Here is a 54,719-nt window from a genome sequence, read left to right on the forward strand (position 1 = left end):
CCCGCGCCGTCCGCTTGGCGCCGCGGCCCGCGCTCGTCCTCGCCGCCGCCACCGTTCTCGGCTTGGCCATGTTCTGCTGGCCGCTGTTCGCGCGCCCGCAGCCGAGCGTGTCCGCGCACAGCACCGACGCGCCCTTTGTCTTCATGGCGACGCTGCCGATCCTGATCCTGGTCGTCCTGGCCGAGCTGTCCCGCGGCGGCATCGACGCCAAAGCACTCGCCCTGCTCGGGGTGCTCTCGGCGGTCAACGCCGGGCTGCGGCCGCTCGGGGCCGGGACCGGCGGTATCGAGCTGGTGTTCTTCCTGCTCGTGCTCGCCGGGCGGGTGTTCGGGCCCGGCTTCGGGTTCGTGCTCGGTTCGACTTCGCTCTTCACCAGCGCGCTGCTCACCGCCGGGGTGGGGCCGTGGCTGCCGTTCCAGATGCTTGCGTCGTCGCTCATCGGGCTCGGTGCCGGGCTGCTGCCGCGGAAGCCGCGCGGCAAAGCCGAGGTCGCCATGCTCGTGGCCTACGGCGTCTTCGCGGCCTACTTCTTCGGGCTGCTGATGAGCCTGTGGTCGTGGCCGTTCCTCGCCGGCACGACCACCGACCTCAGCTTCGTGCCCGGCGCGCCCCTTACCGAAAATCTCCACCGGTTCGCGGTGTACACCGTGCTGACGTCGACCCTCGGCTGGGACACCGGGCGGGCGATCACCAACGCCGTCGCCATCGTCGTGCTCGGGCCGGCCGTCCTGGCTGTCCTGCGGCGCGCCGCGAGGCGGGCGGCCTTCGACGCGCCCGTCAGGTTCGAGCAGGCTCAGCTGTAGGAGTAGAAGCCCCGGCCGGTCTTCTTGCCGAGCAGGCCCGCGTCCACCATGCGCAGCAGCAGCGGCGGCGACGAGTACAGCGGCTCCTTGAACTCCGCGTACATCGAGTCCGCGATGGCCTTGATGGTGTCCAGCCCGATCAGGTCGGACAGGCGCAGCGGGCCCATCGGGTGGGCGGTGCCCAGCTCCATGCCGCGGTCGATGTCCTCGGCCGAGGCGAAGCCCGACTCGATCATCCGGATCGCCGAAAGCAGGTACGGCACCAGCAGCGAGTTCACGATGAACCCGGCGCGGTCCTGCGAGCGGATCACGGTCTTGCCCAGCGCGTTCGTCGCGTGCTCTTCCGCGCGGCGGGCGGTCTCCTCGCTGGTCAGCAGCGAGGGCACCAGCTCCACCAGAGGCAGCACGGGCACCGGGTTGAAGAAGTGGATGCCGACCACCTGCTGCGGCCGGCTCGTCGCCATGCCGAGCTTCATGATCGGGATCGACGACGTGTTGGACGCGAACAGCGCGTCCTCCGCCTCGACGATCTTGTCCAGCTGGCGGAAGACGTCGACCTTCGCCTGCTCCTGCTCGAGGATCGCCTCGACGACCAGTTCGCGGTCGGCGAACTCGGCGATGTCGGTGGTGAAGCGGAGGCGGTTCAGGGCCGCGTCGGCGTCCTCCGAGGAGAGCTTGCCGCTCTTCACGCCGCGTTGCAGCGACTTCTCGATGCGCGCCTTGCCCGCGTCGAGCGCCGGCTGGTTCACCTCGGTGACCAGGACGTCGACACCTGCCCGCGCGTGCACCTCGGCGATGCCGGACCCCATCAGGCCCGCTCCGACGACTCCAACCCGACTTACCACCGGCTCACTCCTTCATCGCTTCGCAGGCCCGTTCTTGGGCAGCACGCAGCGCGCGAGGGCGGTCGCCAGGTTGTGCCCGGCTCGCCCTCGCGCGGTTACGCGTGCTCAACGACGGTACTCGTCGTACCCGTCGTCGTACGGGTCTTGATCTTCGCTGTCGGACTCCTCGTAATGACTGCTGGAGGAGTTACTCGACAGCTCGCGCTGCAAAGCATCGAAGTCGGTCTCGTGCGAGCTGTACTTGAGCTCACGCGCCACCTTCGTCTGCTTGGCCTTAGCCCGGCCGCGCCCCATGGCTCGACCCCCTCGCACAGGGGCGGGGCGGCCGGGGGAATCGGCGGCCCCGCATCGTCTCGACAATTCTTTCCTGCTCACACCGTACCGTGTCCGGGGGGTTGGATGCGACGTGGCACGGTGTGCCGGTGGTGACAGTGTCGGCCGGACACCGGTTACCGGCCGGTCGGTGGCGATCGGCGCAGGTAGGCGTGCCACGATCTACTGGTGCTCCGTCCCTTCGTGGCCTACCTGCGGGTGTACGAACCCCTGCTCGCCCTGGGCGACCCGCCGGACGAACGGCTGCGTGCGGCCGTCGCGGCGGCCAAGCTGCGGCGGACGGACGCGGGCGCGCGCGAGCAGGCCATGTGGCTCAAGTCACAGGTCGCCGCGCCGAGGCGGTTGCTGCCCGCCGAGCTCGCCGACGGCCGGGCCGCGCCGAGCCTGCTGACCGACGTCCTGGTCCTCGACCCCGAAGACGTGCCGGACGGCAAGGCCGGGCACGGGCCGTTCGTCTGCCCGCTGGAACTCCGGGCCCGTTCGGCCGCCGCGCTGGTCACCTTCATCGGGGACGCGCACCCGGCGCTGAAGAACGTCGTCCTCGACGAGGGCGGCTTCACGCAGGAGACGATCCGCGCCCGGACGAAGTCGGCGATGGCGGACCTGAGCACTTCGGCGGCGCACACGCTTTCGACGGCCTGGACCGTCCCGCTGCCGTGGTTCGTGCTGGTCGAGCCGGACGAGCGGCGGCTGGTGCTGGGCAGCGGCCGCGACGACCCGAAGCGCGAGCTCTCCTGGCGGACGACCCTCGCCGACGCGCAGCACCGCGCGCGCGAGGCGGGCGAACTGCTGGAGCAGACGTTCGGCGACTCCGGCCCGGGCCGCGTGCTGTACGAGACGCGGCGCTGGCTGGACAACTTCCACGCGGACTCGGTGGTCGAACTCGACTACGGCGGTCTGGTGCAGTTGTTCGCGGACCCGATCCTGGAGTCCGACAACACGGCCGACGAGGTCCACGACATCCTGGACGCGTTGCGCTCGGGCAACGTCGAGGAGCTGGCCGAGCTGTTCAGCGACCTGCGCGAGTTCTGGGGAGACCTCGCCGCCCGCGAACGCTCGAACTGACGGTCGCGGCCCCGAAACCGTCGGTGCCCACCAGTAGCGTGGACATCGGGGGCTGCTCAGCCGCGCAGCTGAGCAGCCCGCACCTCTCCGACGGCCCGGCCGCCGCCCAGCACCGAACCGTGCGCCAGCGAGTCCAGGCCCGACACGTCCGCGCCGAGGTACCGCAGCGCCTCGACGGCCAGCGGTGCGCACGCCCGCTTGTTGCCGTCGTCGATCTTCATCGCCACGGCGAAACCGTCCGGCAGGGCGAACGCGTGGACGCCCTCCGCGCCGCCCTTGGCGACCAGACCGTCCACGGTGGACATCAGCTCCGTGTCCTCGCGGCCCGTCCCCGCGACCAGCCACGGGTGGGCGCGCATCGCCGAGGCGACCGCCGATGCCGGGCCGGTCGGCGCCAGGGCCACCCGGCCGAACGCGCGGGCCAGCGCCGTCAGGGAGAACGCGAACAGCGGTGCGCCGCAGCCGTCGACACCCGTGTGGGCGATCGGCTCGCCCGTCAGCTCCTCGACCGCGGCCGCGATCGCCTGCTGCAACGGGTGGTCCGGGGCCTCGTAACCGGCCGTCGGCCAGCCGGCTCGGACGCACGTCGTGAGCATGGCCGTGTGCTTGCCCGAGCAGTTCATCATCACGCGCCGGGGCTCGGCGGCGTCGCGCATGCTCGGCACGTGCAGCGGGAAGTCCGGCGGGCACGCTAGGTCGTCTTCGCCCAGTCCGGCCGCGGCCAGCAGCTCGAGGACCCGCTTGACGTGCCCGGGCTCGCCGGAGTGCGACGCGCACGCCAGCGCCAGGTCCTCGCCCGTGAAGTCCAGGCCCGCGCGCAGCATCCCGATGGCCTGCAGCGGCTTGTTCGACGAGCGCGGGAAGACCGGCGATGTCACGTCGCCGAGGGCCAGCCGGGCTTCTCCTTCGGGGCCGGTGACCACGAGCGCGCCGCGGTGGACGCTTTCCACGAACCCGGAGCGGACGACTTCGGCGAGGACGGGGTTGGTCACTCGCCGGTCCTGCCCTCGTTCTCCAGCAGCTCGTCCACAGTGGCCGAACCCTGCTGGTAGCGCTTCGCGATCTCCGCGTTGAGCGTGTCCATCACGCCCTGGACCTCGCGCCGGAAGGACGACACCGACAGCTCCTCGCTGGCGTAGGTGTCCAAAGCGGAGGCGAGCTTCTCGTCCGTCAGGGTCTCGACGTCGGTGAGGTCGGTGTCGCCGATCAGGGCTTCCGCGTGCCGGCGGTGCTCGCCGGCGCGGGACGGCTCCAGCTGCTGGTGCCGTCCCGAGCCCGCGGCCGGGCCCAGCGCGTTGTCGGCGAGGATGGTGGCCAGCTGGTCGACGATGCTCGACTCGCCGCCGGAGCTGCGGCGCGCCTGTTCGGCGCGGACGATGTCGATCCGGGCGTGGAGCAGCCGCCGCAGGTAGGAGAGGTCGGTCTCCTCCTGCGCGGCTTCGTCGCGCCGCTCGCGCAGCACCTTCAGCGGCAGTTCACCCAGGCCGCTGAGGTACCCCGGGCCGAGCACGCGGTCGATTCGCCGCCTGCCGCCGGGCCGCACTTCGATCACAGCGCAGTTTATCCCGGTTGAGCGTGATCCCGCTGTCAGGGGCTTTCGTTCAGCCACGAAGTTGCGCCGCTGCCGCACGGCCGGGTGCGGGCTGCTCCGAAGGGACGGAATCGGGGTCGATCGCCGCCTGCACGAGGTTGTCCTCCGAACCGGCCAGCAGCTCCGCGCCCACCGGCGTCGAACGCTTGACCAGCGCCAACGCGATCGGCCCGAGCTCGTGGTGCTGGATCACCGTGCCGATCCGGCCCACGGTGCGGCCGTCGAGCAGCAGCGGGTCGCCGGTTTCCGGCGTGACCTCGGGTGAGCCGTCCAGGTGGAGCAGCAGCAGGTTGCGCGGCGGACGGCCGACGTTGTGCACCTTCGACACCGTCTCCTGGCCTCGGTAACAGCCCTTCGCGACGTGCGCGGCCGAGCCGACCCAGCCGACCTCGTGCGGGATCGTGCGCTCGTCGGTGTCGACGCCCAGCCGCGGCCGGAGGGACTCGACGCGCAGGGCGTCGAAGACCCAGCTGCCGGCCGCCCGGGCGCCCGCGTCGGTGAGCCGCTTCCACCACTCGACCAGCGCCGGTCGCGGCACCGCCAGGTCGACGCTGGTCCGGCCGGGCCACGGCATCCGGCGCGCGAAACCGCCACCGGGCAGCGCCGCGACCGCGTACGGTTCCGGGCCGACCTCGGCGCCGACCGCGCTCAGCACGCGCTCGGCGTCCGGGCCGAGCACGGTGAGCAGCGCGAACTCGCCGGTCGCGTCGCGGATGTCCACCTTGGACCAGAACTTCATGGCTTCGAGGTACTCGAGCAGCGTCTGGGGGCCGCCCTTGGGCAGCGCGCTGGTGACGCTCGTGCCCGGGTCGGTGTCCAGGTGGACGGTGCCGTCGAGGTGGGCGACCACCATGTGCGTCTCGACGCGGCCCTGGCTGTCGAGCACCAGCGCCTCGGTGCCGGTGCCCTCGGCGAGCTGGGTGACGTGCTGGGAGATCACCAGGTGCAGCCACGAAAGCCGCTCTTCGCCGGTGACGGTGAGGAACTCGCGGTGCGACCGGTCGATCACGACGACGCCGCGCGACGCCGTGCGCTGCTCCGCGAAGGGGTCTCCCCAGTGCCAGGGGACGCCGGCTTCGGGGTGGTCGTCAGGGGCGGGGATCGATCCGGGCACGTCCAGCAGCGGCGAGCGGTACGGCATACCGCCCAGCCTAGGTGAGTACGGTGGCGGCATGCGCGTGCTCGTCCTCCTCGACGGAACCCCGGCCGACCCCGATGCCGCCCAGATCAAGGTCGACGACCTCGGTCTGCTGCGCGGCGACGGCGTCTTCGAGACGATCCTGGTCGTCGACGGCAGGCCCCGCGAACTGCGGCCGCACCTCGAACGGCTGGCCCGCTCGGCGGCCATGCTCGACCTGCCCGAGCCCGACCTCGCGGCGTGGGAACGCGTCGTCGAGCAGGTGCTCGAACGGTGGACCGGCGGGCGTGAAATGACGCTGAAACTGGTGTACACCAGGGGTTCCGACGGCGACCCGGCCGCGGTGCCGACCGGGTTCGCGCTCGGGTCCGAGGTGCCGCGGTCGATCTTGACGGCCCGCGAAGAGGGCGTCGCCGCGATCACCCTCGAGCGTGGGTTCCCGCCGGACCTCGCCGAGCGCGCGCCCTGGCTGCTGCTCGGGGCGAAGCCGTTGTCGTACGCGATGAACATGGCCGCGGTGCGCGAGGCGGGCCGCCGCGGGGCCGACGATGTGATTTTCACCGCCGCCGACGGTTCGGTGTTCGAAGGGCCGACGTCGACCGTGGTGCTGGCGAAGGGGCGGACGCTCTACACGCCGCCGTCGAACGTCGGCATCCTGCCCGGCACCACCCAGGCCGCGCTCTTCCGCGGCGCCGAGAAGGCGGGCTGGGCGGTCAAGGTCGAGCCGCTGACCGTGCCGGACCTCACCGGGGGTGACGGCGTCTTCATGGCCTCGAGCGTGCGCAAGCTGACCCGGGTGCACACGCTGGACGGCGAGCGGCTGCCGGACTCGTCCGCCGTCTACGCCGAGCTGGTGGCCGCTTACGAGGCCGAGTACGCCTGACCGAGGCTGATCCGGACGACGGCGGGCGCGACTTCTTCGGCCTGGTAGGCCGCGATCTTGTGGTGGCCGTCGATGATCAGCTCGCGGTCGCCGTCGGCCAGCAGGACCGCGACCGGGCGGTGGCCGGTGCGGATCGCGGTCCGGTAGTAGCCGACGCGGGCTTCGTCGGACGGCGGCCAGGTGCCGGTCGGGGTGAGCACCTGCTCGTCGGGCAGCCGTTCCGGGCCGCTGACGCGGTAGTCGCCGTCGACGAGCAGGTCGAGCACCGGGCCGAGCGTGGTGGCCAGCGGGCGGCGCAGCTGACCGGTGGCGAGCGCGATCCGCAGCGACTGCGGCAGCTCCGCCCGCACTCGCGAGTTCACGTCGAGGAAACCCGTGCCACCGCTGATCGTCACCTGTTCCACGCCTATCAGGACGGGCGACGGCGCGACATGGTTCCAGCCCCTACCCGGAAGGGTGCACCGCGTGACCGCGGTCTCACTCTCGTGGCGGTACAGCGGGTTCAGGACAGCCGGAACCTCACCCGGATGCCCGGCCGGGCTTGGGCGAGCGCGCTCAGGGCGCCCGCGCGCACGACGGCCGCGACGGGGTAGCCGCCGGTCGTCGGGTGGTCGGCGAGGAACACCACCGGCAGCCCGCTGGGCGGCACCTGGATCGCGCCCGTGACGACGCCTTCGCTGGGCAGCTCGCCTTCGATGGCCCGGCGCAGCGGCGTCCCGTCGAGGCGCAGGCCGACGCGGTTCGACTCCGCTGTCACCGTCCACCACGCCGACAGCCCGGCGGCCACGTCGTCGAGCCAGTCGTCGCGGGGGCCGAGCGTCACCGGCACCACGAGCTCGCCCGGTGCCGGGGCGGGGACGACGACGTCCGCGCCCGCCGGGATGCCGGGCTCGCCGAGCGGGAGCACGTCTCCGGCTTCCAGGGGCGCCGGGCCGATGCCGGACAGGACGTCGCGCGAACGGCTGCCCAGCACCGGTTCGACGGCGATCCCGCCGGACACCGCGAGGTAGCAGCGCAGCCCGGCCGCCGGGGTGCCGATGGTCAGGACCTGCCCGGCGCGGACGGGCACCGGCGCGTGGGAGCCGGCCGGCCGGTCGTCGACGCGGACGTCGACCGACGGGCCGGTCACCGCCACCGTCGCCGACGCCGTGAGCCGCACGGAAAGGCCGCCGAGCAGGGCTTCCACACCCGCCGCACCCGGGTCGTTCCCGACCAGGCGGTTCGCCAGCCGCAGCGACGAGGTGTCCAGCGCGCCCGAAGGGGCGACGCCGAGGTGCGCGTAACCCGGCCTGCCAAGGTCCTCGACCAGCGCGTACCGGCCGGGGTCCAGCACTTCGAGCGACCTCATCGGACGCTCCGGAACCGGACGCGGTCGCCGGGGGCGAACAGCGCGGGCGGGTCGGCGTGCGGGTCGAACAGCGTCGCCGACGTGTGCCCGAGCAGCCGCCAGCCACCCGGCGACTCACGCGGGTAGACGCCGGTGAACTCGCCCGCCAAGCCCACCGAACCGGCCGGGACGCGGGTCCGCGGCGACTCGAGCCGCGGCTGCCGCAACGGCTCGGGAAGCCCGGTCAGGTAGCCGAAGCCGGGCGCGAACCCGGTGAACGCGACCGTGTAGACGGCCCCGGTGTGCAGGTCGGCGACGGCGTCCGGGGAAATCCCGGCGTCGGAAGCGATGAGCGAGAGGTCTTCGCCGTCGTAGCGGACGTCGAGGGTGACTTCGCGGGGTTCACCGGCGGGCGGGTGCGTCAGGTCGGCGTCGTCGAGCAACGCCCGCACGGCCGCGACATCCCCGACGACCAGCAGGCTCCGGGCACCGGGCACGAGGTCGACGACCCCGGGCGGACGCGCGGCGGCCACGGTCGCGTGGGCCGCCCGCATCTGCTCGAGGGAGTCGCAGTCCAGGACGGCGGCGTCTTCGCCACAGCGCCGCCAGCGCACGGCGTCAGCCGACGACGCGGCGCAGCAGGGCCGAAGAGTGCGGCTGCATCTCCTGGCCCACCATCGCGCGCTCCTCGACGTAGCCGAGGGAGCCTTCGACCAGGCCGTACAGCCGCTGGGCCGCGGTGACGTCCTTCGCGGTGGAGGTCCGGATCAGCGCGTCGGTGCCGAGCTCCCAGGACGTCTGGTTGCGCGGCTTGCCGTAGTACAGCTCGACGATGCCGGTGTTGTGCGTGAGCAGCAGCTCGATCGTGTCGTCCTCCTGCGGCCGCCAGAATCCGGACTCGCGGGCGGCGGGGCGGATGACGTTGCCGTCCTCGTCCAGCAGCCACGAGCGGGACTCGTGGATGAGGAACGGGCGGCCGTCGTGGGCGATCGTGAGCTGCTGCGCGAACTTGTACGGGCCGTCGATGGTCGGGTAGTCGACCTCGCCCTCACCGCGCCAGACGCCGACGAGCGGCAGCAGCGCGAGGCAGGCGTCGTTGAGGTTCGGCCCCTCGCGCAGGTTCGCGGTGTCGTTGGGGATGGGCAGGTCGTCCCACAGCGGGAGGTTGCGCGTCCGCGTGCTTCCGGCGCGCATGTCCGCTGCCGCGATGGCGTCGTCGCCGCTGGCCGTCATGCGTCAGCGCTGGTCGGCGTACAGCCGGTAGACGACGTACACGGCGAACCAGGTGATCGCGACGCCCGCCAGCACCAGGAGGGTCGTAAACAAGGCTTCCACGGCTGGCAGCTTAGTCCGCCGCCCCGCACCCGGCCCGGCGCAGGGTCGCCGCGGTGAGCACGGTCACCGCGAGCAGCACCACCCCGGCCACGCCCATGGCCAGGTGCAGCCCGCCCGGCAGCGTCGAGCCGCCCGCCACCAGCGCGCCGAGGGCGGCGACGCCGAGCGCGGTCCCGGTCTGGCGCGCGGCGTTGACCGTCGCCGACGCGATCCCGCTGCGGTGGCCCGGCAGCCCGGCCAGCCCGACGATGTTGGACGGCGTCACCGACAGCCCGACCCCGGCGCCGGCCAGCGCGAACGCGATCGCCACCAGCCAGTACGGGCTGTCCGCGCCGAGCGCGAGGAACGCGAAGGAGCCGACGGCCGCGACGAAGTAGCTGACCGGCAGCAGCCGTTCCGCGCCGTAGCGCGCCGAGAGCCGGCCGGCGGTGAACGCCGCGACGACGTTCGCCAGCACGTACGGCAGCATCTGGACGCCCGCCTCGGTCGCTGTCGCGCCGCGGGCCTGCTGCAGGTAGACGCCGATCAGGAACACGGCCGGGTAGGCCGCGAACCCGAGGCTCCACGCGGCGAAGATGGCGACCGAGAACCGCGTCCGGGCGAACAGGCGCACCGGCAGCATCGGGTGCTCGACGCGCAGTTCGACCACGATGAACGCGGCCAGCGCGGCGAGCCCGAGTACGCCGGTGACCAGCACGGACGGGCTCGGGCCGAGGCGGCCGGCTTCGATCACGGCGAACGTCAGCAGGCCGATCCACAGGGCGCCGAGCACCTGGCCGGTCAGGTCGAGCGCACCGTGCGCCGGGTCGCGGGACTCCGCGATCCCGCGGCGGCCCGTGACCACCGCGACGAGCCCGATCGGCACGTTGACCAAGAAGATCGCGGGCCAGCCGAAGGCGTCGGTCAGCGGGCCGCCGATCAGCGGTCCGAGCACCAGCGCGCAGCCCGCGACCGTGCCCCAGAGCCCCATCACGCGCGCCCGCGCGGCCGGCTCGGGGAAAGCGTGCGCGAGCAGCGCCACCGAGCCGGGGATCACGGCGGAGGCCGCGAAGCCCTGCACCACGCGGGCCGCGACCAGCCATTCGAGCGTCGGGGCCAGCGCGCAGCCGACCGACGCGACCGTGAACACCGTGAGGCCGGACAGGTAGACGAGCTTGCGGCCGTACCTGTCGCCGAGCGTGCCGCCGGAGAGGATCACGGCGGTGAGCGCGACGGTGTAGCCGTCGACGATCCACTGCAGGCCGCTGAAGCTCGTGCCGAGCGTGCGCTGCATGGTCGGCAGCGCCACGCTCACGACGCTGACGTCGAGCAGGGCCATGAAGCTGCCCAGGAACACGGCCGCCAGCAGTCCGGTCCGCCGGGTCACCGGAGAAATTAGGGTCACCTAATCATGGTGCGGCCCCGAGGCGGGTCGAGGTCAACTCCCCGGGTGCCGAAAAGCAGTGAAAGCCACATCGAGGGACTCCGAGTCCCTCGATGTGGCCTTCACGGACCACGTCGCTCAGCCGACCGAGATCGCCAGCTGGTGCAGGCCCGGGCCCTCCGCCGTGACGGAGGCTTCGCCGTTGCCCGTGCGGTGCAGCGCGCGCACCGTCCAGTCGCCCGGTGCCGCGTAGAAGCGGAAGTCGCCGTCGGCCGAGGAGACCACCTCGCCGGTGAAGTCGCCGCCGCCGTCCAGGAGCCGGACGAACGCGCCGCCGACCGGCCCGTTCGCGCCGGTCACCTTGCCGGCCAGCACGACCTGGCCCTTGGTGTCGTAGTCCGCCGGCGTGGCCTCCTGGACCGGTGCGCCGCAGCTGTCGTCAACCGCCATCACTTGGCTCCCAACTCGACCGGCACGCCGACCAGCGAGCCGTATTCCGTCCACGAACCGTCGTAGTTCTTCACGTCCTCGTGGCCCAGCAGCTCGTGCAGCGCGAACCACGCGATCGAGGAGCGCTCACCGATGCGGCAGTAGGCGATGGTGCCCTTGGCCGGGTCGATGCCCTGCTCCTTGTAGAGCTCGTCGATCTCGGCCTCGGTCTTGAAGGTGCCGTCCTCGTTGGCGACCTTCGCCCACGGCACGTTCAGCGCGCCGGGGATGTGGCCGGGCACCTGGGACTGCTCCTGCGGCAGGTGCGCCGGGGCGAGCAGCTTGCCGGAGAACTCGTCGGGGGAACGCACGTCGACGAAGTTCTTCGCGCCGATGGACTGGACGACCTCGTCGCGGAACGCGCGCAGCGACAGGTCCTGGTCCTTGGCCTTGTAGTCGGTGCGGTCGCGCTTGACCTCGTCGGAGTTCAGCTCGCGGCCGTCGAGCTCCCACTTCTTGCGCCCGCCGTCGAGCAGCTGGACGTTCTCGTGGCCGTACAGCTTGAAGTACCAGTACGCGTAGGCGGCGAACCAGTTGTTGTTGCCGCCGTAGAGGATCACGCGGTCGTCGTTCGAGATGCCCTTCTCCGACAGGAGCTTCTCGAAGCCCTCCTTGGAGACGAAGTCGCGGCGCACCCCGTCCTGCAGGTCCTTGCGCCAGTCGAACTTCACCGCGCCCCGGATGTGGCCTCCGTCGTAGGCGGTGGTGTCCTCGTCGACCTCGGCGAACACGACGCCGGGGGTGTCCAGGTTCTCCTCGGCCCACTGGGTGGTGACCAGGACGTCTTCACGGCTCATGGGACAGAACTCTCTTTCTGGTTGAACTTCAGGACGCGCGGGCGGGGGTGAAGCGTTTGATGAGCAAGAACATTTCGCAGCCCAAGCAGAAGTTGAAGGCCGCGTTGAGGAAGGCCGCGAACAGCGCGAACGCCGTCGCGACGATGCCGAGCGGGGTGATCCCCGCGGCGAACCCGATCGTGCCGACGAGCGCGAACACGAACCCGACGGCCTGGGCGAACCGCAGCGGGGCCGCGTCCTCACGCTCGGACGTCGGGCCGAGGCGCGGGGCCACGAGCGCGCGGTAGACGATCGAGTACGGCGCCGGCTTGAGCCCGACGAAGGCGCCGATGGCGAACACGACGGTCTGGGCGGCCAGCAGCGGCCACCACTGGGTGACCAGCACGACCGCGAGCACGATCGTGGTCAGGATGGCGGCGAACCGCGGGCCTCGCGGGTCGACGGCCGGTCCGGCGGGCATGGTTCCTCCAGCTGGAGCAGAGGGGGTGCGTGCGAACGGCACGCGTCAGCGGCAACAGGGCTGGCTGGGGACCGGACGTGCTTCAGCGCCGGTCGGGCTGAACGCGACACAGGCTGCTGCGGACGCGGCAGAGGTCGACTGCGCGTCGCTGCGTCAAGAAGGTGGTCAGCCCGGTCACGGGTGCGAGGGTACCCAGAGCTCCCTCAGAGTGGGAACCACGTTCATACCTTGGGACGATTCCCGCTATCCGGGACAAAGCCTGGTCAGCGCGTCCGAGTCGTGAGATGCGGCCGCAGGGCGTCCAGCAGCTCGGGGCCCTTGGGGACGCCGCCGACGCGCAGGAGCTCCCGGCCGTCCGGGGTCAGCGCGATCGTGGTCGGCGTGCGCAGCACGGCCAGCGACTGCGCGACCTCCGGCTGGTTCGTCACGTCGAGCTCGACGTGGTGCAGGCCGTCGGTGCGCTCGGCCAGCGGCGCGAGCACGGCCTTCGCGTGCCGGCACGGCGCGCAGAAGGTGGTGGAGATCTGGACCAGCGTCACGGCGGACGCCGGGTCGAGGACGTCGGTGACGGGGCCGGGCAGCTCACGCACGGGCTTGGCGTCCCGCACGCGACCGTTGCGCGCCCGCAGCACCAGGCCCACGGCCGAAGCCACGACCAGCACCGCCACGAGCACCCACAGCCCCGTCACCGGCCGCCTCCCTACTTGCTCAGCTCCGCGAAGGACACGTTGGTCGCTTCACCCTTGATCGTCACCGATCCGCTCTGCACCCGCACGCCGGTCGGGGTGACCGACAGCGGCAGGTCCTTCGTGTTGATCGACGCGTTGAAGTTCGGCATCAGCGCCTTCTGCACTGCTTGGGGAACGACCGTGGTCTCCTGGTCATTCCCGAACTGCAGCCGCTTCGGGATGAAGTTGATCGCCCCGTTCTTCGCGTCCGCCTCGATCATCGCGAAGCAGAAGATTTCCAGATCCTTGCCCGCGAACTTGAGGTGTCCCGAAATGCGGACACCCGTGCTCGACTCGTCCTGGTCGGCCTGGCCCTCGGTGGTCGTCGTGGTCGGCGTCGGCTCGCTCTGCCCGCTGTCGCCGTTCTGGACGTAGTCCGTGCTCGCCGGGTCGATCCGCAGGTCCTTGATCTTGTCCAGCGGCGAGACGCGCGCCAGGTCGGCGGCCTTGATGGTGACCGAGCCGGTCAGCTTGCCGATGGTGATCGCCTTGGTGTTGCCGTTCGTGAGGTCCGACAGCGGGGCGTTGACGTCCTCGAGCTCGGCGTTGAGCGCGACGTCCTGGAGCTTGTCGCCGACCGGCACGCCGGAGGCCGACACGCTGATGTGACTGTAGTCACCGCCCAGCGCCTGCGTGAGGAACGGGAAGCCGTGGATGGTGACCGACGGGTCGTCGGTCAGCTGGAGCTGCGTGCGGGCCTTCTGGGAGATCGTGTGCTCGGCGTACGCGGCGGCTCCGAAATCGGCGCCGACCAGCAGCAGCACCAGCACGACGAGGGCGATCACCCAGCGCCGTGCCCGGCGTCCGCGGCGCCGCGCGTCCGGCCTCGGTGCGGGTCGGTCGTCCCGGGTCACGGGCCTGCTCACCATCGCGTCCGTACTCCTGTTCGTCGGGGACACCGGGGCTTTCTCCAGGTGTGATCGATCCAGCAAGGGTTAGGTGCCCGGCCGTTCAGCCGCTATTCTCACTTAGCACCGACTAACGCCACCGTGAGGCGACGACTTTGAGAAGGCGGTGCGGCTGATGAGCCTGGACCTTCTGGTACTGACCGCAGAGGCCGATGCCACGTCGGTGCTGCCCGCGCTGGACCTGCTGCCGCACACCGTACGCGTCCGGCCTCCCGAGGTGACGGCCCTGCTCGACGCGGGCCACCGGGACGTGATCCTCCTCGACGCGCGCAGCGACCTGGCCTCGGCGAAGAGCCTCTGCCGCCTGCTCAAGGGCGCCGGCGAGGACGAGGCGGCCACCCCGATCATCGCCGTCGTCGGCGAGGGCGGGCTGGTGGCGGTCAGCGCCGAGTGGCGCACCGACGACATCCTGCTGCCCACCGCGGGCCCGGCCGAGGTCGACGCCCGGCTGCGGCTGGTCACCACCCGCGACGGCGGGTCCGCGCAGGTCGACGCCGAGCTGCGGGTCGGCGAGCTGGTCATCGACGAGGCGACCTACACCGCGCGGCTGCGCAAGCGCACCCTCGAGCTCACCTACAAGGAGTTCGAGCTGCTCAAGTACCTCGCCCAGCACGCCGGCCGGGTGTTCACCCGCGCCCAGCTGCTGCAGGAGGTCTGGGGCTACGACTTCTTCGGGGGCACGCGCACGGTCGACGTCCACGTCCGGCGGCTGCGCGCCAAGCTCGGCCCGGAGCACGAGCAGATGATCGGCACCGTGCGCAACGTCGGCTACAAGTTCGAGCGGCCCGCGAAGGGCGGCGCGCCCCGCCAGGCCCCGGCCCCGGCAGCGGTCGAAGCCCCGGCCGAGACGCCCGAACTCGCGCGCTGACGCCGTCACACTCCCAGGACGCCCCGACACCGCTCGAGTTGCCTCGCGCGCGGGTACGGTCGCAGGGTGAGCGGAGACGGGGAGTGGCGCCAGGAACTGGACGACAAGCAGCTCGAGGACGTGCGCGGGCTGCTGCTGGCCGTGCGCGAAGCCGACGGGCGGCCCGAGGTCGAACCCGAGGGCCCTCTGCCCGGCGAGTTCGACGGCGGTGAGCACCTCGTCGCCTGCGTCGAGGGCGAGGTCGTCGGCTACGCGCACCTCGACACCACCGGCGACTCGTTCGGCCACCAGGTCGCCGAGCTGTTCGTCCACCCCGCCCACCGCAACCGCGGCTACGGCGCGAAGCTGCTCCAGGCCGTCGACGAGCGGGCCGCGGTCGGGTTCCGGATCTGGGCGCACGGCGACCACCCCGCGGCGCGGCAGCTGGCCCTGCGCGCGGGGCTCGAGCGCAAGCGCGAGCTGCTGATCCTGCACACCGACGTCAAGGGCGCGGACTGGCCGGAGCCGCGGCTGCGCGAAGGCGTCTCGCTGCGGACGTTCGTGCCGGGGCAGGACGAGGACGCCGTCGTCCGGGTCAACGCCCGGGCCTTCGACTGGCACCCCGAACAGGGCGCGCTGACCGCCGACGACATCCGCGCCGACGAGGCCCGGCCGTGGTTCGACCCGGCCGGCTTCTTCCTCGCCGAAGAGAACGGCACGGTCATCGGCTTCCACTGGACGAAGGTCCACGAGCCGGCGCCGGGCCGCTTCGACGGCGAGCGGGTCGGCGAGGTCTACGTCGTCGGCGTCGACCCCGCGGCGCAGGGCGGCGGGCTCGGCCGGGCGCTGACGCTGGCCGGGCTGCGGTACCTCGCGAGCGAGGGGCTCGGGCAGATCATCCTGTACGTCGAGGGCGACAACGCCCCGGCGCTGGCGGTCTACACCAAGCTCGGGTTCACGCGTCACGAAACCGACGTCCAATACGGTCGGTGACAACGATCAACGCCGTGCGAACGGTTCGTCACCGTGCGCGAATGCGCAGGTCACGGCCGGGACACGGCCCACTTTCGGCTTAGTAGCACTGCTCACATCCGGGGCCTTGTTCACTTCTCGTTCATCTGGAGAGGGGCACCCGTCCACCGGCGCTGCCTAATGTCCGGATCCGGCGCGGCAGCACGCCGCGGCGACCCGGTCAAGCTCCTGATGGAGGAAACAGCAGTGAAGATCATGCGGCCCCTGAGCGCGGTGGGCATCGTCGCGAGCGCCGCCCTCGTGCTCGCCGCCTGTGGTTCCGACCCCGCGGCGTCCAACAGCAGCAGCTCGAACTCGGCTTCGGCGCCTGCTGCGACCGGTACCGCGGACGTCCAGTGCGGTGGCAAGAGCCCGCTGTCCGCCGAAGGTTCCTCGGCCCAGAAGAACGCCATCGACATCTTCACGCAGCAGTACGGCAAGAAGTGCTCGGGCCAGCAGGTCAACTACAACCCGAGTGGCTCGGGTGCGGGCGTCAAGCAGTTCAACGCCAACCAGATCGACTTCGGCGGGTCCGACTCGCCGATCACCGGCGCGGACCTCGAAGCGGCCAACAAGCGCTGCGCGAGCGACGCCTGGAACATCCCGATGGTCGTCGGCCCGGTGGCCGTCGCCTACAAGCTCTCCGGGGTCGACAAGCTGACGCTGACCCCGTCGGTCATCGCCAAGATCTTCAGCGGTGGCATCACCAAGTGGAACGACCCGGCCATCAAGGCGGTCAAGGGCAACGAGAGCCTGAACCTGCCGGACAAGGCCATCCAGGTCGTCTCCCGCTCCGACGAGTCGGGCACCACCGACAACTTCCAGAAGTACCTGGGCGCGGCGGCGAAGGCCGACTGGACCAAGGGTGCCGGCAAGAAGTTCAACGGTGGCGTCGGCAACGGTGCGCAGGGCTCCAACGGTGTCGCGACCGCGGTGAAGGCCTCCGACGGCGGCATCACCTACGTCGAGGGCGCGTTCGCCAAGGACGGCCTGACCCCGGCGCTGATCGACAGCGGCTCCGGCGGCGTCGAGCTCAACGCGGCGAACGTGGCGAAGTCGCTCGACTCGGCCAAGTTCCTGAAGGAGGGCTCGAAGGACCTCGCGCTCGACCTCAACGGCATCTACGCCAGCAACACCCCGGGTGCCTACCCGCTGCTGCTGACGACCTACGAGATCGTCTGCTCGAAGTACGCGAACCCGGACGTCTCGAAGGCCGTCAAGGCGTTCCTGACGGTGGCCGCCACCGACGGTCAGCAGCCGCTGTCCGCCAAGGGTTATGTGCCGATCCCGCAGTCGCTGCAGACCAAGGTCCTGGACTCCGTCAAGGCGATCTCCTGACCCGGTCTTGCGACACTTCATCGAGTTGAGACAGGCTGGACAGAACTGTCGATGAGCGAGTCATCCTCGACGCGAACGCCCACCGGCGACCCCGGTGGGCGTTCGTCGTCGGCCACCACGCCCCCGGAGGTCCCGATTTCGGAGCAGCCAGCGCCGCCGGCGGCGAAAGAGCCGCCCGCGAGCGAGAAACCGAAGAAGGTGCGGCCCGGTGACCGCATCTTCCAGAACCTGACCACCGGGGCCGGGATCTTCGTCGTCGCCCTGATCGGCCTGATCGGGCTCTTCCTGCTCATCCAGGCGATCCCGGCGCTGAAGGCCGACAAGGTCAACTTCCTCACCAACCACGGCTGGTCGACCAACGACCCGGCGAACATGGCGTTCGGCATCCTCGACCTGCTCGAGGTCACGGTGGCGACGTCGCTCGTGGCGCTGGTCATCGCGATGCCGATCTCGCTGGGCATCGCGCTCTTCCTGACCCAGTACGCGCCGTCGCGGCTCGCCCGGCCGTTCGCCTACGTCATCGACCTGCTCGCCGCGGTGCCGTCGATCATCTTCGGCCTCTGGGGCATCCTCGTGTTCGCCCCGGCGATCGAGCCGTTCTCGCAGTGGGTGAACGACACGTTCTCGTGGTTCCCGCTGCTGGCGCCCGGCAACGTCGCGCCCAGCGTGCGCGGCACGATCTTCACCGCCGGCATCGTGCTGGCCGTGATGATCCTGCCGATCATCACGTCGCTGTCGCGCGAGGTGTTCGAGCGCACGCCGACGCCGCACATCGAAGGCGCGCTGGCGCTCGGCGCCACGCGGTGGGAGGTCATCCGCACCACCGTGCTGCCGTTCGGCAAGGCGGGCTACGTCGGCGCGTCGATGCTGGGCCTCGGCCGCGCGCTCGGCGAGACGATCGCGCTGGCCGTCATCCTGCTGATCCCGCAGGGGCGCAACTTCGACTGGAGTCTCTTCGACGGCGGTTCGACGTTCGCCTCGAAGATCGCCGCGAACTACAGCGAGTTCAACAACGAGACCTCGGCGGGCGCGTACATCGCGGCCGGTCTGGTCCTGTTCGTGCTGACCTTCGTCGTGAACTTCGCGGCGCGGTCCATCATCGGCCAGAAGGGCGACTGAGCATGACCTCTTCGACGCTCGAAGCCCCCGCCGCGACGCCGGCGTTCCAGCAGGTCAGCATGGCCCGCAAGGTCAAGAACGGGCTGGCGACCACGTTGGTCTGGCTGTCGTTCCTGATCGCCGTCGTCCCGCTGGTGTGGGTGCTCTACACGGTGATCGCGTACGGCATCAAGCGCATCCCGTACAGCAACTGGTGGTCCCAGGACTTCGGTGACGTCCTCTCGGACGAGGTCGGCGGCGGCGTGCTGCACGCGATCATCGGGACCCTGCTGCAGGGCCTGGTGTGCGCGATCATCGCGGTGCCGATCGGCATGCTGGTGGCGATCTACCTGGTGGAGTACGGCCGGGGCGGCAAGCTCGCCAAGGCGACCACGTTCATGGTCGACATCCTCTCCGGCGTGCCGTCCATCGTGGCCGCGCTGTTCATCTACGCGCTGTGGATCACCACGCTCGGCCTGCCGCGCAGCGGTTTCGCCGTGTCGCTGGCCCTGGTGCTGCTGATGATCCCCGTGGTCGTCCGGTCGTCGGAGGAGATGCTGCGGATCGTCCCGGACGACCTGCGCGAGGCGTCGTACGCGCTCGGCGTGCCGAAGTGGAAGACGATCATGAAGATCGTGCTGCCGACGGCGCTGTCCGGCATCGTCGGCGGCATCATGATGGCGCTCGCCCGCGTCATGGGCGAGACGGCTCCGCTGCTGGTCCTGGTCGGCTACTCGGCTTACACGAACTGGGACATCTTCCACGGCGAGCAGGCGGCGCTGCCGCTGCTGATGAACAACGAACGCGTCAGCAACCCGATGGACCCGGGCTCGGTCGGCTTCGACCGGATCTGGGGCGCGGCCCTGACCCTGGTGCTCATCATCGCCGTCATCAACCTCCTCGCCACCGTGTTCGCGCGCCTTGTCGCCCCGAAGAAGAAGTGAGCTGTCAGTCATGGCCAAGCGAATCGACGTCAAGGACGTGGACATCTACTACGGCAAGTTCCACGCCGTGGACGGCGTCACCCTCTCGGTGCCGCCTCGCAACGTCACCGCGTTCATCGGCCCGTCGGGCTGCGGCAAGTCGACGGTGCTGCGGACGCTGAACCGGATGCACGAGGTCATCCCCGGCGCCCGGGTGGACGGTCAGGTGCTGCTCGACGGCGAGGACATCTACGCGTCGTCGGTCGACCCGGTGCAGGTGCGCCGCACGATCGGCATGGTGTTCCAGCGCCCCAACCCGTTCCCGACGATGTCCATCAAGGACAACGTCGTCGCGGGCCTGAAGCTGGGCGGCACCAAGGGGAAGAAGACGCTCGACGACATCGCCGAGCGGGCCCTGCGCGGCGCGAACCTGTGGAACGAGGTCAAGGACCGGCTCAACAAGCCGGGCGGCGGTCTCTCGGGCGGGCAGCAGCAGCGTCTGTGCATCGCCCGCGCGATCGCGGTGCAGCCGGACGTGCTCCTGATGGACGAGCCGTGCTCGGCCCTCGACCCGATCTCGACGCTCGCGATCGAGGACCTGATCGGTGAGCTGAAGAAGGACTACACGATCGTCATCGTCACGCACAACATGCAGCAGGCGGCGCGCGTCTCCGACCAGACGGCCTTCTTCAACCTGGCCGGGGTGGGCCAGCCGGGCCGGCTGGTTGAGCTCAACGACACGGAGAAGATCTTCTCCAACCCGGACGAGAAGGCCACGGAGGACTACATTTCCGGCCGCTTCGGCTGAGTTGTCGTTGTCGGAGAAGGCCTTTCTCGCCGGTGCTCGGGGCCGGCGAGAAAGGCCTTCTTTTTGGGTATAATTCCACTGTGACTCGAAGAATCACCGCCCCGGTCGTGACCTTCGCAGTCGATCCCGAACTCGGTTCCGCGTTCGCCGGGTTGTCCGAAGAGGACGGTGAGTTCGTCCTCGTTTTCCTTTCCGGCATAGGCGAACCCGACCAGCAGGAAATCGCCACGGGCATGGACACCTACTGCGTGGTGACCGCGGAAGAGGGGACCTGCTACGGCGGGGTCACCGCGGTCTCGCTCGACGGCGGGGTGCTGCGCGTGACGTTCGCCGAGACCGCGGTCCGGCCGCTCGGCCTCGCGGACACCGACCTCGAGATCGTGCTCGACGCGGATTCCGTGGCGATCGAACGGTTCCGCGCGGGACTGGCGCGGATCCTGGCCTACGGGCGGCCGGAAGCGCACCCGGTGCTCAGCGGCCTGTGAAGCGCCCGCTCACGCCGGAAGGTAGCGCAGGGTCAGGATCCCGGACGCCCACGCCCGGCTTTCCACGAGCCGCAGGTCCGCCCGCCGGTCGGTGAAAAGCGGTTGCCCCGCACCGATCGCCGTCGGGTAGAGCTTGACCCAGTACTCGTCCACCAGCCCGGCCCGGACGAACTCCTGGACGATCGAAACCCCGCCGAAGAGCACCATGTCCTTGCCCGGCAACGCCTTCAGCTCCGCGACCGCCGCCGCGAGGTCCGGCCCGGCGACCCGGTGCGGGGCGGCGACCGAACCGAGCGAGCGGGAGAAGACCACCTGCGGCGTCGAGATCATCCACGTCGCGAAGTCGACGAGTTCGGCCGGGCTCGCCGGGTACGCCGCCTGGGCGCGGAAGTTCTGCTCGATGCCGTGGTGGAAGGTCCGGCCGGTCAGGATGGTGTCGCACCGCGCGCGCATCCGGTCGGACAGGGCGATGTTCAGCTCCGGGTCGGCGGACATCCAGTCCAGCTCGCCCGCCGGGCCGGCGAGGTGGCCGTCGAGGGTGACGTTGACGTAGAGGATGACGTTGCGCATGTCCGGCTCCTTCGTGGGTGGGCTGTCACCCGTTGAGAGACGCCGGCGCCGCGAAACTCATCGGTCCTCGCGAAAAAAGCCCCTGACCAGGCGGTCAGGGGCTCCTTCGAAGGGGCTCAGATGTCGTCGTCGGTGCCGTAGCCCGGCATCCGGCCGGTGACGACGAAGATCATCCGCTTGGCGACTGACACCGCGTGGTCGGCGTAGCGCTCGTAGAAGCGGCCGAGCAGGGTGACGTCGACCGCCGCGGCCACGCCGTGCGGCCACTCGCGGTCCATGATCACGGTGAACAGGTGGCGGTGGATGTCGTCGACCTGGTCGTCGTCGGACTCCAGCGTCTTCGCCGCCTCGATGTCCTTCGTCTTGATGACCTGCTCGGTCTGGCGGGCCAGCTTGACCGCGACCTCGCCCATCTCGGCGAAGTACGGCTTCACGGCCTCCGGCAGCACCGGCTCGGGGTGGCGGCGCCGGGCGGCCTTCGCCACGTGCAGCGCCAGATCGCCCATCCGCTCCAGGCTTTCGGCCGCGTGGATCGCCGCGAGCACGGTGCGCAGGTCGGTGGCCACCGGCGCTTGCAGGGCCAGCAGGGCGTACGCCTGCTCCTCGCACTGGGCGCGGGCGTCGTCGACCTTCGAGTCGTCGCTGATCACCTGTTCGGCGAGACTGAGGTCGACCTCCAGCAGTGCCCGCGTGGCGCGCTCCATGGCGTCGGCGACCTGGACCGACATGGCGGCCAGGTTGTCGGCGAGCTGTTCGAGTTCGACATGGTAAGCCTCACGCATGGCCCAACCCTACGGGCAACCATGACCAAACACCGCATCGCCGGGTGAACCGCACGTGAACCCGGACTAACGATCCTCGCGGGTCAGCCCGTGGTGCTCGTCTTCTTGCTGGTGGTGCTGGTCTTGGTGCTGCTCTTGCCCGACGACTTCGACGTGCTGGTCGGCGGCGTCTGCTCGCCCGCCGGGACCGGGGCGTTCGGGTCCGGCAGCGGCGTGTTGTTGCGAAGCGCGTCGAACAGGGCCTTCGTCTTGCTGCGGACGAGGACCTCGTTGCCGCGGCTGTTGGCCATGCCGGTCGTCGGCACGGTGAGGAACGTGATCTTCGACTGGTCGAGGCCCTTCATCGACTGCGCCAGCGTCATCATCTGCTTGACGCCGAGGTTGTCGCCGAAGGTGGCCTTCGCGAAGGCGGTGATGAAGTCGCTGAGCTTGCCGGGGTCGAGCACGACGTCCGAGGACATGACCTTCTTCAGCAGCGCGCCGATGAACTCCTGCTGCCGCTTGATCCGGCCGTAGTCCGACGTCGGGTCGCCCTTGACGTGCCGGGCGCGCACGAAGTTCAGCGCCTGGTCACCGGAGATCGTGACGTCGCCGGTCTGCAGCAGCACCTTGCCGAGGATGCTGTCGTCGATCGGGATCTCGTTGTGCACGGTGACGCCGTGCACGGCGTCGACCATCTCCTTGAAGCCGTTGAAGTCGATGCCGACGAAGTGGTTGATCCGCAGCCCGGTGAGCTGCTGGATCACCTTGGTGACGCAGGACGGCCCGCCGACCGCGTACGCGGTGTTGAGCTTCGCGATCTTCTGCTCGGGGACCTTCTCGTCGGTGTTCTTGTTCTGCACGGGGTCCCAGCGCTGGCACTCGGGCCGGTCGATCTCGAGGTCGCGCGGGAACGACGTGACGACGACCCGCTGCCGGTCCGCCGGGATGTGGGCGACCATCACGGTGTCCGAGCGCGCGCCGGGCGTGCTGTCCGCGGTGCCGACGCCTTCCTCGGCGGACGCGCCGTCGCGGCTGTCGGAGCCGACCATCAGGAAGTTCTCGTCGTTGGCCTGCGCGTCGGCGTCCTGGATGTCGGACGAGTTCTCGTCGAGGGCGGAGACCTGCGTGAACTTGGCGTCGAAGTAGGTCTGGGCGCCCCACGCGCCGCCGATGCCGAGGAACACGAGCCCGGCGACGACGGCCGCGGCGATCCGGCCGAACCGGACCGAACGCTCGATCTTGCGCGCCTTCTTCTCCTGGAGCCGGGTCTGCACCGCCTGCTCGGCGGCATCGGCCTGCTCCTCAGGCGACGGCGTAGGCGTGACGACGCGCTGAAGCGCCGTACGCGTGCTCTCGATCAGAGAAGCCGGCGAGAGACGCTCACGGCGTTCGCGCCGCTTCGCCTCTTCGGCCTCCATCTCGTCGTGGGCGGCCGAGAACCTGGCGAGGGTGTGGTCGATCTTGCGGCGGTACTGCGTCGCCTCGTCGATCGCTTCCATCTCGTCGGTCATGGTCAGCGGATCGAGCTCGGCCCGCGCCGGCACCGCCCCCGGCCGCCGGTTCGGCGCGTCGACGGGCGAGCGCTTCTGCGTCGGGGCATCCGGGGTGGCGCGGTTCTGGGCGGCGACGTCGGGCCGGGCCGCGGTGGCCGCCCGCTGCGGCATGGGCGAGTCCGGCGTGGGGCGGCCCCGCCCGGGAGCCTCCGAGGCGCGCTGCGGAGCCACGCCGTCCGAGGTGGGACGAGCGGCGCTGTCGGGACGCTGCCGTCCGGCGGGCTCGGCCGCGTCGGGACGTTGCCGCCCGGCTTCGGCCGCGGCGGCTCGTGGCCGCGCGGGCACCTCGGCCGCGGCGGTGTCGGGTCGCTGCCGAGCTGGTGCTTCGGCGGCGCGAGCGGCGGTGTCGGGACGTTGCCGTCCGGCGGGCTCGGCCGCGTCGGGACGTTGCCGTCCTGGTGCCTCGGCGCCGCGAGGGGCGCCGTCGGCGGTGGGGCGTTGGCGTGCGGCGGTCACGTTGTCCGTGGTGGGGCCCGGCGCCGCGGGGCGCTGGGGGTCGTCCGGGGCGGCCGCGGCGCGGCGGGGCCTGCGGGGTGGCTGCGGTGCGGCCGACGTCTGCTGCGGGCCCGGGTTGGCGGCCGGGGGGCGGCGCTGCAGCGGGGCCTCCGGCTGCGGGGCGGCGGCGGTCGAGCGGCGCGGCTGACGCGGACGCGGCGGGCGCGGTTGACGGGTCGCGTCCGCGGGTACTGGGTTGTCGGCGGGTCCCTGCGGTGCCCGTGAGCGGGGTGGCCGCGCCGGGGTCTGCGGGGCGGGCGGTTCGTCCGTTCTGGCCCGGTGTCCCGGCTGGTCGCCGCGGCCGGGCTGGTCGCGCGGCGGGAGCGGGCGGACGCCGGTGGACTTGGCGACGACGTCCGAGACGCTGATCCCGCCCTGGTCCTCCATCGACCGGCGTCTGCCGGTGCGGGGCCGCGCGGGACCGTCCGAACGGCGACCGGTTCCCGGGCTGTCGTGCTCGTCCGGCACTCGGTCTCCTTTCGCGCGATCGAAGGCGGGTTCGTGACTTGGCCGTCTTCCCCCGCGAGAGGTGATCGTTCCCCCGGAGGTTTTCGTTATCGTACGGATACCCCCCGTTCGTGACGACACCCTCCCGGAATTTTCTTCACCTTGAGTCGACGAACGGCCGCTGGCCGTCGACAAACGGGTGAAGGCTACCCGCAGCTTTCCGGGGTAATGCGCGGTTTACGTTACTCAGAGTGGGTTATTAACTGCGTGCTTTGCGCGTCGTGATAGGCGACTTTGTTCCGGCCCGCCCGTTTCGCGGCGTAAAGCAGGTCGTCCGCGCTGCGCAGCTGGCGCTCGGGCGGCGTGGGGGCGTCCGGCCCCTCGTGGGCCAGGCCGGCGCTGATGGTGACGCGCAGCCCCGGCTGGAGTTCTGACCAGGGGTGACGGGCGACGCGCAGGCGGGCGGCGTCGACGATCCGGATCGCGTGCCCGGCGTCGACCCCGGGCAGCCACAGGACGAACTCTTCGCCGCCGTAGCGCGCGCAGAAGCCGTCCGGTGGCAGCTCCTCCTGGAGGAGGTCGGCGACCCGGCGCAGGACGCGGTCGCCGACGAGGTGACCGTACGTGTCGTTGACGCGCTTGAAGCGGTCGAGATCGACGAGCGCGATGCCCAGCGGCGGCCGCGGCTGAGCGGGCTGCCGACCGGTGAACGGTCCGTACAAGCGCTCGTCGAGGTAGCGGCGGTTGTAGCTCGACGTCAGCACGTCGCGCAGGCTGCCGTCACGGGCGATGTCCAGCGCGGAGCGGAGGTGCTGGTAGGCGCGGCGCCAGTCGCCCTGGGTGGCGAACAGGCTCGCGATGGCTTCGTGGAGGTGGAGCAGGTCCGGGGGCTGCGGGCTCGGGCGCAGCACGCCTTCGTCCTCGGCGACCATGCCCACCTCCACCACGCATTGGTTGTCGTCGTAGAGGAGGCCGTGCTTGAGACGCGGGTACGGACGAAGGTGAATTTCGCTCAAACGGGACTACGACGGTGACTCAGCGGAGTTGAGGGCTCAGAGTGCGGAGAACGGTTTCCTGTCTTTGAGCTGGGAAAACTGATCCTTGGCCCAGTAACTCACATTAGCCGTCTCGTCGTTCAGTAGCTCTTGGTAGTCGGCCCACGAGACCCAGCGCCAGTCGCCGACCTCTTCCGGGTTCGGTTCGGGTTCGGCGTCGGCCCAGGCGGCGAACACCGGGCAGAACTCGTTCTCGACGATCCCCTGGAACGGCGGCGTCCGGTAGCGGTACGCCGGCAGCACGCAGTGCAGCTCGGCCAGCGACGGCAGCCCGAGCTCGTAGCCCGCCCGCCGGCGGACGGCGTCCTCGAGGGACTCGCCGGGCGCGGGGTGGCCGCAGACGCTGTTGGTCCAGACCCCCGGCCAGACCTTCTTGTGCAGCGCGCGTTGCGTGATCAGCAACGCGTTGTCGGCGCGACGCAGGACGTAGCAGGAGAAGGCCAGGTGCAACCGGGTGTGCTCGTGGTGGCTGGCCAGCTTCGGGCCGGTTTCGCCGGTGGGCACGCCGTCCTCGGTGACGAAGACGATCTGCTCGGTCTCGGGTTCGGTCGCGGTATCCACAGGCCCAGTGAACACGACGGCCCGCGGTGGCCCGTACCGCGAGCCGGGTGGGTTACCGGCCCTCCGCCTGCCCGGGTGACGGGCCGCTACCGCGCGTCGAGGTGCTCGACGATGAGCGAAGTCACGGCTTCCGGTGCCTCTTCCGGCACCCAGTGCGTGACGTCTTCGATCATTTCGAACCGGTAGGGCCCGCTGACCCAGTTCGCGGTGTCGAGCGCGGCGGTCGAGCCGAACGAAACGTCCTCGGTGCTCCAGATGTACAGCGTCGGCACGGCGATCTTGCCGATCTTCCCGCCCGGCCGCCCCGCGCGGTACCAGTTGAGGGCGGCGGTGAGCGCGCCCGGTTCGGACAGCCGCTGGACGTAGTCGTCCACCTTGCCGGGTGACACGCGCCGCTCGAACATGTCACGCAGCGCACGGGCGTCGTTCTCGAGCATCCGCCGCTCGGTGACGCGCGTCTGCCGCCACTCGGTCATGTAGCGCGTGCGCAGGTACTGGTCTTCGTCGCTCTTCATGGCGGCGGAGAGCGCGGCGGGGTGCGGCGTCGAGACGACGGTGAGGCTGCGAAGGCGCTCGGGGTGCGCGTCGGCGGTCCACCAGGCGACCGCGCCACCCCAGTCGTGCCCGACGAGGTCGAACTGCTTCCACCCCAGCTGTTCCGTGATCGCGACGACGTCCTCGACGAGGTGGTCGACGGAGTAGTCGGCGGCTTGTTCGGGGCGCACATCGGGCGAGTACCCCCGCTGGTCGGGCGCGACGGCCCGGTACCCGAGCACTCCGAGCGTGGCGACCTGGTGCTCCCACTCGGTGGCGGCTTCCGGGAAGCCGTGCAGGAGCAGCACGGGCCGCCCGTCTTCGGGCCCGGCGGCGATGGCGTCGAAGGAACCGGCCTCGGTGGGGATGCTGATGTGGTCGATCACGCGCCCGAATCTACTTCGCCGGGTTGAACACCGGGTGGCCGGTCAACGGTCCGCGAGGACCTCGCTGACTTGCGCGACCTTCACCAACGGGCCGTAGAGCCGCATGATGTCCAGCGCCTTCGCGTGGCTCTCGTCGTCCACGCCCGCGCAGGCGTCGGACACCACCGTCACCGCTACGCCCGCGTCCGCCGCTGCCAAGGCGGTCGACAGGACGCAGCAGTCCGTCGACACGCCGGCCAGCACCAGGTGGGCGCCGCCCACGCGGGTCGCCATGCGCGGGGTCCACTTGCCGAACGTGGTCGCGTCCACTGTGGACTCCGGGTGGAACGCGTCGATCACCTGGTACAGCGGCGAGTCCGGCGGTTGCAGCGCGAACGGCCACCGTTCGTAGTACTGCTTCCACGCGCCTTCCGGGCGGGACGGCGCGAGGAACCGCGTGAACACGACGTCGTCGCCGAACGCCTTGACCAGCTGGGCGATCGGCGGCACGACGTCGGCGAACCGCGGCGTGAACCACTCGCTCGCCGGATCCGCGAAGACGTTCTGCAGGTCGATGACCGCCAGGACCGATCTCATGCCGCCTCCTGCGCGCGGATCCGCGGCCGGGCGGCCAGGGTGACGACGAAACCGAGCGCCAGCGCGAGCAGGACGCCGAGGTTTGCGTACGCCCACGAGCCGTCACGGCCGCCCAGGCCGAACGGTTCGAGGAGATACCCCTGCCACTTCAACCATTCCGCGGACGTGTTCGTCACCAGGCCCCAGCCGAGCGCGGTCGCCACTAGCACCAGCGCGATCGGCCCGACGCGGACGTCGCCGTAGCGGCCGGCCGGGTCGAACAGTTCGCGTTCGGCGTAGTCGCGCCGCCGCAGCAGGACGTCCGCGAGCATCACGCCGCACCAGGCCGCGACCGGCACGCCCAGCGTCACCAGGAAACCCTGGAACTGGCCCAGGAACTCGCCGCCGAAGAAGACGATGTAGATCGTGCCGAGGATCATGAGCACGCCGTCGACCAACGCCGCCACCGGCCGCGGGACGCGCAGCCCGGCCGAAAGCAGCGCCAGCCCCGACGAATAGATGTCCAGCACCGCGCCGCCGACCAGGCCGAGCACCGCGACGATCGCGAACGGCACCAGGAACCACAGCGGCAGCAACGTCGTCAGCGCGCCGATCGGGTCGGCCGCGATCGCCTTGTTCAGGTCCGGGGACGACCCCGCGAGCAACAGGCCGAACACCAGCAGCACCAGCGGCGCCACCGACGCGCCGAACGTCGTCCAGCCGACCACGCCGCGGCTCGACGACGAGCGCGGCAGGTAGCGCGAGTAGTCCGCGGCCGCGTTGACCCAGCCGAGGCCGAAGCCGGTCATCAGGAACACCAGGGCGCCGACCCACTGCTGCGCCGAGCCGGACGGCAGCGCGCTCACGGCGTCCCAGTGCACGTCACCGGCCACGAGCACGACGTAGACGATCGTGAGCACGCCGGTGATCCAGGTGATCCACGTCTGCAGCTTCATGATCGCGTCGAAGCCGAGCACCCCGGCCGCGACGGTCAGCGCGGCCACCACGACCAGCGCGATCACCTTCGTCGCCGTCCCGCCGCCCCAGCCGAGCCGCTCGAAGACCGTCGACGTCGCGAGCGTCGCCAGCGCCGTCAGCACGGTTTCCCAGCCGACGGTGAGCAGCCACGAGATCGCCGACGGCAGCCGGTTGCCGCGGACGCCGAACGCGGCGCGCGAAAGCAGCATCGTCGGCGCCGACCCGCGTTTGCCGGCGATCGCGATGAAGCCGCAGAGCAGGAACGAGAACAGGATCCCGACGACGCCCGCGACGAGCGCCTGCCAGAACGAGATGCCGAAGCCGAGGGTGAACGAGCCGTAGCTCAGCCCCAGCACCGACACGTTCGCCCCGAACCACGGCCAGAACAGCTGCCGGGGCCGGCCGCGGCGCTCGGCGTCGTCGATCACGTCGAGGCCGTTCGTCTCCACCTCGAGCCTGCGGGTACCGCTCATGTCGTGGCCTCCAGCAGCTTGTCGATCTCCGCCCGGCGCGGTGCCGTCGCCGGGCCGCGGCGGGTCACGGAAAGCGCGGCCGCCGCGTTGGCGCGCACGGCGGCGTCGAGGAGGGTACTGCCGCGCAGCAGCTCCGCGGCCAGCACGCCGCAGTGCGTGTCGCCGGCGCCGTTGGTGTCCACCGCGTCCACCGGGAAGCCCGGCACGTCGGTGACGCGACCGTGGTCGTGGACCCGGCAGCCCTTCGCGCCGTCGCGGACGACAGCCACCGCCGGCAGTTCGCCGAGCACGTCGGCTTCGCGCGCGGTGCAGCTGAGTATGTCTACAAAGGACAGTAAGTCGTGAAGTTCTCCGGGGGTGAGGTCACCGGCCAACGGGCCGGGATCGAAAAGGGTCCTCGAGCCGGACGTGTGGGGAAGCCACTCGGCGAGAGCCCTGCGATTGCTCTTATGCAACCAACTGTAGCCGGACAAATACACGACGTCGTCACTCGTTGGGAGGACGTTGGTGAGCGCCGCGTGCGTCAGCCGCCCTTCGGCGCCGGTGCCGGTCGCGAAGGTGCGCTCACCGCTCGCGTCGACCAGCGCGACGACGACGCCGGTGTCCAGCTCCGGCGACGGTTCGTGGGCCAGTTCGATGCCTTCGGCCGCCAGGGCGGCCCGCGCGAGGTCGCCGAACGCGCCGGTGCCGTGGCTGCCCGCGTACAGCACCCGGGCCCCGGACCGCGCGGCCGCGGCCATCACGTTGAACCCGCCGCCGGGCAAGAGGTTCGTCGACGACGCCAGGACGTCGCCGCCCGGCGGGGGCAGGGCCGGCACCGCCATGACCAGGTCGAGGACGACCTGCCCGGTGTGCACCAGCCGCCCGGTCATCGCCGGCGCAGCTCGAGGAGCTGGTCGACCAGCGGTTCGAGGTCCAGCCCGTTCACGGTCAGCACGGTCTCGACGACGTCGGGCCGGAACGCGCCGACGCCGTGCGCGGCACCGAGCATCGCCCCGCAGATGGCGGCGACGGTGTCGGTGTCCCCGCCGAGCCCCGCGGCGACGCGCAACGCGGCCGGCGGGTCATCACCCAGGGCCTCGGCCAGCGCGAAGGCGGCCACGACGGACTCCTGCGACGCGACCGACGTGCCGATCACCCGGGCGACCGCGTCGGCGACGGCGGCCGGGGCCATGCCGCGCACCCACCCGCGCGCCCAGTCGATCCGGGCCGCGATTTCCCCGCCGGCCGCCCAGTGCCCGCGTTCCCCGCCGACGACGGCCGCGCGCCCGCCGGCGTCGAGCGCTTCGGGCAGGCTCGCGCCGTCGACCCCGGCGGAGACGGCCGCCGCCACCGCGGCGGCGGACGCGATGCCCAGACTGGTGTTGTGCGTGACGTGCGCGGTCGCGACGACCGCGTCGACCAGGGCGTGCAGGTCCCCGGCGGGGGTTGCGATGCCGACCGGCGTGACGCGCATGGCGGCGCCGTTGGTCGTGCCGGTGCGGCCGGCTTCGTCGGCCGGAACGCCGTCCTGCAGCCGGGAAAGCGCGCGTTTCGTCGACGGGCCGAGCAGGTCGGCGGAGCCGCGGCGGATCATGTCCGCCTCCCAGGCGAGCAGGGCGTCGGCGAAGACGTGCGGGTCGACCGTGCCGCGGCCTTCGATGAGCAGCCGGGCCAGCAGGAGGGCCTGCTCGGTGTCGTCGGTGATCGAACCGGCGGGCATCGACGGGGCGACGGGCTGCTCGGCGACGGCGGTCAGCAGGCCGGTGACCGGACCGTACGCGGCGGCGATCGCGGCGCGGGACATCGACTGCGTCGGCATGCCGAGCGCGTCCCCGACGGCCAGCCCGGTGAACGCGCCGAGCGCCCGGTCCCGCGCGTTCACCGGTGTCCGAAGGTGAGGTGGAACTGGAAGCGATCGGGGTCGAGCAGGCTGATGACGCGCTCGACGAGCCGGCCGTCGACGTCGACCGAGGTGCGCTCGGCGCGGAGGAAGAGCTCGCCGATGCTGCGGCCCAGGAGCTCGGCACTGCAGGCGTCGAGGCGTTCGGTGCTGATCCACTGGTCACCGCCGACCGAAACGCGGCCGGCGGCTTCGAGGGTCTTGGTGAGGGAGTCGTCGCGCAGACCGGTCTCGGGGAGGCCGGCGAGCTGCCCGACGGCGGGCACGGTGGCGGTTTCGAGCGAGACGCCGCGCTCGCGCTCCCGCCGCAGCCGCCGCACGGCGACGTACGCCGGCTCGCCGAACTCCTCTTCGAGGCCGCGGTCTTCGACGGTCTCGATGCTGATCAGCTCGGTGGTGACGGGCGCGCCGGCGTCGGCGAGGGCGCGGGCCCAGCCGAGCCGCTGGTCGAGCTGGACGCCGTCGAAGGTGACGAACGAGCCGACGCCGGCCTGGGTGGAGATGAGCTCCAGCTGCTGGAGCTCGGAGAGCGCACTGCGGACGGTGCCGCGGCTGACCTGGTACTGCAGGGCGAGCTGGTTCTCACCGGGAAGGCGCTCACCGTGGGCCAGCCGGCCCGACCGGATCAGGTCGGAGAGGTCGCCGACGAGCTGCTGCCGCTTGCTGTACATGTACACACCTGTACACCCTCGGGTTTCTGCAGGTCAAGCGGCGACGAGCTCGTTGACGTCGGCCTCGATCATCTTGCCGGCCTGCTCGGCGGTCTTCCCGCCGACGACCATCATCGCCGCGAACGCGCCCACGAAGATGACGGTGCTCAGCCAGACCATGGTTTCGATGGGCAGCGTGAAGGCCCCGACGATGCGAGCGGCGGACTCGAGCACGAAGCCGACGCCCCAGATGACGCTGGTCCGGCGCATGATCACCTGGAACCTCGGCGTGCCGGCGAGGCGATCCCACGCGGCTTCGTTTTCGGCCTTGCCACGGGTCAGGAACGGCTGGATCGTCTTGGTCATGATCGGCGCCGCGGTGAACGCGGAGGCGAGGATGACGAGCCCGGTGATGCCACTGCCGAGCGAGTCCTTGGCGATCATCATGCGGGCGTCGCCGGAGACGAAGGTCAGCAGCATGCCGACGACGTTCGTGACCAGGACGACCAGCGCGAGGCCGTTGAGGGTCCGGTGCTTGGCGAACTGCTGGAGCGTCCGCGCGAGCGGGACGACGCCGCTGAGGGCGAGCGAGAGGAAGACGCTCGCACCGAGCGCGTGGAGCCCGTAGTAGACCCCGATCGGGACGGCGATGTCGATGGCGAGGGACTTGAGCGGAGATCCGTGGTTCGTCATGGGAAAAGCTTGTCGCGGCAGGACTTCCGGGACGGATGCCGTTCGCCACGACTTGGACCTGACAGATGTCACGGCCGGGCTCAGCCGCCGGAGTGCATGTCTTCCGCTTCGGGGACGCAGTCGTCGTCCGGGTCGTCCAGCCAGCCGTGCGGCAGCGTGACCTTGCCCGGCGAGCCCTGCCGGCCGCGGGGGCCGGTCGCCGCCTCGGGGAAGGGGGCGTCGTGGTCGAGGCGGGCGATCAGGTCGTCCAGCTGGTCCATGCTCGAGAGCATCGCGAAACCGCGGCGCAGCTCGGAACCCACCGGGAAGCCCATCAGGTACCAGGCCATGTGCTTGCGGATGTCGCGCATGGCCTTGTCGTGGCCGTCGTGCTCAATCAGCAGCTCGGTGTGGCGGCGGAGGACCTTCGCGACTTCGCCGAGATTCGGCGGGGTCGGCTGGGGCCGGCCTGCGAAGGCGGCTTCCAGCTCGCCGAACAGCCACGGGCGGCCGAGGCAGCCGCGGCCGACGACGACGCCGTCGCAGCCCGTCTCCGCCACCATGCGCAGCGCGTCGTCCGCCGTGAAGATGTCGCCGTTGCCCAGCACCGGAATGCTGGTCACGGCCTCTTTCAGCGCGGCGATCTTGGTCCAGTCGGCCTGGCCCGAGTAGCGCTGCGCGGCCGTGCGCGCGTGCAGGCTGACCGCCGCCGCGCCCTCGGCCTCGGCGATGCGGCCGGCGTCGAGGAACGTGCGGTGGTCGTCGTCGATACCGATGCGGAACTTCACCGTGAACGGCACGTCCCCGGCCGCCTTCGCGGACTCCCGCACGATGGCCTGGAACAGCTTCCGCTTGAACGGCAGCGCCGCCCCGCCGCCCTTGCGCGTCACCTTCGCGACCGGGCAGCCGAAGTTGGAGTCGACGTGGTCGGCGAGGCCCTCGCCGACGATGATGCGGACGGCTTCGGCCATGGTCTTGGGGTCGACGCCGTAGAGCTGCATGGAGCGGGGCTTTTCGTGGGCCCCGAAGGTCATCATGTGCAGGGTTCCGGGGTGCCGTTCGACGACGGCGCGGGCGGTGATCATTTCGCACACGTAGATGCCGGCGCCGTACTCCTGGCACAGCTGCCGGAAAGCGACGTTGGTGATGCCGGCCATCGGAGCGAGCACCACGGGCGGATCGACCTGGTAGGGGCCGATCTTCAGGGCGGGCTTGCTCAGGGTGGCGGTCACGTCCTCCATTGTCGCTTGTGGTGTCGATCACGTCGAGGAGGGGCGGTCCGGCCGCGCTTTCGCCGTCGGCGTGAGCCTAGGTTGGAGGTATGACCGACAAGCCTCTGCGCTGGGGAATCATGGGCACCGGCGGGATCGCCGGCGCCTTCGCCGACGACCTGGAGCTCACCGGCTCCGGCGTCGTCGCCGCCGTCGGGTCCCGCAAGGCCGAGAGCGCCGACGTGTTCGCCGGAAAGCACGGGATCGCCACCCGGCACGGCAGTTACGAGGCCCTCGCCGCCGATCCGGACGTCGACGTCGTCTACGTCGCCACCCCGCACCCCCTGCACCACGCCAACGCGAGGCTCGCGCTCGAGGCAGGCAAGCCCGTGCTGGTCGAGAAGCCCTTCACGATGAACGCCGAGGAGGCTCGGGACCTCGTCGCCCTCGCACGGGAGCGGGACCTCTTCCTCATGGAAGCCATGTGGACGCGCTTCCTGCCCCACATCCGGCACGTCCGCGAGCTGCTGCCGAGCCTCGGCGACGTCGTCACCGTCAGCGCCGATCACGGGCAGTGGTTCGCCGAGGACCCCGGCTTCCGGCTGTTCGCCCCGGAACTGGGCGGTGGCGCCCTCCTCGACCTGGGGATCTACCCCGTGTCGTTCGCGTCGATGGTGCTGGGGACGCCCGAGCGCGTCGCCGCCATGGCGACGCCCGCGTTCACCGGGGTCGACGCGCAGATGTCGATGCTCTTCGGCTACGCGAGCGGGGCGCAGGCCGTGCTGACCTGCACGTTGAGCGCCGCTTCGCCGACCACGGCGTCGATCGTCGGCACCGAAGCGCGGATCGAGATCGAAGGGCCGTTCTACGCGCCCGCGTCGTTCACGCTCATCCGGCGTGCCGGGGAGCGGACGCGTTACGAGTACGTCGACGAGGGCCGCGGCCTGCGGCACCCAAGCCGACGAAGTCGCGCGACGGCTGGCCGCCGGCGAGACCGAGAGCCCGCTCATGCCGCTCGACGAGACCGTCTCGATCATGACGACCGTGGACCGGGTACTCAGCGCGGTTGAGTAGTGCTACGGATCCGCTGGCGGCCCCTTGTGGGTGATTCTGTCCGGTATGACCACCGAAGCAGATGTGCTCCTCCGGCTCGCCGGCGAGATCGACGACCTGGGGCGTCGTCTCGCCGTGGTGGGTACCGAACTGCGGACCGTCCAGGCCGGACAGCCGCAGCAGGCACCACAACAGCCGCAGCCACAACCGATGCCGCCGCCGCAGCAGCCGTGGCCGCAGTACCAGTGGCAGCCGCCGCCCCAGCCGCAGTACTTCCCGCCGCAACCGCCCTACCGGCCCGTGCCGCGCCCGACGCTCGGCGAGAAGCTCGGCAAGGAAGGCGCGGGCAGCCGCGTCCTGGCGTGGGTCGGCGGGGCCGTGACGCTGCTCGGCGTCGTCCTGCTGCTCGTGCTGGCCGTCCAGCGCGGGTGGCTCGGGCCGCTGCCGCGGGTGCTCGTCGGCGCCGCGTTCGGGCTGGCGCTGACCGGCATCGGCGTCTGGCTGCACCGCAAGCCCGCGGGCCGCACCGGGGCCTTCGCGCTGGCCGCGACCGGCATCGCGACGCTCTACCTGGACGCCGTCGCCGCGACCACGTTGTACGACTTCCTCCCGGTGCTCGCCGGGCTCGCGGTGGGCCTGGCGGTCGCCGTCGGCGGGCTGCTCGTGGCCGTGCGGTGGGAGTCGCCGCTGCTGGCCTCGGCCGTCGTCGTCGGCTGCGTCGTCTGCGCGCCGGTGCTCACCCGCGGGTTCACGCCCGAGCTCGTCACGTTCCTGCTCATGGTCCAGCTCGCGACGGCACCGGTGCAGCTGCGCCGCGACTGGTCGTCCCTCACCCTCGCCGCCGGCATCCCGCCGCTCGTCGCTTCCGTGCTCAGCACCGCGGTCGACGGCGGTGGCTGGGCCAACACCGGCGCGGCGCTGGGCACCGGGCTCCTGGGGGTCGCCCTCGCGCTGATCGTGGTGCTCCGCCGCGAAACCGACGCCGCCGCGTTGACGCTGCTCGCGGCTTCGGTCGTCCCGGTGCTCGTCGCGGTGCTGCCGCTGCCCAAGACCCAGGCGGTGCCGGTCGCGGCCGGCGCCGGCGTCGTCCTGCTGGGCGTGTGGGCGACGCGTGCCTGGTGGCCGGGCCCCGCGGGGTCGCTGGCCGGGCTCGCCGGCCTGCTGGCGATCCTGCAGGCGACGGTCACCCAGTTCGACGGCCCGGCGCGCGCCGCGGTGCTGCTGACCGAGGCGCTGCTGCTCGTCGCGGCCGCGCTGGGCGCGCGCAACCGGCCCGCGTTGGGCGCCGCGCTCGGGTTCGCCGCGATCGGCGGCCTGGTCGGCGTGGCCTTCGACGTCACGCCCGCCCTTTTGGCGGTGTACCGGAACCGGCCGGCGGGTGACGTCGTCGGCGCGCTCGCGGTCGCCACGCTGATCCTCGCGATTTCGATCGCCCTGCCGTGGGCGGCGGCGCGGCTGGAGGTCTTCCGCGGCCCGGCCCACGACCTGCCGGTGTGGCTGCTGGCCGGCTTTGCGGCGTTGTACGGAGCCGCCGGGGTCGTGCTGTGCGGATCGCTGCTGGCGGTCCCGGACCGCACGGGATTCCTCCTCGGCCACGCGCTGATCACCGTGTCCTGGACGATCGCGGCGCTCGTGCTGCTGCTGCGCGGCATCGAGGTCGTCGGGCTCCGCGTGACCGGGCTGGTGCTGGTCGGCGCGGCCGTGCTCAAGCTGGTGCTGTTCGACCTCTCGGCTCTGGACGGCCTGGCGCGTGTGGGCGCGTTCCTCGGCGCGGGGCTGGTGCTGCTCGTCGCCGGGACGCGGTACGCGCGAGCCGTCGCCTCGCGCTGACGCGGGAAGAATTGTCGGACCCCTGTGGTTACCTGGATCACAACCCGACGACCAGGGGGTGGGACCGATGGCGACACCGAAACTCACCGACCGCGCCGCGGAGCACATCGGCTGGCTGACCACAGTCACGCCGAAGGGCAGGCCCGCGCCGCGGCCGGTGTGGTTCGTGCTCGAGGGCGACGACATCGTGGTGTTCAGCCAGCCCGGCACCGCGAAGCTCAAGCACCTCGAGGCGAACCCCGCGGTGAGCTTTCACTTGAACAGCAACGAAGGCGGCGGCGCGATCCTCGTCGTCAACGGCACTGCGCACGTCGAAGAGGGCAAGGCGTCCGAAGCGCCCGGGTACCTCGACAAGTACGGCTCTTCCTACAGCGCCATCGGTTTCGCGACACCGGAGGCGTTCGACGCCTCGTACTCCGTCCGCATCCGCGTGGTGCCCGAGCGCTCCTGGGGGTTCTGAGGTCAGTCCACAGCAGACAGTTCGACACGCATGACCACGCGCCGCGGGGTCGGGTGGCCGACCTCGGCGAACCCGGCGTCGGCGAACACCTGACGGGCCCCCACGTGGAGCTCGCCCCAGGTGATCTCCTTGCCCGGCTCGGTGATCATCGGGTACGCCTCGAGCGCGCGCGCACCGCGTTCGCGGGCGAAGGCGATGGTCGCGCGGGCGAGCGGGTAGGTGAGGCCACGGCCGCGGTAGCCCTTGCGGACGGTGAAGCACGTGACCGCCCAGACGCCGTCGTCGTCCTTGTCCTCGGTGCGGCCGGTCCACGGGACGCGCGTGCCGCGCAGCTTGGGGTACGCGGTCCGAGGCTCGACGGCGACCCAGCCGGCGGGCTCGCCGCCGACGTACGCGACGAGCCCGCTCGTGGCGGCGCCTGGGGTGCCGCAGGCGGTCTGGGCGCGCAGGGACGCGGTGCGTTCCTGCTGCGTGGAGTCGCGCCAGATCCAGCCGGGGACCTTGAACCGCTGGCATTGGCAGCGGGCCGGGTAGTCGGCGGTGCCGAAGATCGCGGCGATGTCGTCCCAGGACGCCTCGTTGGCGGGGACGACGGTGACGTTCTCGGCCGCCGTCAGGCGAGCACGCCCTCGCCGGTCGGGCCTGGGCGGCGCCGCGTCTGCGTCGGTCATGGCGGGGGAGCCTAGGCTGCATTCCGGACGATCCACTTCCGGAACCGGGGATTCCCATGGCCGACGACACCAGCCCGACGGCGCGGGCCCTGCGCACCCTCGAACTCCTGCAGGCCGGCCCGGGCAGCACCGCCGGTCAGCTCGCCGCCGAGCTCGGCGTCTCCGAGCGGGCCGCGCGGCGCTACGTCGGCATCCTGCGTGAGGCCGGCATCCCGGTCGTGTCCGCGCGCGGTCCCTACGGCGGCTACCGCGTCGGGCGCGGCCTGCGGCTCCCGCCGCTGACGTTCACCCCGGCCGAGGCGCTCGGTCTGGTCATGGCGGTGCTCGACGGCCACCACGAGGCCGGTGACCCCGGCACGCTGGTCGGCCGCGCGCTCGGCAAGCTCGTCCAGGCGCTGCCGGAGCCCGTCGCCGCGCAGGCCGAGGCCGTGCGCCGGACCGCCGCGCCCGCGCCGGACGCCGCCGCGGTGCGGCCCGATCCCGACACGACCGCGGCCCTCGTGCACGCCTGCGCCCACCACCGCCGCACCGGCCTCGGTTACCGCTCCGAAGCTGGCTCGGAGTGGGGCCGGGACGTCGACCCGTGGGCGGTCGTCGTGCGCCACGGCCGCTGGTACCTGCTCTGCCGCACCCACCCGGAGGGCACGCGGCGGGCGTACCGGATCGACCGGGTCCGCGGCGTCGAGCTCCGGGCCGAAACCTTCGACCCGCCCGCCGATCTCGACCCGGTCGCCGCGGTCGAGGAACACCTCGCCGCCGGGTGGGAGTACGAAACCGAGGTCGTCATCGACGCGCCCCTCGACGTGGTGAGCCGCTGCCTGCCACGCGCCGTCGGGACGCTCGAGCCCGTCGGCGCCGGGACGACCCTCCTGCGCGGCAGCACCAGCAATCCCGCGTGGTACGCCGAGCAGCTCGCGAAGCTCCCGGCGGCGTACCGGATCGCCGGGTGCCCCGAACTCCGGCAGGCCGCGCGGGTCCTCGGGCAGCGGCTGCTGGCGGCCGCCGGCCGGTGAACCCGGAGGAGTCCACGTATCGTTTTTCCGTGGCGGAACACACCGGCGAAACCCGCAACGCGCAGCTGCAGCGCAACATCGGCGAGCTGCTGCAGGAGCTGCGCGTCGCGCAGGCCGGCGTGCAGATCCTCTTCGGCTTCCTGCTGTCGGTCGTGTTCACCGACCGCTTCCACGACGCCAGCGGGTTCGAGAAGGCCCTCCACCTGTCCGCCGTGGTGCTCGCCGTGGCCGCGACGGCGCTGCTGACCGCGCCCGCCGCGTGGCACCGGCTGCTGTTCCGCACGGGCAGCCGGGAGCGGATCCTGACCGTCGGCAACCGGCTGGTGCTGGTCGGGCTGGTCTGCCTCGCCCTGGCCATCACGTCGACGGTCGCGCTGATCGCGAAGGTGGTCTACGGCGGGATCGCGATGACGATCATGACCGTGGTGTGCGTCCTGCTCTTCGGGGTCCTCTGGTTCGCGATGGCGTCCCGGCTGAACCCGGAGGAGGGTCAGCCGACCGGTCCGCCCAGGTAGAGCGTGTCCTCCTGGACGAAGCAGAGCGGGTTGCCGAACGGGTCGTCCGCGTAGAAGGACCGTTCGCCCCAGAACTGGGTTTCGATCGCCTCGTCGACCCAGCGCGGCCCGGCCGCGCCCACTCGGCGGAACGTCTCCTCGACGTCCTCGACCGCGAGGTAGACGATCCGCGGGTCCCGCCGCGGCCGCGGCTCGCGGTGCTCCAGCGGCGCCTCGACGCACGCGAGCACGACGTCGCCGCAGGTGAAGTAGTGCCGGTTGACCGCGATCCGTTCGCCGGGAGTCCCGAGGACGGCGGCGTAGAAGGTGGCCGCGACCTCGATGTCGTCGACGGGCTGGATCAGCCGGAAGACCCGCATGCGCGCACAGTACCGCTGTTCAACCCGCGTTCGGCAGCCGTTGCACCGCTCGCCGGACCTTCCTCCTCGGTGCGGGCGCCGCCGGACCTTCCTCCTGCCGGTGCCCCGGCCGCCCAAGCCCAAGCGCAGGGCTTCCCCCGCCCAGGCCTCGAAGATCCGGCGCCGACGACAACGTTGTCTTCCTCGCTCACCTCGGCGATCTCACGCAGAACGGCCGCGCGGACGAGTTCGCCCGCATCGACCGCCGGCCGAAGGCCGCCAGTCGAGGGCGAGCAGCAGCTATTCGCGGCCGCCGCCGCGGAACACTGGTGTGGGCCGATGAGAACGCCGAGGCGCAGTGGAAGCACATGGTGCCGGGAACGGTCGCGTACTGGCGCTTCGAGGGCGGTCAGGACGGCAAGCCGGTGCCGGACGACGTCGTCGTGCGCGACCAGACCGGCCGCGGCAACGACCTCAGGCGCGTCACGGCTCCCGGCAGCGGACCGGAAGCGCTGAAGTACAAGAGCGAGCGCACCGTCGACGCGGCGCCGAGCAACGGGCTGAAGTTCGAGCGCGGCTACACCGTCGAGGCGTTCTTCCGGCTGCCGGCGGACTTCAAGGACGGCCACCACGGCTGGCGCGGGCTGTTCGCCCGGCAGGGCAGCGGCGCGGCCGCGGGCAAGACCGGCGACGACCCGCGGGAATCGGCCGCCACACTGTCCCTTTCTTCGTACGCGGGAAAGGTGGACCGGAGTTTCGCTGGGCTGCTGGGTGACGTGCGGGTGGCCGACCGGCCGCTGAACCCGCGCGAATTCATGCTGGGCTGACGGTCTTGACAGCGGGTGGACAATAAAAAATCGACGTGCTCTCCACAAGAAACAGGAGAATCCGTCGAATGTGCCATTAGTCTAACCGCTGTGAGGGGAACTTGTCAAACCAGGGGTACGACGAGGAATTGCGGGAAGAACGGGCCTACGTCGCCGGACTGTACGAGCGGCTCGACCGCGAGCGCGCGGTGGCGCGGGCCCGGTTCCGCGGCGCGCTCGGGGATTCCGGGGTCGCGCTCGGGGAACGGGACGACGACGTGCGGTTCCGGTCGCGGGAGGCGGCCCGGCTGGACGTCGCCGACAACGGGCTCTGCTTCGGCAGGCTCGACGCCGTTTCCGGGGAAACCAGCTACATCGGCCGGATCGGGCTCTTCGACGCCGAAAACGACTACGAACCGTTCCTGCTGGATTGGCGGGCGCCGGCGGCACGGCCGTTCTACGTCGCCACCGCGGCGACCCCGGAAAACATGCGCCGCCGCCGTCAGTTCCGGACGTCGGGGCGGCGGATCGTCGATTTCACGGATGAGGTGCTCGGCCGTCCGGGCGACCACGAGCGCGGCGACGCGGCGCTGCTCGCCGCGATCAGCGCCCCGCGCGGCCGGGGCATGCGGGACATCGTCGCGACGATCCAGGCCGAGCAGGACGAGATCATCCGCCTCGGGCATTCGGGCGTCCTGGTCGTCGAAGGCGGGCCCGGCACCGGGAAGACCGCCGTCGCGCTGCACCGGGTGGCCTACCTGCTCTACACCCGGCGCGAACGGATGTCGCGCAGCGGCGTGCTCGTGGTCGGGCCGAGCCCGCTGTTCCTCGACCACATCGGCCGGGTGCTGCCTTCGCTCGGTGAATCGGACGTCGTGTTCCTGACCACCGGCGACCTCGTGCCCGGTCTGCGCGTCACCGCCGAAGACGCGCCGAAGGTCGCGAAGCTCAAGGGGTCGCTGAAGATCCTCGACGTGCTGGCGGCCGCGGTCGCCGACCGGCAGGCCGTGCCGGCCGAGCCGGTGCCGGTCGAACTGGCCGACGTCACCGTGCCCCTCGACGCCGGCGTCGCGGACGAGGCCCGGCTCGAAGCACGCCGGTCGGGCCTGCCGCACAACGAGGCCCGCGCGGTCTTCCGCGAGCACGTCACTGCGGCCGTCGCCGACCGGGCCGTGACGAAGATCGGTGAAGGCTGGCTGACCTGGGAGGACCGCGGCGCGTGGGCCGACCTGCGCGCCGACGTCCTCGACGAACTGGCGGAGCACGAAGGGTTCGACGCCGCGCTCGGCGAGCTGTGGCCCGAGCTGACGCCGGAAACCTTGCTGGCCTCGCTGTACACGTCGCCGCACCGGCTCGAAGCGGCCGGCGCCGATCCGGCGTTGTTCCGCGCGGACGGCGCGGCCTGGACGGTGTCCGACGTGCCGTTGCTCGACGAGCTGGCCGGCCTGCTCGGCCGGGACGACTCCGCCGAACGCGCCGCCGCGCGCCGCCGGACGGCGGAGGACGAGGAGTACGCCGCCGGGGTCATGGACCTCATCAAGCTGGACCGCGAGGAACTGGACGAAGACGTCATGCTCGGCGCGGAGAACCTGCTCGACGCCGGCGAACTGGCCGGGCGGTTCGACGAGCGCGACACCCGTGACCTCGCCGAACGCGCGGCCGTCGACCGCGACTGGACGTACGGGCACGTCGTCGTCGACGAGGCGCAGGAACTGTCCGAAATGGACTGGCGGGTGCTGATGCGGCGGTGCCCGAGCCGCTCGTTCACGATCGTCGGCGACCTCGCGCAGCGGCGCGGCGCGGCCGGCGCGACGGCGTGGGCGCCGGTGCTCGAGCGGTACGTCGGCGACCGGTGGGTGTACCGCGAGCTGACCGTGAACTACCGGACCCCGGCGGAGATCATGACCGTCGCCGGGGCGCTGCTGGCGGAGTTCGCGCCGGGCGTCCGGCCGCCGGAATCGGTGCGCGCGTGCGGAGTACGGCCGTGGGCCAGGCGAGTTGCGGACGGCGATGTGCAGGAGGCCATCGGCGACTTCGTCCGCGACGAGGCCGGGCGCGAAGGCACCAGCGTCGTCATCGGCCCGCCCGGCGTGCCGGGCGCGGTCACGCCGTCGGCGGTCAAGGGCCTGGAGTTCGACGCCGTCCTGGTCGTCGAGCCGGAGCGGATCCTGGCGGGAGGCGCGCGCGGCGCGGCCGAGCTCTACGTCGCGCTCACCCGCGCCACGCAACGCCTCGGGGTGCTGCACCGGGATCCGCTGCCGGCCGCGCTGTCCGGGATCGCCGAAGCGGGCGCGCCGGCGCGGGCCGGGTACCGGCGGTTCCTGTAGCCGGTCGGGGATGGCGGGTGGGGAGCCGTCATCCCCGGCGGTCACGCCGTGAGCCGGCCCCAGGCGTAGTTCTGCTTGGCCAGCTTCAGGTAGACGAACAGCTCGGTCCCGGAGACGCCCTCGATCTTGCGGATCTCCTCGCCGAGGACTTCGAGCATGTGGTCGTCGTCCCGGCAGACGAGCTCGGCCAGCAAGTCGTACCGCCCGGCGCACAACACGACGTAGTGCACGTTGGGCAGGTCCGACAATCTGTCGGCGACCTCGCGGGGATCAGCGCCGTCGACGCTGATCCCGACCATCGCCTGCCTCGTCAGATCGACGTTGGCCGGGTCGGTCACCGCCACGATCTGCATGAGGTCGTCGCGCAGCAACCGTTGCACGCGCTGGCGGACGGCTCCCTCCGAGAGCCCGACCGCCTTCGCGAGCGCGGTGAACGACGCGCGGCCGTCCTGCTGCAGCAGGGCGATCAGCGATCTGTCCGTGTTGTCCAGTCCGCGCGCTCGTGAATCGTCACCCATGCCGGCCCTCCCTGTGTTTCGGCATGTGATTTGTCAAGTGCGCAGCGTATCGAGACCTGCCGAGAAAGCGAGACCCCAGCGCCAGCTTCACGCGATCCGGCGCCGATTGTGCCGTCAGCCGAGGATTCGGTGGCGCGGAGGGAAAATCACAAGGCATTCCGAGGCGGTTCACGGGCGGATCTGCGGCCCCGCGCACAGCGGGCGCGCTCACCCGGCCCGGACGACCGCGCCGTGGGGCCCGGTGTTCGGCCGACCCGCGGGTCGGACTACGCCATCGACAGCAGTCCGCGGCCGGGGTGCCCGGTTGCCGTGGCACCATCCACATCGGACTCGCCGTGGTCAGCCCAGGTCGCGGCGGCTGAGGTCCTCCTCCGTCTCCCGGCGCACCAGCAGCGTCGCGACGCCCTCCTTCACGCCGACCAGCGGTGGCCGGCCGACCTGGTTGTAGTTCGACGCCAGCGAGTGGTGGTACGCGCCGGTGCAGGGCACGGCCAGCAGGTCGCCGGCGTGCAGGTCACCGGGCAGGAGGAGGCCGTCGGCGAGGACGTCGCCCGACTCGCAGTGCCGGCCCACGACGGTCATCGGGACGCGCTTCTCCCGGGAGCGGCGTCCGACGAGGCGCGTCGTGTAGCGGGCACCGTAGAGCGACGGCCGCGCGTTGTCGCTCATGCCGCCGTCGACCGCGACGAACGTGCGGGTGCCGCGCTTGACCGCGCACACGCGGTACACGGTGATCCCGGCCGGCCCGACGATGGCGCGGCCCGGCTCGATCGTCAGCCGCGGCACCGGAAAGCCGTGCGCCGCGCATTCGTAGCCGAGGGCCACGCGCAGCCGTCGCGAGTAGCCGCCGAGGTCGAACGCGGGCTCGCCGCCGACGTACGGCACCGCGTGCCCGCCGCCGAGGTCGAGCTCCCGCAGCGTGACGCCGTGGGTGTCGCGGATCCGGACCAGCACCTCGGCCATCCGTCGTGCGGCGGCTTCGTACCGGTCGACGCGCGAGACCTGCGAGCCGATGTGGCAGTGCAGCCCGGCCAGCCGCAGGCCAGGCTGGCCCCGGACCGCGCGCACCGCCGCGTCGACGTTGTCCGGAACGCCATCGAGCAGGGAAAACCCGAACTTCTGGCCCTCGGTGCCGGTACTGATGGCCGCGTGCGCCCCCGCCGCGACCCCCGGCGTCACCCGGATCATCACCTGCTGTGCGCCGGGGGTGAGGGCGCCGAGCTGCGCGATCTCGTCGAGCGAGTCGACGACGATCCGCCGGACGCCGTACTCGAGAGCGGCCTTCAGGTCTTCGGGCGTCTTCGCGTTGCCGTGCAGCAGCATCCGCTCCGCGGGGAAGCGGACTGAGCGCGCGACGGCGATCTCGCCCGCGGAGCACGTGTCGAGCGACAACCCCTCTTCGGCGACCCAGCGCAGTACAGAGCGCGTACACAGCGCCTTGCTCGCGTACGCGACTTCGACGTCCGGCAGCGCTTCGCGGTACTCGCGGGCGACGTCGCGTACCTGCTGTTCGTCGACGAAGTACGCTGGCGTCCCGAAGCGCGCGGCGAGGTGGCTGACCTTCGCGCCGGCGAAGAGGAGTTCGCCGTCTTCGCCGAGTCGGGTGCTTCGCGGCCAGACTCCTGGCTCGAGGTGATCGGCGGCTTCGCAGCCGAGGCTGGGAAGAAGCTCGCTGAGCGTCACGGGGTGCCTCCGGGCATCACGGCGGATCGGACTCCGTCAGGACACCGCCGCCGCCTTCGCCGCGCGTCCCCCGTGAATGCCCTCCTGACGCCTTTCCGTCGTCCGCTTACTCCGTATTGACGCGCGAGTAACTTCGGCCACACCCCGGTTAACCTGCGCGAAGCTAAATTTCCGGGGTCGCCGTCGTCACGCGGGGCATGGTTTGCAGGAGACGTTCCGCCGGACGCGTGCCACGGCGATGGCGACGTACCTCCGCCACGACGGCCGGTTCCCCGCGTTCGGAGTCAACGCGCTGGAGGTCGTCGACGGCTGGTGGCCGAGGTGACGACGTTCGTCCCGGCCGTGTTCGCCGCGTTCGGGCGGGCGGACTAGGCCTTCGCCGTCCGGAGCGGCTCACCCACCTCGTGGAGGTGCTGCAGCACGTAGCCGTACGAGCGGGCCCAGCCACACTGGGAGTAGGCGATGCCGTGCCGGGCGCAGAAGTCCCGGACGATCACCTGCGCGTGCCGGAGGTTCGGCCGGGCCATGCTCGGGAACAGGTGGTGCTCGATCTGGTAGTTCAGCCCGCCGAGCGCGAAGTCGACGACCCGGCCGCCGCGGATGTTGCGCGACGTCAGCACCTGCTTGCGCAGGAAGTCGAGTTCGTGGCCGGTCGAGAGCATCTCCATGCCCTTGTGGTTGGGCGCGAACGAGCAGCCCATGTACAGGCCCCACAGGAACTGGTGCACGAGGATGAAGATGACGCCGGTCAGCGGCGAAAGCACGATGAACACGGCCGCGAGGTAGGCCGCGAGGTGGGCGATCAGGAGCGCGGACTCCAGTTTGCGGCGGCGAAGATCCTTGCGCAGAACCGCCTTCACGCTCGAGACGTGCAGGTTCAGGCCTTCGAGCAGCAGCAGCGGGAAGAACAGGAACGCCTGGTACTTCGCCACCCAGCGCAGGAACCCCCGCTTGCGCGAGCTCTGCGCACGGCTGAACGCGAGCGCGGCGATGTCGACGTCCGGGTCCTCGTCCTCGTGGTTCGGGTTGGCGTGGTGCCGCGCGTGCGTGCCGATCCACCAGCCGTAGCTCAGCCCGGTGAGTCCACCGTGGACGAACCCGGTGGCGTCGTTCGCCCGGCGGCTGCGGAAGATCTGCTTGTGCCCGGCGTCGTGCCCGACGAACGACAGCTGCGCGAACATCATCGCGAAGAACGCGGCGAGGAGCAGCTGCCACCACGAGTCGCCGAGGTAGGCGAAGGCGACCCAGCCGCCGCCGAACGCGGCGAGGTTGAGCCCGATCCGGACGGCGTAGTACCGCCGTCGGCGCCGCAGCAGTCCCGCGTCCTTGATGAGCCGCGAAAGCTCGGCGAAGTCGCTTCCGCGCGTGGTTTCCGAAGCCTGGAGCGAAGTCATGTCCGCCGTCCTGGTCAGCTGAAACGCTTGTCCAGCAACGGCTTCCGGGCATGACACGCCGGACCCGATCCGGGATAAGGGCCACTGGGGCCTGCCCGCGGGCTCGCTCCGCGGATGGCCCCAGGGTCTCACCCCCGGCCGCCCGATGGCAATCGCCGCGACCTGTACAGCGTGCCAAGCCCAGGTGACGGGCAGGTCTCAGGCGAGCCCCCACGACGACAGCAAACCGGAAATCCGCTCGCGTTCGCCGGCCGTCAGCAGCCGGCTCGGCGGCCGGACGTCCGGGCGGCAGAGGCCGAGCTGGCCGAGCGCGTCCTTGACCACGCTGACGTTGTTGGCGTTCCCGTTCGCCGCGCGCAGCTCTTCGAACGGCCGGATCCGCTCCCAGACCGCCATCGCGGCCGGATAGTCCCCTGTGGACAGTGCGTGGAACATCTCCAGCGAGATCGCCGGGTCGACGTTCACCAGGCCCGACGTGAAGCCGGTGGCGCCGACGGCGAAGTACCCGGGCGCCGAGAGCTCGGCCAGGCCGGCGATCCACACGAACCGTTCGAAGCCCGCGTCCCGCGCGACCGAACCGAAGCGCACCGGGTCCGGCACGGCGTACTTCACGCCGATGACGTTCGGCGCGGCCTCGCCCAGCGCGCGCAGCTGCTCGCCGGAGATCACCGGGTTCCGGACGTAGAGCACCACGCCGAGTTCGGGCACCGCGGCCGCGATGGCGGCGTGGTAGTCGACCCAGCCGTCGCCGGAGATGTACGGGTGCACCGGCTGGTGGATCATGATCATGTCGGCCCCGGCGTCCCGCGCGTGCGCCGCGGCCCTCGTCGCCGACGCGACGTCGTGCCCGATCCCGGCGAGCACGCTTGCCCGGCCGGCCACGGCCTCGACCGTGACCTCCAGGCACTGCCGGGCTTCGCCGGCGTCCAGCGCGTAGAACTCGCCGGTGTTCCCGTTCGGCGTCACGACCTCGACGCCGCCGGTGATCAGCCGGTCGACGAGCTTCGCGTACGTCTGGCCGTCGACGGCGCCCTCGGCGTCGAACGGCGTGACCGGGATGGCCACCACCCCGGAAAGCCGCCGCCTCTGCTGCTCGAACGTCATCGGGCCCCCTTCGTGTCTGCGGTGTGTTCGCCGTCTTCGCCTCGGAGCCCGAACGCGACCCGGTCGAGGAAATCCGTGATGTGCCGGCGCAGCAGGTGCTCGGCCTGCCGGGCGTTCCCGCTCTCGGCGGCGGTCAGGATCGCCCGGTGCTCGGCCGCTTCGCCCTGCCACGTCGGGCTGATGCCCCAGCCGGTGACGGTGATCAGCGCGGCCTGGTCGCGCAGGCCGTCCAGGATCTCGACCAGCAGCGGGTTCCCGCACCCGGCGTAGAGCGCACGGTGGAACAGCCGGTTCGTCAGGCTGGCCTTCGCGCGGTCGGTGGCGTCGGTACCGGTCCCGACCTCCGCGAGCACGCTCCTCGCCTCGGTGAAATCGGCGCCGAGCTCGACCGAGCGCCGGACGGCCTCGGGCTCGAGGAGGGCGCGCAGGTCGAACACCGCGTGCGCGCTTTTGGCGTCCATGACCCGGACCGCCGCCCCCTTGTACGTGCTCATCGTGACCAAACCGGAACCCGCGAGGATCCGCAGTGCTTCGCGCACCGGCGTCTTCGACACCCCGAGCAGCGCGCCGACCTCGGCCTCGGCGAGCGTTTCGCCCGGCCCGAACTCCCCGCTCAAGATCGCTTCCTTGATCGCGTCCCGCACGAAATCCGTGCGCGACACGGGCGGCGGCGGCCTCCTGGCCGAAGAAGTGCTCGCCACTGGCATGTCCGATCTGATATACGATGCGACATACAACATTATCACGGACCCAGGGAGCAGCCATGCAGCGTCGCACCGGCTTCCGATTCCGACGAGTGCTGCTGGCGGTGAGCCTCACCGCCGGCCTGGCGGCTTGCGGGGCGCCGGGCGGTGACGGCGGCCAGGCGGCGAACCCGTCGGCCGTGCCGGACAAGCCGAGCAAGCCCGTCGACCTGAACATCCTCGACATCGCGGGCAACCTGCAGCTGACCAAACAGATGATCGAGAACTTCAAGGCCGCGCACCCGGAAGTGCTCTCGAAGGTCACCTATTCGACGGCGCCCGCACCGAGCATGGCGGGCAAGCTCAAGGCCGAGCAGGACGGCGGCGTCGCCCAGACGCACCTGGTCCTCAGCGGCACCGACGGCCTGTCCGCCGGCATCGCGAACGGCACCCTGGCCAAGGTGCTGCCGGACTTCTCGAGCCGGTTCCCGAACCTGATGCAGAACTACCTCGAGCCCGCGGCCAAGATGCAGGAGCTCGCCAACGGCTACGGCGTCGAGGTCGTCTACTACCCGTCCGGCCCGCTGCTGGAGTTCAACCCGTCGGCGGTCCCGCAGGCCCCGGCGTCCCCGCAGGCGCTGCTCGACTGGGCCAAGGCGCACCCGGAGAAGTTCCAGTACGCCCAGCCGTCGAACTCCGGCCCGGGTCGCACGTTCCTGATGGGCCTGCCGTACCTGCTCGGCGACAAGGACCCCAAGGACCCGGACAAGGGCTGGGACAAGACCTGGGCGTTCCTGCAGGAGCTGGGCAAGTACGTGAAGTACTACCCGTCCGGCACCACCGAGACGATGAAGAACCTGGCGTCGGGCTCGGTCGACATGATCATGTCGACGACCGGCTGGGACATCAACCCGCGCAAGCTCGGCACGGTGCCCAACACGGTGAAGACGGCGATCATGCAGCCGATGCACTGGGTCACCGACGCCCAGTACGCGCTCATCCCCAAGGGCCTGTCCCCCGACCAGGAGTCGGCGATCCTGCAGCTGATCGCGTGGATGCTGAAGCCGGACCAGCAGGCGATCGCCTACGACGACGGCTACTTCTACCCCGGCCCGGCAGTCAAGGACGTCACGCTGCAGATGGCGCCGCAGAAGAGCCAGGACACGATCAAGCAGTTCGGGCGCCCGGAGTACGAGCAGTGGATCGCGCAGTACCCCAAGGAGACCTCGCTGCCGGCCGAGCAGCAGGTGAAGGCGTTCGACAAGTGGAACCAGCTGGTCGGCGGCTCGAAGGTCGGCAAGAAGTGACGTTCGAGCAGCTGCGGCTGGACGGGGTCTCGCGAAGCTTCGGCTCCGCGAACGCCCTGAGCGGCCTCGACCTCGCCATCGCCCGCGGCGAGTTCGTGGCCCTGCTCGGCCCGTCCGGCTGCGGCAAGTCGACGGCCCTCAACTGCCTGGCCGGCCTGCTGCCCCTGACGGGCGGCAGCATCTGGCTCGACGACACCCGCATCGACGGGCAACCCCCGGAGCAGCGCGGGTTCGGGATGGTTTTCCAGAACTACGCGCTGTTCCCGCACATGACGGTCCGCGCCAACGTCGGCTTCGGCCTCAAGATGCGCAAGGTCGGCCGCGCCGACGCCCGCCGCCGGGTCGACGAGGCCCTGCGCCTGGTGCAGCTCACCGACCACGCGGCCAAGTTCCCCGCGCAGCTTTCCGGCGGGCAGCAGCAGCGCGTCGCGATCGCCCGCGCGGTCGTGCTGGAGCCCCCGGTCGTCCTGATGGACGAGCCACTGTCCAACTTGGACGCCAAGCTCCGGCTCGAGATGCGCATGGAGATCCGCCGCCTCCACCAGACGCTGGGCCTGACCACGGTGTACGTCACCCACGACCAGGAAGAGGCCCTGTCCCTGGCCGACCGCCTGGTGGTGCTGCGCGAGGGCGCGGTCCAGCAGATCGGCACCCCCGAGGAGGTCTACGCCCAGCCGGTGAACAGCTACGTCGCGTCGTTCATGGGCTACCGCAACCTCCTGGACCTGACGATCACCGCCACGACGGGCACCACGGTCACGGTCGAGGGCACCGGCGTCCGCTTGACGGGCCGCGGTTCCCGCATGGAGGGCCCGGCCAAGGTGGCGATCCGCCCGGAGGACTTCGTGGTCGGCGACGGCGCGGACAACGCCCTTGACGTCACGGTCGAGATAGTCGAGTACCACGGCCGCGAGCTGTCGATCTCGGCCCGGCTGGCGAGCGGCCTGCCGGTCTACTTCCGGACCGACAAGCGCCTGGCGCCGGGCGACACGGTCCAGATCGGCGTGCCGGCCGAGCGGGTCCTGGTGTTCGCGCCATGACCGCCGCGAGTGTCGCCGCCCCGGTTGGCCTGGCCGCCCCGGTCGCATTAGTCCGTGCGAGCCATGGGGGCCGCTCCAGTGGTCTCGCCGCGCTCGCTGCGCGGGTTGCCTTGGCGGTCGCGCCGTGACCGCCGTGGTGAGTGCCCGCCCGGCGCTCCGGCACCGGCTCGCCGAACGCGGGGTCGACCGGACGCTGGTGCTCCTCGTGCCCGGCTTGCTCGTCATCCTCTGCCTGTTCCTGTACCCCTTCCTCTACGGCCTCCAGCTGTCCTTCGCCCCGCGCAAGGGTGGTGTCTTCGCCAACTACGCGCGGTTCTTCAGTGATCCCTACCTCCGTGACACCATCTGGACCACGCTGTCGATCGCGCTGCCCGCGACGTTCGTCAACGTCCTCGCCAGCATCCCGATCGCCTACGTCATGCGTGGCCGCGTGCGGGGCAAGCGCCTCCTGACGACGATCCTCGTCGTGCCGATCACGCTCGGCACGGTGCTCACCGCGCAGGGCCTGATCATGTACGGCGGGCCGGCGGGCTGGCTGAACAAGGTGCTCACCGTCCTCGGCGTCACCGACCAGCCGCTCCCGCTGATCCACAACTACACCGGCGTGCTGCTCTCCCTGGTGATCACCGGCTTCCCGTTCTCGTTCCTGCTGACGTTGTCCTATCTCTCCGGCATCGACCCCTCCTTGGAGAAGGCTGCCGCGACCCTCGGCGCGAACTGGGTCCAGCGCTTCCGGCGGATCACGCTGCCTCTGCTGGCTCCCGGCCTGGCGATCACCTTCTGCCTTTCGTTCGTCATGGCGTTCTCCGTCTTCCCGAGCGCGCAGCTCGTCGGCGACCCCGCGAACGAGACGCGCGTCATCTCGATCGCGGCCTACCACGCCGCGTTCGAGGAGTACGACTACTCGATGGGCTCGGCCGTCGCGATGCTCATGGCCGTGGTCATGCTGATCGTGATCGGCCTGGTGATGGCGTGGCGCGGCACGCTGTACCGCGGAGCGACCGGAGGCAAGGGATGACCGGTTGGGTCGCGCGTCCCGGACGTTGGGTCGTCTGGGCCGTCGTCGTGTTCTTCTTCGTCAACCTCGCCGGTGTGGTGCTCTCGGTGGTCGTCGACTCGTTCGGCAGGCAGTGGTTCGGCACCTGGCTCCCGGACGGCTTCACCACCCACTGGTACGCCGACGCCTGGCGCGAGTTCGGTCTCTCGGACGTCCTCCTCACGACGGCGGTCGTCGCCCTGGTGGTGATCGCCGTGTCGGTGGCCGTCGGCGTTCCGGCCGCCTACGCCCTGGCTCGCCGCTCGTTCCCCGGCAAGCGCCTGGTGATGCTGCTGTTCGTGCTGCCGATCCTGATCCCTCCCATCACCTACGGCATTCCGCTGGCCACCGTGCTCTACAAGTTCCACCTGGCCGGCACGACCACCGGCGTGATCCTGGCGAACCTGGTGCCGTCGGTGCCGTTCGTCGTGCTGACCATGACGCCGTTCATCGAGCAGATCGACCCGAAGATCGAAGCCGCGGCGCGCATGTCCGGTGCGCGGACCGTCTCGGTGTTCACCCGGATCCTGGGTCCCCTGCTGCTGCCGGGGATCCTGGCCGCCTCGATCCTGGTGCTCGTCCGGACGGTCGGCATGTTCGAGCTGACGTTCCTCACCGCCGGCCCGGACTCGACGACCCTCGTCGTCGCCCTCTACAACTCCGTGTTCGCCGCGGGCATCCGCGCGAACCAGTCGGTCGACGCGATGGCGACCATCTACACCGCTTCCATGCTCGTGCTCCTTCTCGTCGCGTTGCGGTTCGTGAACCCGACCCAGCTGGTGACCCGGATCCGGGAAGAGAGCTAGTCCGTTCGCTCATGTGATCGACATTACCGCGAAAGTCGAACATGTGATCGACACGATCGGGCGAACCTGACGCTTGCCGCTCCCCCGAGGGGAGGTGCCAGGCTGACGGCATGCGGTATTCGATCGGCGAGCTGGCCCGCCGGACCGGCCTCACGATCAAGGCCGTCCGGTTCTACTCCGACCGCGGCCTCCTGCCGCCGTCCGGACGCACCACCGCAGGTCATCGCCGGTATGACGACGCCGCACTCGCCCGGCTCGGCCTGATCCGCACGCTGCGGGACCTGGGGGTCGACGTCGCCACGATCCGCCGGATCGTCGACGGCGAGGCGACCGTCGCCGACGTCGCGGCGAGGCACGCCGAGGCCCTGGACCTGCAGATCCGCGTGCTGCGCGTACGGCACGCGGTGCTGACGACCGTGGCGAAACGCGGTTCGACCCCCGAGGAGACGACGCTCATGCACGAGCTGGCCCGACTGTCCGAAGGGGAACGACGTCGCCTGGTCGACGACTTCCTCGCCGAAGCGCTGGGCGACCGCCCCGAACTCGCCGGGGTCGCCCGCACGTTGACCCCGGAACTGCCCGAGAACCCCGCCCCCGCCCAGGTCGAAGCCTGGATCGAACTCGCCGGGCTAACTCAGGACAAGGAGTTCCGCGCCGTCCTGCGCCGGCTCGTCGAGCAGCACGAAGGCGGCCTGCGCCGTGACTTCGCGGCCGAGGTGCGCGACGCCGTCGGGCCGGCCCTCGAAGCCGGCGTCGAACCGGGCTCGCCGGAGGCCGCCGCGATCGTCGACGGTCTCCGGCGTGACCCCGGTGAGCTGCGGGAATGGCTCGGCGCCGTCAACGACCCGCGCCGGGAGCGCTACCTCCGGCTGCTCGCGGTGATCAACGGCTGGGCCGCTCCGGAAAGCCTGAAGCCGGCCCTCGACTGGCTGGCGGCCGCGACGACGCGCTGACCCACGCCAGCGCGTCCGCGGCCGGCCGGGCGTCGACGCGGCTTCCGTCACGCAGCCGCAGCGAAAGCAGACCCGCCGCCGCTTCCCGCGGCCCGATCACGGCCTGGACCGGCACCAGCCGCCCGTCCCGGATCCGCGCGCCGAGGCTGCCCTCCGCCGCGATCTCGGCCCGCAGCTCCCCGCACCTGTCCAAAAGCGACTGCGCGTAGGGCAGCTCCGCGGCGGAAACCGGCAGCAGCCGCAGCTGTACCGGCGCCAGCCAGGCCGGGAACGCGCCGCCGTGGACCTCGACCAGCTGCGCCACCGCGCGTTCGACGCTGCCGATGATGCTGCGGTGCACCATGACCGGCCGGTGCTTCGCCCCGTCCGCGCCGACGTACTCGAGGCCGAACTGTGCGGGCTGGTGGAAGTCGACCTGGACGGTGGACAGGGTCGATTCGCGGCCCGCGCTGTCGGCGATCTGGACGTCGATCTTCGGTCCGTAGAAGGCCGCTTCGCCCTCGACGGCGTCGTACGGGAGCCCGTCGAGGACCGAACGCAGGATTTCGACGCTCCGGTCCCAGTTCCCGGCCACGTACTTCCCGCCGGGACCCGGGAGGGAAAGCCGGTAGCGCGAAGGGCTGATGCCGAGCGCGTCGTAGGCCCGCCGGATCAGGTCCAGCGCCGCGGCCGCCTCCGCCTCGACCTGGTCGAGAGTGCAGAAGACGTGCGCGTCGTTGAGCTGGATCGCGCGCACCCGGTTCAGGCCGCCGAGCACGCCGGACAGCTCGCTGCGGTACATCGCGCCGAGCTCGGCCATCCGCAGCGGCAGCTCTCGGTGGCTGCGGCCGCGCGAACGGTAGATCAGCGCGTGGTGCGGGCACAGGCTCGGCCGCAGCACGAGTTGCTCGCCGCCGACGTCCATCGGCGGGTACATGTCGTCGCGGTAGTGCGACCAGTGCCCGGAAACCTCGTACAGCTCGCGTTTCGCGAGCACGGGCGAATGGACGTGCTGGTAGCCGGCGCGCCGTTCGAGGCCGCGGACGTACTCCTCCAGGCTGTGCCGGACGAGCGCGCCGTCGGGCAGCCAGTAGGGCAGGCCGGCGCCGATGAGCGGGTCGCCGCCGAACAGGCCGAGTTCACGGCCGAGCTTGCGGTGATCGGGCATGGTGGTCTCCTCGCGGACGGCGAGGCGGTGACCACAAGACGAAGCCCGGGGCGACCGCCCCGGGCTTTCGTGAGCATGGATCAGCGCGCCGGGACACTTTCCGGCGTCGTCGTGTTCGCTGCGCGCTTCATGTCTTCGACGGTAGCAAGGGGCGCCAGCCCTTTTCGCGGTCGCGTCGTGATCCTGCGGAACGGCTAGGCCAGGAACAGCTCCAGCTGTTCGACGACGAACGCGTGGTCGTCGGCTTGGGGCAGGCCGGACACGCCCACCGTGCCGACCGGGCCGACGCCGCGGACGATCACCGGGAACACGCCGCCGTGGGCCGCGTACTCGTCCGGGTTGAGGCGGGAGTCCTGCTCGAACGAGCCGCCCTTCGCGCGGAACCGGGAGCCGACCAGGAAGGAGCTGTGGCCGTAGCGGTCCACGACGCGGCTCTTGCGGTCGATCCACGCGTCGTTGTCCGCCGACGTGCCCGGCAGCGCCGCGTGGAAGAGGCGCTGGCCGTTGCGGCGGACCGAGATGGTCACCGGCAGCCCGCGTTCGCGCGCGGCGGCGAGCAGCTGGGCGCCGAGCGCCAGTGCCGTCTCGTTGTCGAACTTCGTGAACTGGAGGCGGTCCTCCTGGTCGGCGAGCTGGTCGAGGTCGGTCATGCGGGCCATTAAATCAACACTGTT

General features: G+C 71.2%; 59 protein-coding genes and 1 pseudogene (1 of these 60 cut by a window edge). 23 read left to right on the top strand and 37 right to left on the bottom strand.

All coding sequences use genetic code 11. The annotated features are described in order from the left end of the window. Positions 1 to 803, top strand: partial view of an ECF transporter S component family protein gene (locus ACYVLJ_RS11310; protein WP_460438547.1) — the 3' portion only. The gene continues 25 nt to the left of window position 1, outside the view; the window shows 803 of its 828 coding nt (coding positions 26-828); its start codon lies beyond the left edge, outside the window; it ends in the stop codon at positions 801 to 803. On the opposite strand, the gene ACYVLJ_RS11315 is transcribed toward ACYVLJ_RS11310, so the two are convergent. Next, complete coding sequence (locus ACYVLJ_RS11315) at positions 794 to 1,648, bottom strand: 3-hydroxybutyryl-CoA dehydrogenase (RefSeq protein WP_451969634.1); 855 nt, start codon at positions 1,646 to 1,648, stop codon at positions 794 to 796. The two genes, ACYVLJ_RS11310 and ACYVLJ_RS11315, sit on opposite strands and share 10 nt — an antisense overlap. A gap of 105 nt (positions 1,649 to 1,753) precedes the next feature. Next, complete coding sequence (locus tag ACYVLJ_RS11320; protein WP_086684206.1) at positions 1,754 to 1,942, bottom strand: DUF3073 domain-containing protein; 189 nt, start codon at positions 1,940 to 1,942, stop codon at positions 1,754 to 1,756. A 207-nt stretch (positions 1,943 to 2,149) separates the two neighbouring features. On the opposite strand from ACYVLJ_RS11320, the gene ACYVLJ_RS11325 reads away from it, so the two are divergent. After that, positions 2,150 to 3,046, top strand: a complete 897-nt coding sequence (locus ACYVLJ_RS11325) for a hypothetical protein (protein WP_460438548.1) — start codon at positions 2,150 to 2,152, stop codon at positions 3,044 to 3,046. A 56-nt stretch (positions 3,047 to 3,102) separates the two neighbouring features. On the opposite strand, the gene ACYVLJ_RS11330 is transcribed toward ACYVLJ_RS11325, so the two are convergent. Genes ACYVLJ_RS11330 through ygfZ form a run of 3 tightly spaced genes read right to left on the bottom strand, consistent with a single transcriptional unit; the run spans position 3,103 to position 5,778 of the window. Continuing rightward, entirely contained in the window at positions 3,103 to 4,038 is a 936-nt protein-coding gene (locus ACYVLJ_RS11330) for an asparaginase (protein WP_460438549.1), read from the bottom strand. Continuing rightward, positions 4,035 to 4,598, bottom strand: coding sequence for an RsiG family protein (locus ACYVLJ_RS11335; protein ID WP_451969627.1), 564 nt, complete (start codon positions 4,596 to 4,598; stop codon positions 4,035 to 4,037). The genes ACYVLJ_RS11330 and ACYVLJ_RS11335 overlap by 4 nt, the downstream gene beginning before the upstream one ends. A 49-nt stretch (positions 4,599 to 4,647) precedes the next feature. Then, positions 4,648 to 5,778, bottom strand: a complete 1,131-nt coding sequence (gene ygfZ, locus ACYVLJ_RS11340) for a CAF17-like 4Fe-4S cluster assembly/insertion protein YgfZ (protein WP_460438550.1) — start codon at positions 5,776 to 5,778, stop codon at positions 4,648 to 4,650. Positions 5,779 to 5,809: 31 nt separating this feature from the next. On the opposite strand from ygfZ, the gene ACYVLJ_RS11345 reads away from it, so the two are divergent. After that, positions 5,810 to 6,658 (top strand): aminodeoxychorismate lyase, encoded by an 849-nt coding sequence (locus ACYVLJ_RS11345; RefSeq protein WP_451969623.1) that lies wholly within the window; start codon positions 5,810 to 5,812, stop codon positions 6,656 to 6,658. Here the strand turns inward: ACYVLJ_RS11345 and ACYVLJ_RS11350 are convergent. The 10 genes from ACYVLJ_RS11350 to ACYVLJ_RS11395 all read right to left on the bottom strand — a co-directional run bounded on the left by ACYVLJ_RS11350 (position 6,637) and on the right by ACYVLJ_RS11395 (position 14,026). After that, positions 6,637 to 7,062 carry a hypothetical protein gene (locus ACYVLJ_RS11350; protein WP_460438551.1) on the bottom strand — a complete coding sequence of 142 codons (426 nt, stop codon included), beginning with the start codon at positions 7,060 to 7,062 and terminating at the stop codon, positions 6,637 to 6,639. The genes ACYVLJ_RS11345 and ACYVLJ_RS11350 overlap by 22 nt on opposite strands. 98 nt (positions 7,063 to 7,160) lie before the next feature. Further along, positions 7,161 to 8,006, bottom strand: a complete 846-nt coding sequence (locus ACYVLJ_RS11355) for a 5-oxoprolinase subunit C family protein (protein WP_460438552.1) — start codon at positions 8,004 to 8,006, stop codon at positions 7,161 to 7,163. Next, positions 8,003 to 8,599 carry a 5-oxoprolinase subunit B family protein gene (locus ACYVLJ_RS11360; protein WP_460438553.1) on the bottom strand — a complete coding sequence of 199 codons (597 nt, stop codon included), beginning with the start codon at positions 8,597 to 8,599 and terminating at the stop codon, positions 8,003 to 8,005. Before ACYVLJ_RS11360 ends, ACYVLJ_RS11355 begins: the two co-directional genes overlap by 4 nt. A gap of 4 nt (positions 8,600 to 8,603) precedes the next feature. Beyond that, complete coding sequence (locus ACYVLJ_RS11365; RefSeq protein WP_451969617.1) at positions 8,604 to 9,218, bottom strand: heme-binding beta-barrel domain-containing protein; 615 nt, start codon at positions 9,216 to 9,218, stop codon at positions 8,604 to 8,606. 112 nt (positions 9,219 to 9,330) lie between these two features. After that, complete coding sequence (locus ACYVLJ_RS11370; RefSeq protein ID WP_460438554.1) at positions 9,331 to 10,704, bottom strand: efflux MFS transporter permease; 1,374 nt, start codon at positions 10,702 to 10,704, stop codon at positions 9,331 to 9,333. A gap of 117 nt (positions 10,705 to 10,821) precedes the next feature. Then, positions 10,822 to 11,133 carry a DUF1416 domain-containing protein gene (locus tag ACYVLJ_RS11375; protein WP_451969613.1) on the bottom strand — a complete coding sequence of 104 codons (312 nt, stop codon included), beginning with the start codon at positions 11,131 to 11,133 and terminating at the stop codon, positions 10,822 to 10,824. Next, positions 11,133 to 11,969 (bottom strand): sulfurtransferase, encoded by an 837-nt coding sequence (locus ACYVLJ_RS11380; protein WP_460438555.1) that lies wholly within the window; start codon positions 11,967 to 11,969, stop codon positions 11,133 to 11,135. Before ACYVLJ_RS11380 ends, ACYVLJ_RS11375 begins: the two co-directional genes overlap by 1 nt. Positions 11,970 to 11,997: 28 nt before the next feature. Next, complete coding sequence (locus ACYVLJ_RS11385) at positions 11,998 to 12,429, bottom strand: DUF4395 domain-containing protein (protein ID WP_460438556.1); 432 nt, start codon at positions 12,427 to 12,429, stop codon at positions 11,998 to 12,000. Between the two features lie 263 nt (positions 12,430 to 12,692). After that, a complete protein-coding gene (locus tag ACYVLJ_RS11390; RefSeq protein ID WP_451969607.1) occupies positions 12,693 to 13,118 on the bottom strand; it encodes a TlpA family protein disulfide reductase in 426 nt (141 codons plus the stop codon). An 11-nt stretch (positions 13,119 to 13,129) separates the two neighbouring features. Beyond that, positions 13,130 to 14,026, bottom strand: a complete 897-nt coding sequence (locus ACYVLJ_RS11395; RefSeq protein ID WP_451969605.1) for an LmeA family phospholipid-binding protein — start codon at positions 14,024 to 14,026, stop codon at positions 13,130 to 13,132. A gap of 154 nt (positions 14,027 to 14,180) precedes the next feature. Here ACYVLJ_RS11395 and ACYVLJ_RS11400 point away from each other — a divergent pair, with 154 nt between their 5' ends. The 7 genes from ACYVLJ_RS11400 (at position 14,181) to ACYVLJ_RS11430 (ending at position 20,575) form a co-directional block, all read left to right on the top strand. Further along, positions 14,181 to 14,933: a winged helix-turn-helix transcriptional regulator gene (locus tag ACYVLJ_RS11400; RefSeq protein WP_460438557.1), complete on the top strand. Its 753-nt coding sequence runs from the start codon at positions 14,181 to 14,183 to the stop codon at positions 14,931 to 14,933. A gap of 66 nt (positions 14,934 to 14,999) precedes the next feature. After that, positions 15,000 to 15,905, top strand: a complete 906-nt coding sequence (gene mshD / locus ACYVLJ_RS11405) for a GNAT family N-acetyltransferase (RefSeq protein ID WP_460438558.1) — start codon at positions 15,000 to 15,002, stop codon at positions 15,903 to 15,905. A gap of 225 nt (positions 15,906 to 16,130) precedes the next feature. After that, on the top strand, positions 16,131 to 17,261 hold the full coding sequence (gene pstS, locus ACYVLJ_RS11410; protein ID WP_451969599.1) for a phosphate ABC transporter substrate-binding protein PstS: 1,131 nt from the start codon (positions 16,131 to 16,133) through the stop codon (positions 17,259 to 17,261). A 198-nt stretch (positions 17,262 to 17,459) separates the two neighbouring features. Further along, positions 17,460 to 18,380, top strand: a complete 921-nt coding sequence (gene pstC / locus ACYVLJ_RS11415; RefSeq protein WP_451969901.1) for a phosphate ABC transporter permease subunit PstC — start codon at positions 17,460 to 17,462, stop codon at positions 18,378 to 18,380. A 2-nt stretch (positions 18,381 to 18,382) separates the two neighbouring features. Further along, complete coding sequence (gene pstA, locus ACYVLJ_RS11420; RefSeq protein WP_451969597.1) at positions 18,383 to 19,303, top strand: phosphate ABC transporter permease PstA; 921 nt, start codon at positions 18,383 to 18,385, stop codon at positions 19,301 to 19,303. Between the two features lie 10 nt (positions 19,304 to 19,313). Beyond that, positions 19,314 to 20,090, top strand: coding sequence for a phosphate ABC transporter ATP-binding protein PstB (pstB, locus tag ACYVLJ_RS11425; RefSeq protein ID WP_125308653.1), 777 nt, complete (start codon positions 19,314 to 19,316; stop codon positions 20,088 to 20,090). 80 nt (positions 20,091 to 20,170) lie between these two features. Continuing rightward, positions 20,171 to 20,575, top strand: a complete 405-nt coding sequence (locus tag ACYVLJ_RS11430; RefSeq protein WP_451969595.1) for an Imm10 family immunity protein — start codon at positions 20,171 to 20,173, stop codon at positions 20,573 to 20,575. A gap of 9 nt (positions 20,576 to 20,584) precedes the next feature. On the opposite strand, the gene ACYVLJ_RS11435 is transcribed toward ACYVLJ_RS11430, so the two are convergent. The 13 genes from ACYVLJ_RS11435 to dusB all read right to left on the bottom strand — a co-directional run bounded on the left by ACYVLJ_RS11435 (position 20,585) and on the right by dusB (position 33,391). Then, entirely contained in the window at positions 20,585 to 21,145 is a 561-nt protein-coding gene (locus ACYVLJ_RS11435; protein ID WP_460438559.1) for a dihydrofolate reductase family protein, read from the bottom strand. Between the two features lie 116 nt (positions 21,146 to 21,261). Continuing rightward, entirely contained in the window at positions 21,262 to 21,927 is a 666-nt protein-coding gene (phoU, locus tag ACYVLJ_RS11440; RefSeq protein ID WP_451969592.1) for a phosphate signaling complex protein PhoU, read from the bottom strand. An 83-nt stretch (positions 21,928 to 22,010) separates the two neighbouring features. Beyond that, positions 22,011 to 23,453, bottom strand: a complete 1,443-nt coding sequence (locus ACYVLJ_RS11445; protein ID WP_460438640.1) for an LCP family protein — start codon at positions 23,451 to 23,453, stop codon at positions 22,011 to 22,013. A 1,193-nt stretch (positions 23,454 to 24,646) separates the two neighbouring features. Then, positions 24,647 to 25,336: a GGDEF domain-containing protein gene (locus ACYVLJ_RS11450; RefSeq protein WP_460438560.1), complete on the bottom strand. Its 690-nt coding sequence runs from the start codon at positions 25,334 to 25,336 to the stop codon at positions 24,647 to 24,649. A 120-nt stretch (positions 25,337 to 25,456) separates the two neighbouring features. Next, positions 25,457 to 26,020: an isopentenyl-diphosphate delta-isomerase gene (gene idi, locus ACYVLJ_RS11455; protein ID WP_460438561.1), complete on the bottom strand. Its 564-nt coding sequence runs from the start codon at positions 26,018 to 26,020 to the stop codon at positions 25,457 to 25,459. 86 nt (positions 26,021 to 26,106) lie between these two features. Continuing rightward, entirely contained in the window at positions 26,107 to 26,940 is an 834-nt protein-coding gene (locus ACYVLJ_RS11460; RefSeq protein WP_460438562.1) for an alpha/beta fold hydrolase, read from the bottom strand. Positions 26,941 to 26,982: 42 nt separating this feature from the next. Then, positions 26,983 to 27,516, bottom strand: a complete 534-nt coding sequence (locus ACYVLJ_RS11465) for a cysteine hydrolase family protein (protein WP_460438563.1) — start codon at positions 27,514 to 27,516, stop codon at positions 26,983 to 26,985. After that, complete coding sequence (locus ACYVLJ_RS11470; protein WP_451969585.1) at positions 27,513 to 28,946, bottom strand: purine-cytosine permease family protein; 1,434 nt, start codon at positions 28,944 to 28,946, stop codon at positions 27,513 to 27,515. Before ACYVLJ_RS11470 ends, ACYVLJ_RS11465 begins: the two co-directional genes overlap by 4 nt. Then, positions 28,943 to 29,818, bottom strand: coding sequence for a carbohydrate kinase family protein (locus tag ACYVLJ_RS11475; protein ID WP_460438564.1), 876 nt, complete (start codon positions 29,816 to 29,818; stop codon positions 28,943 to 28,945). The genes ACYVLJ_RS11470 and ACYVLJ_RS11475 overlap by 4 nt, the downstream gene beginning before the upstream one ends. Then, positions 29,815 to 30,810: an ADP-ribosylglycohydrolase family protein gene (locus ACYVLJ_RS11480; protein ID WP_460438565.1), complete on the bottom strand. Its 996-nt coding sequence runs from the start codon at positions 30,808 to 30,810 to the stop codon at positions 29,815 to 29,817. The genes ACYVLJ_RS11475 and ACYVLJ_RS11480 overlap by 4 nt, the downstream gene beginning before the upstream one ends. After that, positions 30,807 to 31,499 carry a GntR family transcriptional regulator gene (locus ACYVLJ_RS11485; RefSeq protein ID WP_460438566.1) on the bottom strand — a complete coding sequence of 231 codons (693 nt, stop codon included), beginning with the start codon at positions 31,497 to 31,499 and terminating at the stop codon, positions 30,807 to 30,809. Before ACYVLJ_RS11485 ends, ACYVLJ_RS11480 begins: the two co-directional genes overlap by 4 nt. Positions 31,500 to 31,532: 33 nt before the next feature. Then, on the bottom strand, positions 31,533 to 32,171 hold the full coding sequence (locus ACYVLJ_RS11490) for a DUF3159 domain-containing protein (protein WP_460438567.1): 639 nt from the start codon (positions 32,169 to 32,171) through the stop codon (positions 31,533 to 31,535). An 80-nt stretch (positions 32,172 to 32,251) separates the two neighbouring features. Next, positions 32,252 to 33,391 carry a tRNA dihydrouridine synthase DusB gene (gene dusB / locus ACYVLJ_RS11495; protein ID WP_451969575.1) on the bottom strand — a complete coding sequence of 380 codons (1,140 nt, stop codon included), beginning with the start codon at positions 33,389 to 33,391 and terminating at the stop codon, positions 32,252 to 32,254. An 80-nt stretch (positions 33,392 to 33,471) separates the two neighbouring features. On the opposite strand from dusB, the gene ACYVLJ_RS11500 reads away from it, so the two are divergent. From ACYVLJ_RS11500 to ACYVLJ_RS11510, 3 genes are all read left to right on the top strand, one after another. Beyond that, positions 33,472 to 34,431, top strand: a complete 960-nt coding sequence (locus tag ACYVLJ_RS11500; protein WP_460438568.1) for a Gfo/Idh/MocA family protein — start codon at positions 33,472 to 33,474, stop codon at positions 34,429 to 34,431. 49 nt (positions 34,432 to 34,480) lie between these two features. Further along, positions 34,481 to 36,244: a DUF2339 domain-containing protein gene (locus tag ACYVLJ_RS11505; RefSeq protein WP_460438569.1), complete on the top strand. Its 1,764-nt coding sequence runs from the start codon at positions 34,481 to 34,483 to the stop codon at positions 36,242 to 36,244. 67 nt (positions 36,245 to 36,311) lie between these two features. Beyond that, positions 36,312 to 36,704 carry a pyridoxamine 5'-phosphate oxidase family protein gene (locus ACYVLJ_RS11510; protein ID WP_451969570.1) on the top strand — a complete coding sequence of 131 codons (393 nt, stop codon included), beginning with the start codon at positions 36,312 to 36,314 and terminating at the stop codon, positions 36,702 to 36,704. A 2-nt stretch (positions 36,705 to 36,706) separates the two neighbouring features. Here ACYVLJ_RS11510 and ACYVLJ_RS11515 read toward each other — a convergent pair whose 3' ends face one another. Next, positions 36,707 to 37,375 (bottom strand): GNAT family N-acetyltransferase, encoded by a 669-nt coding sequence (locus tag ACYVLJ_RS11515; RefSeq protein ID WP_460438570.1) that lies wholly within the window; start codon positions 37,373 to 37,375, stop codon positions 36,707 to 36,709. Between the two features lie 56 nt (positions 37,376 to 37,431). On the opposite strand from ACYVLJ_RS11515, the gene ACYVLJ_RS11520 reads away from it, so the two are divergent. Next, positions 37,432 to 38,388: a helix-turn-helix transcriptional regulator gene (locus tag ACYVLJ_RS11520; protein ID WP_460438571.1), complete on the top strand. Its 957-nt coding sequence runs from the start codon at positions 37,432 to 37,434 to the stop codon at positions 38,386 to 38,388. A gap of 29 nt (positions 38,389 to 38,417) precedes the next feature. Beyond that, a complete protein-coding gene (locus tag ACYVLJ_RS11525; protein ID WP_460438572.1) occupies positions 38,418 to 38,903 on the top strand; it encodes a DUF6328 family protein in 486 nt (161 codons plus the stop codon). Here the strand turns inward: ACYVLJ_RS11525 and ACYVLJ_RS11530 are convergent. Further along, positions 38,879 to 39,262, bottom strand: coding sequence for a VOC family protein (locus ACYVLJ_RS11530; protein WP_460438573.1), 384 nt, complete (start codon positions 39,260 to 39,262; stop codon positions 38,879 to 38,881). The genes ACYVLJ_RS11525 and ACYVLJ_RS11530 overlap by 25 nt on opposite strands. A 347-nt stretch (positions 39,263 to 39,609) precedes the next feature. On the opposite strand from ACYVLJ_RS11530, the pseudogene ACYVLJ_RS11535 reads away from it, so the two are divergent. Both ACYVLJ_RS11535 and helR read left to right on the top strand, forming a co-directional pair. Then, a pseudogene (locus ACYVLJ_RS11535) lies at positions 39,610 to 40,068 on the top strand (LamG-like jellyroll fold domain-containing protein); the annotation flags it as partial. A 101-nt stretch (positions 40,069 to 40,169) separates the two neighbouring features. Next, positions 40,170 to 42,374: an RNA polymerase recycling motor ATPase HelR gene (gene helR, locus ACYVLJ_RS11540; RefSeq protein ID WP_460438574.1), complete on the top strand. Its 2,205-nt coding sequence runs from the start codon at positions 40,170 to 40,172 to the stop codon at positions 42,372 to 42,374. Positions 42,375 to 42,415: 41 nt separating this feature from the next. Here the strand turns inward: helR and ACYVLJ_RS11545 are convergent, their stop codons facing one another. Then, positions 42,416 to 42,892 (bottom strand): Lrp/AsnC family transcriptional regulator, encoded by a 477-nt coding sequence (locus ACYVLJ_RS11545; protein ID WP_451969559.1) that lies wholly within the window; start codon positions 42,890 to 42,892, stop codon positions 42,416 to 42,418. Positions 42,893 to 43,231: 339 nt separating this feature from the next. After that, the gene (lysA, locus tag ACYVLJ_RS11550) at positions 43,232 to 44,575 is read right to left on the bottom strand and encodes a diaminopimelate decarboxylase family protein (RefSeq protein ID WP_460438575.1); all 1,344 of its coding nucleotides are present in this window, start codon (positions 44,573 to 44,575) and stop codon (positions 43,232 to 43,234) included. 202 nt (positions 44,576 to 44,777) lie between these two features. Between lysA and ACYVLJ_RS11555 the strand changes: the two genes are divergently transcribed. Next, on the top strand, positions 44,778 to 44,900 hold the full coding sequence (locus ACYVLJ_RS11555; protein WP_460438576.1) for a hypothetical protein: 123 nt from the start codon (positions 44,778 to 44,780) through the stop codon (positions 44,898 to 44,900). A 43-nt stretch (positions 44,901 to 44,943) separates the two neighbouring features. On the opposite strand, the gene ACYVLJ_RS11560 is transcribed toward ACYVLJ_RS11555, so the two are convergent. The 3 genes from ACYVLJ_RS11560 to ACYVLJ_RS11570 form a co-directional block, all read right to left on the bottom strand. Continuing rightward, on the bottom strand, positions 44,944 to 45,969 hold the full coding sequence (locus tag ACYVLJ_RS11560; protein WP_460438577.1) for a fatty acid desaturase family protein: 1,026 nt from the start codon (positions 45,967 to 45,969) through the stop codon (positions 44,944 to 44,946). A gap of 198 nt (positions 45,970 to 46,167) precedes the next feature. Beyond that, positions 46,168 to 47,073, bottom strand: coding sequence for a dihydrodipicolinate synthase family protein (locus tag ACYVLJ_RS11565; RefSeq protein ID WP_460438578.1), 906 nt, complete (start codon positions 47,071 to 47,073; stop codon positions 46,168 to 46,170). Beyond that, on the bottom strand, positions 47,070 to 47,774 hold the full coding sequence (locus tag ACYVLJ_RS11570) for a GntR family transcriptional regulator (RefSeq protein ID WP_460438641.1): 705 nt from the start codon (positions 47,772 to 47,774) through the stop codon (positions 47,070 to 47,072). Before ACYVLJ_RS11570 ends, ACYVLJ_RS11565 begins: the two co-directional genes overlap by 4 nt. Positions 47,775 to 47,836: 62 nt before the next feature. Here ACYVLJ_RS11570 and ACYVLJ_RS11575 point away from each other — a divergent pair, with 62 nt between their 5' ends. From ACYVLJ_RS11575 to ACYVLJ_RS11595, 5 genes are all read left to right on the top strand, one after another. Next, the gene (locus tag ACYVLJ_RS11575; RefSeq protein WP_460438579.1) at positions 47,837 to 49,063 is read left to right on the top strand and encodes an extracellular solute-binding protein; all 1,227 of its coding nucleotides are present in this window, start codon (positions 47,837 to 47,839) and stop codon (positions 49,061 to 49,063) included. Next, positions 49,060 to 50,103, top strand: a complete 1,044-nt coding sequence (locus ACYVLJ_RS11580) for an ABC transporter ATP-binding protein (protein WP_460438580.1) — start codon at positions 49,060 to 49,062, stop codon at positions 50,101 to 50,103. The genes ACYVLJ_RS11575 and ACYVLJ_RS11580 overlap by 4 nt, the downstream gene beginning before the upstream one ends. A gap of 124 nt (positions 50,104 to 50,227) precedes the next feature. Next, entirely contained in the window at positions 50,228 to 51,121 is an 894-nt protein-coding gene (locus tag ACYVLJ_RS11585) for an ABC transporter permease (protein WP_451969551.1), read from the top strand. After that, the gene (locus ACYVLJ_RS11590) at positions 51,118 to 51,945 is read left to right on the top strand and encodes an ABC transporter permease (protein WP_460438581.1); all 828 of its coding nucleotides are present in this window, start codon (positions 51,118 to 51,120) and stop codon (positions 51,943 to 51,945) included. Before ACYVLJ_RS11585 ends, ACYVLJ_RS11590 begins: the two co-directional genes overlap by 4 nt. Positions 51,946 to 52,055: 110 nt before the next feature. After that, positions 52,056 to 52,898: a MerR family transcriptional regulator gene (locus ACYVLJ_RS11595; RefSeq protein WP_460438582.1), complete on the top strand. Its 843-nt coding sequence runs from the start codon at positions 52,056 to 52,058 to the stop codon at positions 52,896 to 52,898. Here ACYVLJ_RS11595 and thrS read toward each other — a convergent pair. Together thrS and ACYVLJ_RS11605 are read right to left on the bottom strand one after the other, a co-directional pair. Next, positions 52,828 to 54,129 carry a threonine--tRNA ligase gene (thrS, locus tag ACYVLJ_RS11600; protein WP_460438642.1) on the bottom strand — a complete coding sequence of 434 codons (1,302 nt, stop codon included), beginning with the start codon at positions 54,127 to 54,129 and terminating at the stop codon, positions 52,828 to 52,830. The two genes, ACYVLJ_RS11595 and thrS, sit on opposite strands and share 71 nt — an antisense overlap. A gap of 110 nt (positions 54,130 to 54,239) precedes the next feature. Beyond that, the gene (locus ACYVLJ_RS11605) at positions 54,240 to 54,695 is read right to left on the bottom strand and encodes a heme-degrading domain-containing protein (protein ID WP_451969547.1); all 456 of its coding nucleotides are present in this window, start codon (positions 54,693 to 54,695) and stop codon (positions 54,240 to 54,242) included. Between the last annotated feature and the right edge of the window lie 24 nt (positions 54,696 to 54,719).

Source organism: Amycolatopsis stemonae (assembly GCF_054781455.1).

Bases quoted from the DNA above. Each gene is read 5' to 3' on its own strand.
- ACYVLJ_RS11515 (WP_460438570.1), bottom strand. From the start codon at position 37,375: ATGACCGACGCAGACGCGGCGCCGCCCAGGCCCGACCGGCGAGGGCGT.
- ACYVLJ_RS11605 (WP_451969547.1), bottom strand. From the start codon at position 54,695: ATGACCGACCTCGACCAGCTCGCCGACCAGGAGGACCGCCTCCAGTTC.
- ACYVLJ_RS11545 (WP_451969559.1), bottom strand. From the start codon at position 42,892: ATGGGTGACGATTCACGAGCGCGCGGACTGGACAACACGGACAGATCG.
- dusB (WP_451969575.1), bottom strand. From the start codon at position 33,391: ATGGAGGACGTGACCGCCACCCTGAGCAAGCCCGCCCTGAAGATCGGC.
- ACYVLJ_RS11355 (WP_460438552.1), bottom strand. From the start codon at position 8,006: ATGAGGTCGCTCGAAGTGCTGGACCCCGGCCGGTACGCGCTGGTCGAG.
- ACYVLJ_RS11395 (WP_451969605.1), bottom strand. From the start codon at position 14,026: ATGGTGAGCAGGCCCGTGACCCGGGACGACCGACCCGCACCGAGGCCG.
- ACYVLJ_RS11530 (WP_460438573.1), bottom strand. From the start codon at position 39,262: ATGCGGGTCTTCCGGCTGATCCAGCCCGTCGACGACATCGAGGTCGCG.
- ACYVLJ_RS11520 (WP_460438571.1), top strand. From the start codon at position 37,432: ATGGCCGACGACACCAGCCCGACGGCGCGGGCCCTGCGCACCCTCGAA.
- ygfZ (WP_460438550.1), bottom strand. From the start codon at position 5,778: ATGCCGTACCGCTCGCCGCTGCTGGACGTGCCCGGATCGATCCCCGCC.
- ACYVLJ_RS11565 (WP_460438578.1), bottom strand. From the start codon at position 47,073: ATGACGTTCGAGCAGCAGAGGCGGCGGCTTTCCGGGGTGGTGGCCATC.
- ACYVLJ_RS11560 (WP_460438577.1), bottom strand. From the start codon at position 45,969: ATGACTTCGCTCCAGGCTTCGGAAACCACGCGCGGAAGCGACTTCGCC.
- pstB (WP_125308653.1), top strand. From the start codon at position 19,314: ATGGCCAAGCGAATCGACGTCAAGGACGTGGACATCTACTACGGCAAG.
- ACYVLJ_RS11595 (WP_460438582.1), top strand. From the start codon at position 52,056: ATGCGGTATTCGATCGGCGAGCTGGCCCGCCGGACCGGCCTCACGATC.
- ACYVLJ_RS11485 (WP_460438566.1), bottom strand. From the start codon at position 31,499: ATGTACAGCAAGCGGCAGCAGCTCGTCGGCGACCTCTCCGACCTGATC.
- ACYVLJ_RS11510 (WP_451969570.1), top strand. From the start codon at position 36,312: ATGGCGACACCGAAACTCACCGACCGCGCCGCGGAGCACATCGGCTGG.
- ACYVLJ_RS11470 (WP_451969585.1), bottom strand. From the start codon at position 28,946: ATGAGCGGTACCCGCAGGCTCGAGGTGGAGACGAACGGCCTCGACGTG.
- pstA (WP_451969597.1), top strand. From the start codon at position 18,383: ATGACCTCTTCGACGCTCGAAGCCCCCGCCGCGACGCCGGCGTTCCAG.
- ACYVLJ_RS11500 (WP_460438568.1), top strand. From the start codon at position 33,472: ATGACCGACAAGCCTCTGCGCTGGGGAATCATGGGCACCGGCGGGATC.
- ACYVLJ_RS11345 (WP_451969623.1), top strand. From the start codon at position 5,810: ATGCGCGTGCTCGTCCTCCTCGACGGAACCCCGGCCGACCCCGATGCC.
- ACYVLJ_RS11400 (WP_460438557.1), top strand. From the start codon at position 14,181: ATGAGCCTGGACCTTCTGGTACTGACCGCAGAGGCCGATGCCACGTCG.
- ACYVLJ_RS11375 (WP_451969613.1), bottom strand. From the start codon at position 11,133: ATGGCGGTTGACGACAGCTGCGGCGCACCGGTCCAGGAGGCCACGCCG.
- ACYVLJ_RS11450 (WP_460438560.1), bottom strand. From the start codon at position 25,336: ATGGTCGCCGAGGACGAAGGCGTGCTGCGCCCGAGCCCGCAGCCCCCG.
- ACYVLJ_RS11465 (WP_460438563.1), bottom strand. From the start codon at position 27,516: ATGAGATCGGTCCTGGCGGTCATCGACCTGCAGAACGTCTTCGCGGAT.
- ACYVLJ_RS11365 (WP_451969617.1), bottom strand. From the start codon at position 9,218: ATGACGGCCAGCGGCGACGACGCCATCGCGGCAGCGGACATGCGCGCC.
- ACYVLJ_RS11475 (WP_460438564.1), bottom strand. From the start codon at position 29,818: ATGACCGGGCGGCTGGTGCACACCGGGCAGGTCGTCCTCGACCTGGTC.
- ACYVLJ_RS11320 (WP_086684206.1), bottom strand. From the start codon at position 1,942: ATGGGGCGCGGCCGGGCTAAGGCCAAGCAGACGAAGGTGGCGCGTGAG.
- ACYVLJ_RS11590 (WP_460438581.1), top strand. From the start codon at position 51,118: ATGACCGGTTGGGTCGCGCGTCCCGGACGTTGGGTCGTCTGGGCCGTC.
- ACYVLJ_RS11380 (WP_460438555.1), bottom strand. From the start codon at position 11,969: ATGAGCCGTGAAGACGTCCTGGTCACCACCCAGTGGGCCGAGGAGAAC.
- ACYVLJ_RS11575 (WP_460438579.1), top strand. From the start codon at position 47,837: ATGCAGCGTCGCACCGGCTTCCGATTCCGACGAGTGCTGCTGGCGGTG.
- ACYVLJ_RS11490 (WP_460438567.1), bottom strand. From the start codon at position 32,171: ATGACGAACCACGGATCTCCGCTCAAGTCCCTCGCCATCGACATCGCC.
- phoU (WP_451969592.1), bottom strand. From the start codon at position 21,927: ATGCGTGAGGCTTACCATGTCGAACTCGAACAGCTCGCCGACAACCTG.
- ACYVLJ_RS11385 (WP_460438556.1), bottom strand. From the start codon at position 12,429: ATGCCCGCCGGACCGGCCGTCGACCCGCGAGGCCCGCGGTTCGCCGCC.
- ACYVLJ_RS11435 (WP_460438559.1), bottom strand. From the start codon at position 21,145: ATGCGCAACGTCATCCTCTACGTCAACGTCACCCTCGACGGCCACCTC.
- ACYVLJ_RS11505 (WP_460438569.1), top strand. From the start codon at position 34,481: ATGACCACCGAAGCAGATGTGCTCCTCCGGCTCGCCGGCGAGATCGAC.